This is a genomic window from Streptomyces sp. NPDC029296 (genome assembly GCF_055569255.1).
Genome location: NZ_JBVHXT010000023.1, coordinates 1 through 56,534, shown reverse-complemented (window position 1 = coordinate 56,534; position 56,534 = coordinate 1). Strand labels below are relative to the sequence as shown.

The window sequence follows — 56,534 nt, the reverse complement described above, 5'->3', positions numbered from 1 at the left end:
CAGCCGAGGCGGGTGGCCCGCCGGGTGCGGGCCGGATCGCATGACCCCCGCCAGGCGCGGGGCCGAACACCCCCGACGCGCACCAGGAGTGCACGCATGCAGAAGCGAACCCTCCCCAGGCTCCAGCTCGCCGGTGGCGGCTGGGCGCACCCCTACACCACGGGCCCTCTCGACCCCTGGCTGTACGCCGACGGCGGGGACGGAGGCGACTCCGGATCCGGCAGCGGCGACGGCGGTGACGACGGCGGCACGGATGACCCCGGGTCCGATGACGACGATGCCGGCGGGACCGGCGACGACGACCAGGACGGCGACGGCTCGGCCAACGACGACAAGCCCAAGCCGAAGCCGCCCGCGAAGAAGGACGCCGAGGAGGACCCGGCCGCGACGATCGCCCGGCTCCAGAAGGAGCTGAAGGCGGCGAACTCGGACGCGGCGAAGGCCCGCACGAACGCCAAGAAGGCGGCGGCGGACGAGGCCCGCAACGAGATCGTGCAGGAACTCGGCAGGGCTCTCGGCCTGGTCAAGGACGACAAGGACACCCCGCCGGACCCGGCCGCGCTGAAGGCGCAGATCGAGTCCGCCACCGCGGCGCACAGGGCGACAGCGATCGAACTCGCCGTCTACCGGGGTGCGTCGAAGGCGGGAGTCGACCCGGATGCGATCACCGACAGCCGCGCCTTCATGTCATCGATCGAAAATCTCGACCCGAATCACGAGGGGTTCGCGAAGGCCGTGACCGCCGCCATGAAGAAGGCGGCCGAGGACAACCCCAAGCTCAAGGCCGCCTCGGACGCACCCCCGCGCAGCAGCGGCGACTTCTCCGGGGGCACCGGAGGGCGCCCCAAGGACGACTCCATCGAAGCCCACCGCGAGGCACGCCGGAAGGCGCGCGGCGGCTGACACCGTAGAGAGAGGGCCCCATGGCCAACACCTTCCTGTCCCCCGACACCATCGCCCGCCGGGCCCTGGCCACGCTGTACGAGACCACGCACATGGCGCAGCTCGTGCACCGTGACTACGAAGCCGACTTCGCCGGCCGCGTCGGTGACACCATCACCGTGCGCAAGCCGGCCGTCTTCGTCGCGAACGAGTTCAACCGCAGCACGGGCATCGTCCCGCAGAACGCTGTTGAGTCCGGCTTCCCGATCGTCCTCAACCACATGCCGGACGTGTCCTTCACGGTCACCACCGAGCAGCTCAACCTGGAGATCAACAGCTTCGGTGAGCAGCTCCTCGACCCGGCGATGGAGGCGATGGCGCAGAAGATCGACCGCGACATCCTCGCGTTGCGCGACGACATCACCCAGGAGGTCGGCGCCGTCACGGAGAACACCGACGGCGAGCAGCACAACTACCCGGACGGCCACTACCCGTGGTCCGACTCCCGCGTCCTCATCGAGGCCGGCGCGCTCCTGGACACGCGGAACGTGCCACCGGCGGACCGCCGCGTCGTGGTCGGGCCGCGCACGAAGGCCCGCTGGATGGCGGAGAAGACGTGGCGGCAGGCCGACCACCGCGGCGACACCGAGGGCCTGCGGGAGGCCGCGTTCGGCCCGCGCGTGTCCGGCTTCGACCCGTACATGACGCAGAACATCGCCGGGCCCGCAGCGAACCCGGCGGCCGGCCAGCCGACCACCGAGGTCGACGTCGCCTTCCACCGCACCGCTTTCGCGCTGGTCACCCGCACGCTGGAGGTCCCGCCCGGCGCGCAGGACGCGACGATCATGGACTACAAGGGCTTCGCCCTGCGCGTCGTCTACGACTACGACATCAAGTACAAGCAGACCGTCGTCAGCATCGACTGCCTGTACGGCACCAAGACCCTCGACGCCACCCGCGCCGTCCTGATCAAGGGAGCTGACGCCGCATGATCCGCTACCGCAACGAGAACACCGGCGACGTGGTCGAGCGCCCCGCCGAGGATGCCCGGCTGGAAGGGCTGCCGAACTGGGAACGGCTCCGCGACGACGAGACGCCCGGCCCGGTCCGCCCCGACGGCGTCCTGTCCCGGCCGCAGGCCTCGCCCGGCAGCGCCCCGACCGCCCCGGACAGCCCCCGCGTGCGCGAGCAGGCGGAGGCCGAGGAGCAGCAGGAGGACGCCGGGGACCCGCCCGCCAAGAACGCGAACAAGGACGTGTGGATCGACTACGCGCTGAAGCGGGCCGTGTCCGACGAGGAGCGGGAGGAGATCCCGCAGCTGACGAAGGAGCTGCTCATCGCCAAGTACGCCCTCGAGGAGGCGTAGCGCATGGGACTCACCAGCACCCTCGCCGTCAGCGCGTTCACCGAGCTGACGGCCGACTCCGGACTGGGGACCGCACGGGTGCCGGCCGGGCTGTCCCGGGCGGTGACACTCGCCTCCGGGACCGGCGCCGGCAAGGCGGACCGGGCATACACCGCACGCCGGACGATCGCCGCGAACGGATCGGAGGACCTCGACCTCGCGGGCGCACTCCTCGACGCCCTCGGCGGCACGATCACCTTCGCCAAGATCAAGGGCCTGGTCATCGCGACAGCGGCCGGGAACACGAACAGCGTCATCATCGGCGCGGCAGCCTCCAACGCCTGGTCGTCGCTGCTGAACGCAACCGGCACCATCACGCTGCGCCCAGGCGCGGTCCTCGCCGCGGTAGCTGGCGGGGCCGACGCGGCGTACACGGTGACCGGCTCGACCGGCGACATCCTCAAGGTCGCCAACAGCGGTGGCGGCAGCACCGTGACGTACGACATCTGCATCGTCGGCACGTCCGCCTGACCGGCCCGGCACCCCCGAGAGGAGGCCGTATGGCGCGCGTGTACGCGACGGTAGAGGAGTACGAGTCGTTCACCGGGCAGCCAGCCCCGGCGAACGCGGCCCGGCTGCTGGCCCGGGCGTCTCGGCTGGTGTCCCGGGACACGAAGGCCGCGATCTACGACACCGACTCGGCGGGCTACCCCACGGACCCGGATATCCGCGAGGGCTTCCGGGACGCGACGTGCGCGCAGGTCGCGGAGTGGGCCCGTCGAGAGGCGGCGGCCGCGGACGGCGGGGACGTGACGGCGAGCCCGTGGACGTCTGTGTCTGCGGGCGCCCTGAGCTTCTCCCGGCAGTCGGCGCCGACCGCCGTCTCCGAGGACTCAAGCCTGTGCGCGGAGGCCGCCGAGATCCTCACCGACCTGGACCTGTGCCAGGTGGTGTGGCAGACGTGATCGTGCCGGGCTTCCTCCTCCAGCACACGGTGACCGTCGAGGAGTACCTCGGGTCGGGCAGCAAGGGCGACGTGTACGGTCCCCCAGCTCCAGTGCGGTGCCTGCTGGAGGACCGCATCCAGATGGTCGTCTCACCGGGTGGCGAGACGGTGACCTCGTCGTCGTCGTACATCGCCCGCTTCGACCACAGGCCCCCGCCGAAGTCGCGGGTGACGCTGCCGGACGGCCGACTCACCACGGTCATCACCGTCGCCCGGCCCGACGGCGGGGCCCTGCCAGTGCCCTCGAACACGCAGGTGTGGCTTAAGTAGTAGGAGGTCACAGTGCCGCAGAGCTTCCGACTTCGTTTCGACGCCGGGCCCGCGGCACGAGCGCTCCGTGAGGGCGCCGCCCAGGGCCTCTACCTCGCGGCCGAGCACGTCCTCGGCGAGGCGGACCAGGTCGTGCCGCTGGACGAGGCAGCACTCCAGCGGTCGGGGGCGGCGAGCGTGGATCCGCCGTCGTTGACCGCGATGGTCTCCTACGACACCCCCTACGCGGTTGTCCAGCACGAGCGGCTCGACCTGCGGCACGCGCCTGGCCGGACCGCGAAGTACCTGGAGACGCCCCTCAACGCCGCCCGCCAGGAGGTGGCCGCGCTCCTCGCCGCCGAGATCCGGCGGGCCCTGCGGTGAGCAGCACCCACGACGTCGACCTCCTGACCGGTATCGCGGTCCTCCTGGCCGCCGAGGGGGTCGGCGTCTACTCGCCCGACGATGTCCTGCCTGCCGACGGCACAGGCATCGTCCTCGGCCGTGTCCCGGACGGGCCGGACCGGGCGATCGGCCTGACGCCCTACCCGGTCGCCGATGACGACACCACCGATGCGATCACCGGCATCCAGGCCCGCATTCGCGCGGGCACGGACCCGGCCGACGTGATCCAGCTGGCCGCCGACCTCTTCTCCGTGCTTCACAACCGCCGGTACTACACGGCCGGCGGCGTCCATGTCGCGCTGTCGTGGCGGCAGTCGCAGGCATGGATTGGCCAGGACGAGCGGGGCCGCCTGGAGCTGACCGCGAACTACTACTTCCGGACGAGCAGGTCCGGGCCCTACCTGATCGACTAGGAGGACGCCCAGTGTCCACACCCACACCCACCACGGCCCTGGCCCGCCGCTGGCGGCTGGAGATCGACATGTCCGACACCAAGGACGGCAGCGACTGGCAGCTCGTACCGGGCGTTACCGCCTTCACCCCGGCAGCCGAGCCCAACCTCGAAGAGCAGGGGGAGTACGAAGGCGAGGGATGGGCCAGCAACACCAAGACCGGCCAGTCCTGGGAGTTGGGCGTCACGATCAACCGCAAGATCAACGACCAGGCGAAGACGTACCACCCCACCCACGAGGCCCTGAGGCGGGCAGCGTTCGGCTGGGGATCAGCCTCCGAGGTCCACTTGCGGTACATGGACCGCAACGGCCTGCCCGAGGCGTACGAGGGCACCGCGCTGGTCACCTGGGCGCCGTCCGGCGGCGAGTACACCGCCCTGGACCAGGTGGAGCTGACGCTGACCGGCACCGGCCCGCTCCAGCTCATCGACAACCCGCTGGCCGCCTGATGGCGCGCGACGACTTCGAGGCTCTCGACGGCTTCCTGGAGGAGGTCCTCGTCCTCCCGATCCGAGGGCGGGACGGCCAGGTGCGTACGTACCGGATCGAAGAGCCCTCAGCAGAGGACGGCCTGCGGATCGAGCGGATCACGACACTGGCGGCCCGGCTCGCCGCTGGCGGCCGGGCACCGGACGCGCCGGTCCTCGGCGACAAGGAAGAGCTGGACCTGTACCGCATGTGCCTGGGCACCGCTTACGAGCAGATGAAGGCCGAGCTGGGCTGGAGCGCCTTCAAGCACGCCTCGCTGACGACCATGTGGTGGATCACCACCGACCGCGAGACGGCCCAGCAGTTCTGGAAGACGGGCCAGATGGGAAAAGCACCGAACAGGGAGACGCGTCGGCAGGCGTCGCGCGGCTCCTCGGCGTCGGGTGCGGCGAGTACGACCCCGTCACCGGCCTCTACGAGTGGTACGAGGGCGGCATCCCGGCGCCGAAGCAGGGGGCGGGGTCGGCCGCAGAGCTGACCTGGGAGCAGATCCTCGCCCAGTGGGCCCTGATCGAGGCCGACCTCCACAGCGAGTACGGCATCGACGTAGGCTCCGGGATCCTCCGCGAGCGCACTTACCGCTGGTTCCGGGTCCGGGTCTTCGGGCTGTTCTCCTCTGACTCCCGACTGCGCCGGCACTTCGCGCCACCCCCTGACGACCCGCACTCCGCCAGGAGGTGAGCATGGCGCTGACCGTAGGCGAGCTGAACGCCGTCCTCTCGGTGGACGACCGCACCGTGACCCCGGTGCTGCGCCGCGCCGAGCAGGCGCTGCGGCAGACCGGCCAGCAGATGGCCAGCGATGCCGACCGTGCCGGCCAGCAGATCGGCCAGGGCCTGGTCCGGGGCGCGGACGGCCAGTGGCGGACCATGCGCGGCGAGCTGGTCGACGCCGTCACCGCCGCGGCGGCGGAGGCCGAGGCGGAGGCCCGCCGCGGCGGCCGTGCAGTGGGCGTGCGGTTCGAGGACGGCGTGCAGCCGGGCGCCCGGCGAGCGGGTAACGACCTCGCCGACGGCGTACGGCGCGGCGCCGACGACGCGGCCGACGCCGCAGCCGCCGCCGGGGACCGGGCGGGCGAGGGCTTCCTCTCCGGCCTGGACGGCCAGGCGGCCGGGGGTATCGGTGACATCGCCGTCAACTTGCGGGAGGGCTTCGCCGCGAAGTTGGGCTTCGCCGCGCTCGGAGCCACCGCAGGGACCGCGCTTCTGGCCGGCATCTCCAGCGCCATGGACGAGGAGCGCATCACCGGCCGTCTCGCCGCACAGCTCGGCAAGACCCCAGCCGAGGCCCGCCGGTACGGGCACATCGCCGGCCAGCTGTGGGCGGATGCAGTCACCGAGGACTTCCAGGGCGCGGCCGACGTCATCAGCGCGGTCATGCGGGCCGGGATCATGCCCACCGGTGCGACGGACGCCCAGATCAAGCGGGTCGCGACCAACGTCTCCGACCTGGCGGACACCTTCGAGCTGGACTTGGGGCAGACCGCGAACGCGGTGGGCCAAATGTTGAAGACCGGCCTGGCGAAGAACGGCACCGAAGCAGTCGACGCGATCGCCGCAGCGATGCCGAAGCTGGGCCAACGGGCCGACGACGTCGCGGATACGTTCAACGAGTACAGCGTGATCTTTCAGCGCTTGGGCCTGGACGCGAAGTTGGCCATGGGCCTGATGTCGCAGGGCCTCCAAGCAGGCGCCCGCGACACTGACGTTGTCGCCGACGCTTTGAAGGAATTCACGATCGAGGGCGTCCAGGGCTCCCAGAAGATCGTCCAGGGCTTCAAGGACATCGGTCTCAACTCGGACCAGATGGTCAAGATGATCGCCAAGGGTGGCCCGGACGCCACGAAGGCGCTCCAGATGACCCTCGACAAGCTGCGCGAGATGGAGGACCCGGTCAAGCGGGACGCCGCAGCCACCGAGCTGTTCGGCACGAAGTCCGAGGACATGCAGAAGGCCCTCTTGAGTCTCGACCCGTCGAAGGCGGTCGATGCGCTTGGGCAGGTCGCCGGGGCGTCGGACCGACTCGGCGACTCGCTGCGCGACAACGCCAGCACGCGCGTCGAGCAGTTCAAGCGCGGCCTTCAGCAGGGCTTCATCGAGGTTCTCGGCGGCGCCCTCGTCAAGGCCGCCGAGTTCAAGACGGCCCTCGGCCACATGTGGGATGAGGCCGGCGAACCCAACGCCGAGACGGCAGACAGGATCGTTGCGTTCCTCGGGATCCTGGGTCAGCGCGCGGCGGCGAAGGTGCGGGAGATGGGTCCGCTGCTGGTCACCACCATGATCGGTGTCGGCCAGGACATCGCCGCGTACATCGCCGCGAACCCCGAGACGATCCTCCAGGTCGCTGCCATCGCCGGGGCCATCGCCCTGGCGGTCGCGCAGCTGCCGCCGATGGTGCTCGGCGCGTTGTTCGCCGCCGGCAACTCGATGATCGTCGGATTCGTGTCCGGGCTGATCACCGCGGCGTCGGAGCGGCTGCCCGAGTGGTGGGCCTCGATGCAGGCCTGGTTCGGGGAGAAGGCGGCGCAGGTCGGCACCGATCTCAGCGTGATCGGCACCGCGATCAGCGCGTGGTTCGGCGGGCTGTGGTCCCGGTATATCGCGGGCCCGGTGGAGCGGCAGTGGCAGGCCTTCGTGGGGTCGGTCGCGGCCCTTCCCGGGCGTGCGACGGCCGCGCTGGGGCGGCTCGGCGCAGTCCTCGCGGCGGTCTCCTCCTCCGCTTGGCAGCGCTTCCGCGATGCCGCAGCGGCCAAGGGGCAGCAGTTCATGTCCTGGGTGGCCGCTCTCCCTGGCCGGATTTCCGGGATGCTCCACCTGGACGGCCTACTCACAGGGCACGGCCGGGCCCTGGTACAGGGCCTGTGGGCGGGTGTCTCCTCCATGACCGGCTGGATCAAGGACAAATTGGCTGGCTGGGCCAAGGCCGCGATCCCCGGCCCGATCGCGTCCGCCCTGGGCATCCACAGCCCGAGCCGTGTCACCAAGGCCCAGGGCGTGTGGATCGCCAAAGGCTTGATCGAGGGCCTGACCGGCTCGCAGGCGCAGATCAAGGCGGCGGCGGGCAAGTTGGCGGACATCATCGCTGACGGGCTGAAGCCGGGCCGGGCCCGGACGAAGGCGCTCGGCACCGTGTCGGCCGGCACGAAGCAGCTGCTGAAGCTGGCCTCGCAGGAGGAGAAGGTCGCCGCGCGGCTGAAGGACGCGCAGAAGAAGCTGTCCGACCAGCTGGCGGCCCGGGACAAGCTGGCGTCGGATGTCCGGAACGGCATCCTCAACTCGGGCGCGATCACCGGGCAGAGCGGCAGCCAGAGCCCGGACGCCATCCTCGCCCGCCTCCAGCGGGACCGGAAGGCCGCCGAACGTTTCGCGACCAGCATCGCAGCGTTGAAGAAGAAGGGCATCAGGTCGGACCTGCTGTCCCAGATCGCGCAGGCTGGCGTGGACCAGGGCGGCGCCGTGGCAGCGTCGCTCGCCTCGGCCACCCCGGCGCAGATCAAGGCGATCAACGACGAGCAGGCCCGGTTGGCGAAGGCGGCCGGGACAGCGGGGAACACGGCGGCAGACGCCATGTACGGGGCGGGCATCCGCGCCGCGCAGGGCCTCGTGAAGGGCCTGAAGGACGAGCAGGCGGCGATCGAGCGGCAGATGCTGGCGATCGCCAAGGCGATGTCGAAGTCGATCCGGAAGGCGCTCGGGATCAAGAGTCCCAGCAGGGTGATGGCCCGGGTCGGTGCCTTCACGGCGGAGGGCCTGCGCCGGGGCATCGAGTCCGGCCGGAAGGCCGTCAACCGGTCGATGGCCAGCCTCGTGGACACGCCGACGCCGACCCAGGTGGCCGTCTCCTCGGCCGCCGCGGGTGCTGGGCGCCGGGTGGTGAACAACACCACCCAGAACACCTACAACCTGACGCACAGGGAGATGACGATCCGCGACCTGGAGACGCTCCAGCGCCGCCAGGACGCGCTCGCGCGAGTGGGGAGGCCCCGGTAGATGCCGCTCATCACAGCGCCGGTCGTCACCCCGCCGGACACCGGACCGCCCCCGGCCGGCGGCGGGGGCGGCATCGTCCTGCCGGACCTCGGGCGGGCCGTGGTCACCTACTACGACCCGGCCGGCGGGGTGTGGCCGCTGACCACGCGCTCCCTCGGATGGACGACCCTGGCCGAGGGCGTCTCGGGGCTCGGCGCGGTGCCGTACGAGCTGACGACCGACGCGCGGGCGCGCGGCGGCGCCACCCTGCGGCACGTCCAGGCGCAGCCCCGGCAGATCGTCTGGCCGCTCCAGGTGCGCGGTGACACGCACATGGAGTTCATCACCCGCTGGCGGCAGCTGGCGACCGCGTTCACCCGCACCCTGCGGGACGGGCCGGGCGTGCTGGAGATCGCCCGGCCGGACGGCTCCCGCCGGCAGATCAGCGTTCACTACCAGGAGGGCTGGGAGGGCCGGGGGGCGTACGGATCCGGCTGGATCGTGGACACCGCGGTGATGACCCTGTGGTGCGAGGACCCGTACTGGATCGACCCGGTGCCGGTGGTGGTGCACCGCGAACAGGCCGCGTCGAGCAGCTACTTCAGCCCCTATCCGACCGTTTCGTCCTCCCAGGTGTTGGGCTCGACCACAGTCACGGTCCCGGGTGACGTGGCCGTGTGGCCGACCTGGACGATCACCGGCCCCGCGTCGCTGGTGATCTTCTCCGTGACCCGGCCGACCCGCTCGGGCCCGGTCACCGAGTCATTCACCCTCAACCCGTCGGCCGTCGGGCACGGCGCCCTCCTCCCCGGCGAGCAGGTCACCGTCCGCACGGACCCGCCGCAGGTGCGCTACCTAGATGGCTCTCCGGACGGCGTGAACTGGGTTGGCGCGCTGAACTGGCCGGCCGCCACGCTGTGGAGCTTGCAGCCCGGCGACAACGCTGTGGCCTTCACCCTCGCAGGCAGCGGCCCCGGGTCGGCCGTCGACCTCTCCTTCTACCCGCGGTACGAGACCGCATAGGAGGTGAGGCCGGTGTCCATCCAGCTCCTCATCACCAATCGGGACCTGGTCGTGCAGGGTGACCCGCTCACCGACTGGTCCAACCTGGACGTCACCCTCTCCTTCAACGAGCCGAGCAGCGGCAGCGTGGACCTGGTCGCGCACGCCGAGGTGATGGCCCAGCTCCAGCCCGGCAACCGGCTCATGGTGATCCGGGACGGTCAGGTCTGGATGGCCGGGCCGATGGAGGTCCCGCAGGAATACTCATGGGGGATCGCCGGGGACGGCGAGCCGCCGCCCGGCAAGGTCACGGTGAACTTCGCCGACGACCTCGCGGTGGTGGCTGGATACCTGACCTGGCCGGCGCCCGGCTCGGCGTGGTCGGCACAGCCGGACACGTCCCGGCAGGTCACCAGCACGAACGCCGAGCAGGTCATCCGCACGCTGGTGAACGAGAACTGTGGGCCCGGCGCGCTCGCGGCCCGCCGCATCCCGCACTTCGTCCTCGGCGCCGTCGCCGGGGTGGGCAGCACCGTGTCCGTCGACACCCGCCTGGAGCGGCTCCTCGACGTCTGCCGAAGGGTGGCCACCGACGGCGGCGGGCTCGGCATCCGCACCCGCCAGTCCGGCAGCCAGATCCTCTTCGAGGTGTACGCGCCCACGGACCGCACCGCGACAGCCCGCTTCTCGGCCGGCCTGGGCAACCTCAGAAGCTTCACCTTCAAACGGTCAGCGCCGACGGTCACCCATGCGCTGGTCACCGGCTCCGAGCAGGCTTTCCCACGCCCGTACGTCGAGGTCTCCGACTCGGCGGCCGCGGGCGCCTGGTGGCGGGTGGAGCAGCTGGTCGACTCCAGCGCCGCGAGCAACGACAACGGCGAGCTGACGCAGGAGGGCCGCCAGGCGCTCGCCGAGGGTGCGGCCCCGGTGGAGCTGTCCACGGTCACCGTCGACACCGACGACCTGCGAGCAGGCAGGGACTTCGGGCTCGGTGACCGGGTCACCGTGGCGTTGCCGACCGGCCTGGAGGTGCGCGACCTGGTGCGGTCCATCCGTCTCCAAGCATCCCCGGCGGACGGCGAGCAGGTCACATCGCTGATCGGCTCGCCGGACGCAACCACAGACCCCCGCATGGTGCGGCTAGTACGCGAGCTGAGTCGTCGACTCGGCCGACTGGAAGCGAGGTAAGCGTGGCCGACGATTCATGGCCGTCCCCGGCGCACAACGCCCGGTTCGTCACGGACGTCGAGTACGAGAAGTTGGCGGCTCGCTTCTCCGACGACGGGGTGTACGGCTCACCGCTGGACGCACCGGTGGTGTCCGCCGGGACGGGCCTGTCGGTGACGATCCGACCCGACGTCTACGCGAGCGTGCGCGGGCAGGCCTGGTACTCCGGGACGTCGACCGTGACCCTCCCGATCGCCGCGAACTCCTCCGGGGACACCCGCAGGGACCGGATCGTGCTCCGCCTGGACCGCGCCACGTGGACGGTCCGGGCGGCCGTCCGGCAGGGCGCCAGCAGCATGACCCCGGACATCGTCCAGCAGACCGGGGACACCGGGATCTACGAGATCCCGCTCGCCACCGTGGCGGTGGCGGCCGGGGCCGGCACGGTCACGGTGACCCGGGCCGAGCTGTACGCGGGCGCCCGCTGCCGCCCGGCGACGTCGAAGTCGCTCAACCCGCGCCCGGTCGCGGGCGAGCTGGCGGTGGAGACCGATACCGGCCGGGTCCGCGTCTGGAACGGCGTCTCCTGGGTGCTGATCTACGAGGCCAGCGGCGTGATTTCGGTGGACAAGGCCGCCCCCAACTGGGAGATCATCACCAGCTCCGTGCTTGAGACCAGGTCCGGGACCACGCACCTGAGACTCGGGACCTTCCGGCGTACGGCCGCGACCCTGGCGGCGGCCACCCCCAGCCGCCTGCCGCTCTTCGTCCCGCTCGACTACGCGCACCCCTCGCGGGACCAGTACGGCGTGGCCTACGTCACGGGCGTGCAGATCGCCCGGGTCACGGTCTGCGCCGCGTCCTCCGACACCCCCGGGCAGGTGCTGCTGACGCAGCACCCGGCCATCGACACCGGAGACGTCGTGTACCCCGAGAGCATGAGCTGGGCGGTGAGCACCTGATGGCCCGCTACGAGTACGGGCGCGGGATCGCCGACTACGTGGTCCGTCCGTCCGATGGCCTGTGGGGTGTGGCGGCCGGCCAGGTGATCACGCTGTGGTCCGCGGCCGACGGCGGCACCCAGTACACCGACCTCCAGGACGCGAGCGGCGCCGCCGTGACGGAGATCCGCGCAGACGAGTACGGCGCACTGCCACGCTGGCTCGGCCCGGACGGCGTGACCGGGATGTGGGCGGACGTCGGCGGGCCCGCCCGCGTGTGGGTGGAGGCGCACGTCGTCACCGCTGGCACCCCGAGCCAGATGACTCTCGACTGGCTGAACGTCATCCGGGACTTCGGCGCGAAGGGCGACGGGGTCACAGACGACACCGCGGCGATCCAGGCCGCGGTGAACGCCGCTGGCACGGCCGGGGGCGGGACGCTCTACTTCCCGGCGGGCCGGTACATCCTGACCACCGCGCTTACCTGGGCCAGCGGCGTCAACGCGATCGGCGCGGGCCCCCGCGTGTCCATCCTCCAGTCCACCGACCAGAACAAGGACTGCATCGTCGGGACCGACGTCGGCAGCGTGACTCTTGAGCGGCTGCAACTGTCCGGGCCCGGCCGCGGGTTCGGGAGCGCCGTCCGGTTCACGAGGTTCAGCGCGCCGTCCACCCCGAGCGTCACCCTGCGGGACGTGCTCATCCAGTCGTGGGGCGGGGACGGCATCTTCTGCCACCAGCTCGCCAACACGGTCTTGAACAGGGTCCGGGTGCGGACCTGCGGTGGTGTCGGCGTCCACGCCCAGGCGCCGCAGGACACCGTCCTCGGTGGCGCCTCGGTCTCCATGACGGCTGTGTCCGTGGAGGGCTGCGTCACCGGCGGGATCTGGCTGGAGGGCATGGCGTACAGCAGCCTGGCCGCGTGCGCCGTGCAGGGCTCGCCGGTCGGCTACCGGCTGGATTCCTGCACGGGGGTGAGTCTGACGAGCTGCGGCGCCGAGCAGGTCACGACCGGGCTGGAGGTGTACGGGGGCAAGGGCAACACGGTCCAGGGATTCGTGACGAAGGCGAGCGACGGCACGAGCATCTGGCTGACCAACGGTGCGGCCGGCGTGGTCCTGGCCGGGGTGACCGAGGTGGCGCCCGGGTCCGGTGCGACGACGTGCCTGCGCACGGACGCGGGCACCGTGGCGACCGTGCTCGGCCTATCCAGCTCGAAGCCGAACGCGCTGTCCGGCACGGTGAACAGGCTGGACCCGGGCGACGGCTCCCTCGTCATGGCCGGTCGTACGGTCGTGCCGTCCGGCGGTGCCGCGGCCCGGATGGGGACCGCGGTCCTCGCGGCCGGCACCGTCACCGTGAACACCACGGCGGTGACCGCCACCAGCGTGATCGTGCTGACGATCCAGACACCGGGCGGCACCGTTGGCGCCCCGTACGTCAACACCCGCACGGCGGGCGCCTCGTTCGTCATCAAGTCCACCTCGGCCAGCGACACGAGCACGGTCGGCTGGCGGATCCTCGACCCGTCCTGAGGGAGGTCTCATGGTCGCCGCGATCGCCCCGCAGACGCTGATCGAGCTGGGGACGCAGGAAGCGCTCATCAAGTATCAGGAGGACCGGTCCGGTTCGACCTGGACGAACATCAACAAGTACGCGGCCGAGACGCCCGGCATGTCCCCGTACCAGGGGCTGTCCTGGTGTGTGATCGGGCTGCTCTGGCTGGCGTACCGGGCCGGGGACATCAGCATCATGCCGCAGACCCCGGACTGCGCCGAGGCCGTCAGCACGTACTCATCGTGGGGTCGTTGGAGCTGGAAGCCGGCGATCGGCGCGCAGGTGATGCTGGGCCCGGACGGCTCCCAGCACACCGGCCTGGTCTGGAAGTACGACGCCACCAAGATCTGGACGATCGAGTTCAACACGAACGTTACGGGCGCGGCGGAAGGGGACGGCGTCTACCTGCGCGAACGCAACCGGGGCGACACCGCGGTGTACGGGTACGGGTACCCGAAGTACTGCTCGCCGATGGTGACCGCGGACACCTCGTGGGTGGACGACCCGGCCCTGATCAAGACCTCGTCCGGCACCGCGCCCGCCTACGCGCCCTACCCGGGCCCGGACTTTTTCAAGATCGGCCGCACGTCTCCGCTCGTCCTCGCCGCCGCGAAGCGTCTCGTGGCCGTGGGCGCCGGCAGCTACACACCGTCCGCCGACATCGGCTCGGCCGACCTCACCGCCTGGGGCAACTGGCACGTGACGTGCGGCTCGCCGGGCGGCGCCTACACCGGCGTCCCGTCCGAGACGATCTGGCGGGCGCTCCAGATCCCCCACAGCCACTGAGCCCCAGCTCCATCGTCTGGCTCCCCCGCCCCCGTGCCCCCGGCCGGGGACTTCTCTATGCCCCTGGAGGGCCCATGCCCCAACAACAGCCGTCCGTCGGACGGATCGTCCACTACCGGCTCACAGAGCAGGACGCCACCGACATCAACCGCCGGCGTAAGGACTTCCACGAAAGCTGCGGTGCCGAAGACCGGACCGGGTTCGTCGGCCACGTTGGTAACCACGCGGCCGAGGGCGACGTGTACCCAGCGATCATCGTGCGCCTGTGGGACGAGAGCACCGTCACCTGCAACCTCCACGTTCTGCTCGACGGCAGCGACACCTACTGGGCCACCTCGCGCGCCGAGGGCACCGAGACGGGCCACTGGACCTGGCCGCCACGCCACTGACCCCTCCCTCAGCCCGCCCACGCCCCGCGCCGTCCGGCCGGGGCGTTCGCCATGTCTGGAGCCCTCATGTCCGACCCGATGACCCCAGCCCAGTGGCGTGCCGCCCTGAAGGCCGAGGGCGTCCGCTTCACCGAGTACGACGGATGGACCACCCGCGGCCGCGACGCCGCCACCGGCAAGACCTTCGGGCCCGTCCACGGCGTCCTGAACCACCACACCGCGGGCAGTGACAGCCTGCGCGCCGTGGCCGTTGGCGGAGCGCCCAGCCTGCCCGCCCCGCTCTGTCACACCTTCCTGCCCAAGTCGGGCATCGCCGTGCTGGTCTCCTGCCACCGCGCCAACCACGCCGGCCTCGCCGCCGCCAACGTCGTCGCCGCGATCACCGCGGAGAAGCCTCTGCCCAAGCAGGACAGGTCCGAGACGGTCGACGGCAACGACTGCCTGTACGGCGTCGAGACGGAAAACCGCGGGGACGGCAGGGACACCTACACCCGGGCCCAGTACGACGCGTGGGTCCGCTGGAACGCGGCGATCTGCCGCCACCACAGCTGGGGCGCCGGCTCCGTTGCCGGGCACCTGGAGACCAGCGTCGAAGGGAAGGTCGACCCCCGCGGTCCGGTGGAGGGGTACGGCGCCAGGGGCCGGTTCGACTTCAGCATGAAGCAGCTGCGCGCGGACGTCGCCGAGCGGCTGAAGCACTCCGCCAGCTGGTCGCCCTCCACGCCGCCGCCCGCCCCGAAGCCGCCGGCCCGCACCGTCGAGGACCGGCTGACCGATCTGGAGAAGCGCATCACCGCGCTGGAGAAGAAGGGCTGACCCATGGCTGCACCCGTAGAGAAGAAGGTCACCGCCGCGACCGCCGCCGCCTACGTCGGCAGCACCGGCCTGCTCGCCTCCCTGGAAGCGGTCCAGGACCACGCCGAGCTGGTGGGCTGGATGCCGCCGGCGCTGGCCCCGTTCGTCCTCGCCCTGGTCCCGGCTGCCATCACGTTCGTCTCCGGATGGGCGGCACGGCACACCCCGCGCGGCCCGGTCCCGCCGACGGGCGTCTGATGCGTGCGGCGGCCCGGCGGCTCCGCAAGAAGCTGGGCCGCCGCGGGCACGCGCTCGCACTCCTCGGCATCGGGAAGATCTGCTATGGGACGGGCTACATCCTCACTCCGCAGCCCGAGACGCGGGGGCTGGAGCTGCTCACCCACTGGGCGCCCATCGGCTGGTGGGCCCTGATCTGGGTGGTGTGTGGCCTGGTCACCGCTGGCTCCGCCTGGCTGCGTATCGGCCGGGACCGGTTCGGGTTCATCGCCGCCCTGGTCCCGCCGTTCGTCTGGGGCGCGGCGTTCCTCTGGGCGTCAGCCGCCGGTGACTTCCCGCGCGGGCTCGCCATCTTCGGCTGGTATGCCACCAGCCACGTCGGCATCATCCTGTGGGCCGCGAGCGTGCCGGAGTACGAGGTGCCCCACACCGTCCGTCGGGAGGCACCGTGAGCGGAGCGTGGGGGGTCGTCGCCGGCATCATCGGGTCGGTGCTCGGCGCCGTCGCCCTACTGGGGTCGGGTCTGTTCGCGGCCCGGGCGACCCGGGCGGCGGCCCGGACCACGGCTGAGGCGCAGCGGACGGCGGCCGAGGCCGCGGCGGAGCCGCAGCAGCGCGCGGCCGACCTCGCGGCTTTCCGGGAGATCCGCGAGACGCTCGAACGGCGGGTGGATCGGAGCGAGCGGCGCATCGAGGGGCTGACCTCGCTGGTGCGCGCGTACGCCGGGTACGTCGCGGAGTTGACCGGGTTGATGCGGCAGAGCGGTATCGAGCCGCCGGCCCCGCCGTCCCGGGTGGAGGAGTACGACCGTACGGGCGTCTGACCATGGCCCCCTCTCGCCTTTCGGGCGAGAGGGGGCCGCTTCGTCATGCCCAGGCGTTGACGGCCGCCGTACCCTGGCGACACCAGCACCGTCACCCGAGGGGGCACGCGTGGACCTGTCATCAGACCTCAGCGTCGGCGAACGGATCCGGGTACTGAGAGAGTCTCGCGGCATGTCGCGTCCCACACTTGCCCAGCTGTGCGGTCGCGGCCCGGACTGGCTGAAGAAGATCGAGACGGGCGAGCGACCGCTGCGCTCGCACACGTTGCTACTGCGTCTGGGCGCCGCTCTCCAGGTCCGGGATCTCTCCGTCATCACCGGCAGCGACACCGGCCCCACCGCGACGGTGCCAACCGGGAGACTCAATCACCCGTCGATGCCGGACATCTGGTCTGCCGTCATGCAGCGGACGCTGACGCCGCACGCCGCGGGCCCGGCGGACCCCGCAATCCTCCAGGGCCGCGTCGATCAGACATGGAACCTGTGGCACAGCTCCAAGCACAACCGCACGGAGGTCGGAGCCGTGTTGCCGGCGCTCATCCGCGACGCCGAGGCCGCTGTGCGCGCCCTCGACGGCGACGCCCGCCGGGCCGCGCTGGTCGCCCTCTCCGACGTCTACCGGCTCACCGGGCAGGCCACGGCCTACGTCGCACCTGCGGAACTGGCCTGGGTCGTCGCCGACCGCGCGCTGTCCGCCGCCCAGGACGCCGACCAGCCGGCCGCCATAGCGGCTGCCGCCTGGAACATGGGCAACATCCTCAGGGAGACGTCGTACCCAGAGGAAGCGCTGCGCGTCGTCACCGAGGCGGCCGACCTGCTTCGCCCGCACCTGGACACAGCTCCGGACGACTGGCGAGGCGTGTACGGCGCGCTCCAGCTGCACGCCGCGGTCACAGCGGCACGCGAGGCCCGTGAGGGCGATGCCTGGCGGTACTGGAAGAAGGGTGACCAGATCGCCAAATCGCTGCCAGCCAACTACGTGCACCCATCGACCGTCTTCGGGCGCGCGAACGTCGACTTCCACGAGATTTCTGTGGCGACCGACCTCCAGCAAGCCCGGAAGGCGATCGGGCTGGCCGACGACGTGGACCCCACCGTCATGCCCTCGGTGGAGCGGCAGGCCCGTCTGTGGGTGGAGGTTGCTCGCGGCCATCTTCAGCGTGGCGAGCGCACGGCTGCCCTCAAGGTGATGCAGATGGCCCAGGAGATCGGATCCGAGACCGTCTCGTACACGCCGTCAGCGAGGACTGTGGCAGCCGAACTGTGGCGCACCGCCCCTCGCGCGATGCGGGGAGAGGCCAGCACGTTGGCTGCCGCGGTGGGCATCACGACCGGCTGAGCCAGGGACACTCTGGGACAGGGGGACACTTTGTCCCCCTTCCCTCTCGTCAACCCCTCTACGGTGACGCACCGCGTTCAATCACCTACGGAGGGGTCGATGCTTCCTACCCGACTGCATACGTCCGTGCGCCGTGATGAGCCGCTGAAGATCCAGCGGGACACCGGCGAGGTGCGCGTCCCGATCACGCTCTACGACTTGGACGAGGCCCGCGGCGACATCGACCTGGTCCTATCCCGCGCTGAGGCGCAGCGCCTGTTCACCGGGCTCGCCGATGCGCTCGGCCTGGCGCCCCAGGAGGTGCCCGGCCAGCGCGGGCTGGAGGCCGTCCGGTGAACCGTCAGCTGCCGCAGGTCCGCGTACTGCCCCGGCAGACGTCTGCCCCACCGGACGCCCGGCACTTCGTTGTCGACGTCCTCAAGGACTGGGGCATGCTCGGCGTACTGGACGATGCCGCGACCGTCGTGACCGAGCTGGTGACCAACGCGGTCCAGCACACCGAGACGCCGACCATCCGCGTCATCGTGCGCCGGCTGCCGTCGGGCGTGGTCCGGGTCATCGTCATCGACAAGCGCCCTGACGTCTGGCCCGCCCTCCTGATCGCAGGCCCTCACGACACCTCCGGGCGCGGCCTGGCTGTGGTGGACGCCGTCACGAAGGGCTGGGGCTGCACCCGCTGGCCCTGGGAGAAGCACGTGTGGGCCGACCTGGAGATTGATGCTGGGAGCCCGGCATGACGACTTCGCCAGCCAGGACCCTGTCCCGCATCCCCGCCGACCTCCGCCCGCTGCTGCCCCTGCCGCCTCTGGACGACCTCTCCGCCGCCAAGGCGCGCGGAGCCGAGTGCACCTGGTGCGACGAGCAGCTGTCCATCGCCACCGCCGTGGACCTCGGCGAGCGCCCGGCCCAGGGCGGCATCACGCTGTTCCCACGCGGCTGCCGCCGCTGCACCCTGCGGGCCGCGGCCCAGGCGTACATCGCCCACCCCGGCCCCTGCCGGCAGTGCGTCTACGACCTGAAGCCCTGCCCGGTCATGGAGGCTCTGCGGACTCTGCTCCTGGAGCTGCCCCGATGACCGTACAAGTCCCCGCAGAGCTGGCCCGTCTGCACCGGCTCGTCTCCTGGTACGAGCTGCCCCGGTGGCTGCCCGAGGCGGCCCGGGCGGGCGAGGCGTGCGTCTGGTGCGCCAGCCCGGCAGATGCCGCCGCCGTGGAGCTAGACCCGTCGGCCGGGCTCCCGCGCCGGGCGTGCATGCGCTGCTACTCGGCCCGGCTCACCTGGTACATCACCTGGTACGACTGGCACCGGCACTACTCCGCCTGCACGCCCTGCCGGCAGCAGCAGACCTGCCTCGTCGGACACGGACGCCGCCTCCTGCACGAGCAGACCATGCTGCCGATCGAGAAGAAGGCCGTGTGCTTGTCCTGTCCCACCCCGCTGCTGCCGACGGAACTGGTCGCCCCCGTGCGCTGGGAGGGGACCGACGGCTTCAACCTCGGGTACGCCCACCTGCGGTGCCTGACCAGAAGGGCGAGCACCCGATGACCACCGCCGCCAGCCCTATCCGCCCCGTCCGCTACTGGAACGGCACCCCCGTCCCGTTCATCACCTCCTGGACCAAGGAGGCCGCCCCGCCCCAGCCGGTCACCGTCATCGAGGGCCGCGGCGGACGGGGCCTCGGCTTCCGGGACGAGGTCAACATCGACCGGCACTACGGCGTCCCCTGGCTGCGCATGCCAGCCGTGCGGGGCGGCCGGCCCGACTTCGTGATCGTCCACGCCCTGCGGCAGAGGATGGCGATGAGTCGCCTGCTCTGCCAGGTTTGCGGCGGGCCCACGATCGGGACCCGGACGGACGAGCGCACTCTGTTCTTGACCGGCTCGGCCGGCGGCCGGCCCATCGCGGAGGGGGAGGAGACGATGTCGCCGCCCGTGCACGCGATCTGCGCCCGCCTCGCCGTCCAGGAGTGCCCGCCGCTGCGTGACCGCGGCTGGGCGGCGGCGCTCGTCGGGTACACGCCGGTCTGGGGCGTGGCCGGCCCGATCTTCCACCCGCACACCCTGGAGGCGCTGGCCGCCAAGAAGCTGCACCGGGTCCCGTTCAGCGACACCAGGCGTATCCGCTGGGTCCTCGCCACCCGCCTCATCGTCACCCTGGAGCAGGTGACCCCCGTCACCGACCTCGACGCCCTGGCCGACGAGGAGACCGAGGTTATCCGAGCCTCCCAACAGACTCCGTGCCCGGCAGCGCCGGGCACGGGCCAGGCTCCAGCGCAGTTCCTCGAGCGGGGGACGTGAGCGCTGGAGCCGTGCGGCCGCCCTCGCCCCCGTCGGGGGCGGCCGTGCGCGATGGGCTGCGGCTATCTCGCGGTGTCGTCACCGAAGAGGTCGCTCGGGCGGAGTCCTAAGGCGTCGGCGAGGAGGAGCAGGTCTTCCAGCGTGGGGACGCGCTGCGCGTACTCCCAGCGGTGGATGGTCCGGTGGTCCCGGCCGATGTGGTCACCGAGCTGTATTTGGGTGAGGCCGGCGTGCTGGCGCGCTGCGCGGATGCGTGCCCCGATCTCCCGGCGGCGGGTGAGCACCCAGTCGGGCATCGGGTCGAGTGGCACCTACCCACGCTGTAACGATCTTGCTCGCTTGTCTTTGCCTGGCCGGGCAAATTTGATGATCTTGCGGTGGACAGCTTCACAGACACCGCCCGCCCCCACTGCCACGGGGTGGGCGGCAAGGAGCGGCCGGTGGGGCGTTACGCGTCTCCGCCCCTTTCGGCCGTTAGACGCCACGACTTGGTCAAGGCGTCCCGCCCCGGGTGCACCAGCGCCCGGGGCGGTCTACGTTGGTACACAGAAGGGCCCCCGTCGGCGACTGCGACGGGGGCCCTCCGCCTGCTCGGGCCGGCCTCCCCGCCAGCACCGTTCAGGACTACGGAGCGCGCGTCTCAGGCGCGCGTGGGGAGACGCACCTGCCCGCTCCGTCGCCTCACTGTACGTGGCCTGTGCAATAAGTCCAGCCCCTCGCGTGATCGATCACGCGGACAAGATCATTGGGGATTGTGGACTCTTTGTGGACTCGCCACGCGAAGAGGCCCCGCACCCCTGAGGGTGCGGAGCCTCTGACCTGCGCGTTAAACCCGGTGGAGCCTAGGGGAGTCGAACCCCTGACATCCGCCATGCAAAGACGGCGCTCTACCAACTGAGCTAAGGCCCCGGGAAGGCAGCGACCGGCCGGGTGGATCGGGTTCCGGCGGGTGCCGCAGACCAGAGTACCGGGTCACCCCCCGTATCCCGCAAAAAGATTGGGGGTCCCCGTGGATGACCACTCTCCGTAAGATGCTCGACGTGGTTCGCTACAGCGAACCGCGGTTTTCAGGGGAAGCGATGGGGAGACGCAATGGACGCCGCACAGCAGGAAGCCACCGCGAGAGCGCGGGAGCTGCAGCGGAACTGGTACGGGGAGCCGTTGGGGGCGCTCTTCCGCAAGCTCATCGACGATCTCGGGCTGAACCAGGCCCGGCTCGCGGCGGTCCTCGGCCTGTCTGCCCCGATGCTCTCCCAGCTGATGAGCGGCCAGCGCGCGAAGATCGGCAACCCCGCCGTCGTCCAGCGGGTGCAGTTGCTGCAGGAGTTGGCGTCCCAGGTCGCGGACGGCAGCGTCAGCGCCGCCGAGGCGACCGAGCGCATGGAGGAGATCAAGAAGTCGCAAGGGGGATCCGTGCTCAGCAACACCACCCAGACCACCGGCGGCTCGGGGGCGCCCACGGTCAAGCGCGTGGTCCGGGAGATCCAGTCGCTGCTGCGCTCGGTGGCCGCCGCGGGCGACATCATCGACGCCGCCGACGCCCTCGCGCCGAGCCACCCCGAACTCGCCGAGTTCCTCCGCGTCTACGGCGCCGGCCGCACCGCCGACGCCGTCGCGCACTACCAGTCCCACCAGAACTGAACCGCGGGCCGGTTCACCACCGGGGCTGATCCGGCCGGCGCACGGGGCACAGGGCACCAGCGGGGGCGCACAGGGCCAGGAGGAGGAGCGGCGGCTGCCATGGGTGAGGTCTTCGCCGGCCGGTACGAGCTGGCCGACCCGATCGGACGCGGTGGCGTGGGCGCCGTATGGCGGGCCTGGGACCACCGCCGGCGGCGTTACGTGGCCGCGAAGGTCCTCCAGCAGAGCGACGCCCACTCCCTGCTCCGCTTCGTCCGGGAGCAGGGCCTGCGCATCGACCACCCGCACGTCCTCGCCCCGGCCAGCTGGGCCGCCGACGACGACAAGGTGCTGTTCACCATGGACCTGGTCACCGGCGGCTCCCTGGTCCGCCTGGTCGGCGACTACGGCCCCCTTCCGCCCGCCTTCGTGTGCACGCTGCTCGACCAGTTGCTGTCCGGGCTCGGCGCCGTCCACGCCGAGGGTGTCGTCCACCGGGACGTCAAGCCCGCCAACGTCCTCCTCGAAGCCACCGGCACCGGCCGCCCCCGGCTCAGGCTGTCCGACTTCGGCATCGCCATGCGGCTCGGCGACCCCCGGCTGACGGAGACCAACCTCGTGGTGGGGACGCCCGGTTACCTCGCCCCGGAGCAGCTGCTCGGCGCCGAACCCGACTTCCCGGCCGACCTGTTCGCCGTGGGCCTGGTCGCCCTCTACCTCCTCGAAGGCGCCAAGCCGGACACCAAGGAACTGGTGCGGTACTTCCTGGAGCACGGCACGCCCGGCCCGCCCAAGGGCATCCCAAAACCCCTCTGGGGGGTGGTCTCCTCGCTGCTCCAGCCCGATCCGGCACGCCGTTTCCGTACGGCCACGGGGGCGCGCAAGGCGCTCGCCGCCGCCGCGGAACTCCTGCCGGAGCCGGGCCCGGACGACGAACTCATCGAAATCTTCGACCAACTCGGGCCCCTGCCGCCCGGTTTCACGCTCGACGGCCCCCTCCGGCAGGCCTCCGGCGTGGCCTTGGCACCGGTCCCGGGGGCCACCTCGGAAACGGCCTCCCCAAGCGCCCCGGAAGAGGCCCCGCAGACCGGTACGGGTACCGGCCCGGGCCCGAGTCCCCGTACGGACACGAGCCCCACCGGTTCCCCGTCGGACACCGGAAGCTTCCATCTGCCCCCGCCCCTCCCGCCCGCTCCCGCGACCCCGCCCCCCTTCCCGGTGCCGGGACCGGTGCCGGGGCCCCCGCCGGTCCCGCCCGTGGACACGGTCACCGCCGCCTACACCGCCCGCGATCCCCATCCGGCGCCCCCCGCGCCATCCCTCCCGGTGCCGTCACCCGCGCCCGGCCGGCGGCACCGGGCGCGACGCGCGCCGCGTCGTCCCGGGCCGCCGGCGAAGGCCGTGCTCCCGATCCTGCTGCTGGCGCTCGTCTGCTACGCGGTGGGCTTCTGGGCGCTGACCCGCCTCTGAGCGGGCCGCCCGGCCGTCACCGGGTCCGGGTGTGCGCCCGCCGGGCCGCCACCGTCCAGCCGCCGAGGACCAGCAGCAGCGCGGTCCCCGTGCCGATCCCGCCGACGGCGACCAGCCGCAGCGTCCCGTCGCCGTTCCGCCCGCCGTCTCCCGGCCCCGTGTCCGCGCCCGTGGCCCCGGGCGCGAAGCCCCCGGTCAGCGCGGCGGCACGGTCCTGACCGGTGACCGTGAAGACGTCCTTCGGCACCGGGACGCCGTCGTACCCGGGGCCCGCGTGGGCCCGGCCGTCCACCCGCACCCGCAGCGTCACGTCGTACGGCCCCGGCCCGAACGGCTCGGCCAGCCGGGTGCTGAGGTGGACGACGAGGTAGTAGTCACCGGCGAACCGTACGGAGGTCACCCCGGCCGGGACGGCGTACCGGTTGGCGTACTCCACCGGCGGCAGCGGCCGCAGGGCGGTGTGCCTGGCGGTGCCGGTGTAACCGGCGGAGGCGGCGTCGACCAGGGCGCGGACGGGGTTGTGGAGGGAGAGGGTCAGGGCACCGCCGACATAACCGTGGCCCTGGGCGCCGCCCAGCTCGACGGAGGCGCCCAGCCGTCGGCCCCAGTCCATCGGGACCTTGTAGAACCGGGTCTCGCCCGGTGCGAGCGCCGTCCGCCAGACGCCCGGCCCCAGGGGGCGCGCGGTCGCGAAGCCGGTGCCGCCGGAGCGTTCGCGGGGCCGGCCGGCGGGGGGTTCGGGGGTGGCGGAGTCCCAGGTGCGCGGGGCGGTCGTGGCACCGGCCCGGACCAGGCCCGGTTCCGTCGTGGGCGCGATCTCCAGGTCCCAGCGCCCGCCCCCGTCCGCCGTGCCCGGGGCACCGGCGTCGAGCCGTTCGACGAGCAGGTAGTACGTGCCGCCGCCCTGGCACAGCGCCTTGCCCCGCTCGCGCCGGCCCACGGCCGTGACCGGGCGCGGGCTGATCCCGGCGCCGAAGCGGGCGGAGGCGTAGGAGCAGGAGGTGCCGCCGGCGTCCCGCAGCGAGACACGGATGCCGTCGGTGGCGGAGACGGCGGCGTCCGGCGGCGGTACGGCGGTGACGGGGACGTACGCCGTGTCCGCGGCGGTGAGCCGGAGCCGGTAGTAGAGCCTGGCGTCGCGGGGCAGGGAGCTGCGGTAGGTGTGGCGGGCGTCCAGCGGGACCGCGCCCGCGGTGTCGGGCGCGCCCACGACGCCACGGGCGCCGGGCGCGAAGGCGTAATCCCCCTCGGCCCGCGCGGCGGCGGGCGGACCCGCGGCGGCCCGCACTCCGGCGGACGGACCCGCGGCCCACGCGCCGGCCGGCCGGGCGGCGACGGTCCAGAGCCCCAGCAGCAGGATCGTCACCCCGCACCGGACAGCGCCGGTGTGCCTCCAGCCCCGCACGCGCCCCACCCCCAGTCGTCGGACGGACCACCGCACCGCGGGCTCCATCCTGCCCCGGCCGGCCCTGCGCCATCCGGGCAACGCGTACACCCGTCCGAAACGCCCGGCCCGCCCGGCGCCGCGCCCCGCCCCGCCTACCCCGGCCCGCGGCTCCCCGCAACACGGAACGGCCCCCGGCAACGCAGAACCCCGGCCGCTCGGGCGACCGGGGTCTGTACAGATTCGGTATCGGCTTCGGTACCAGGACTCACGAACCCGTGGGCACGGAGTCAGTCGCCTCCGTCCACAGGTCCTGCTCGGCGCGATCCGCCTGGATCTGGCGGTACACGAGGAGCCCGCCGATGGCGGCCAGTGCGACCAGGAGCAGCTTCTTCACCGCGCGACCTCGTCTTTCCTTGACGTAGGGGACCTCTGGCGCCCGACTATACACACCGACCGATATCGGTCGGTGACCTGCGTCGGCGCCCAACTCCCGCCCCCGGCGGCCCACTAGCCCGGGCCGGGAGCCGCCTCGGCCGGAGCGTGACCGGGCCTCCACGGGCAGTCACTTTGCTCCCTCTTCACTCCCATTCGTCGCCTTTCAGGGCTTTTCTACCCGCTTGCGTCCATACGGGTGGTGTTCATCGGAACATCGACGCGCCACGGGCGTCGGTCCACCACATCGCGGCCCCCATACACATCATGAACAAAGTACGCAAATCGCCCGACCCGAAAGTGAGGGGACCATGACCCGGACCAAGGTCATGAAGCTGTGGACCGCCATCGTCACCGCCTTCCTCGCGCTGTGCACGGCGCTCGGACTCGTCTCCGCCGGCACCGCCACCGCCGCCCCGGCGGGACCCCGGACCGAGACCACCGGAACCGGAACCGGCACCGCGCACCGCACACCCGCGACGATCCCGGCACCACACCACTGGGCCTGGTCCCATGCCAGGGCCCTGCCCCCCACGATGAAGCAGCGGATCCGGGCCGAGGCCCACGGAAAGTCCCCGAGCTGCCGGCACCGGCCGCTGGACGAGACCGGGCAGACCGAGACGGAACTCCAGAAGCAGCCCCGGGCCCGGTCCCGCGACCAGAACGAGGTACCGGCCCCCGACCACGCCCCGGCGGCCCTCGACTGCTGAGCCCCCGCCCCTCACGCAGTACCGCAACGTCTCGACAACAAGGCGACTTGCGTACGCACCAGTCGACACGGAGGACCCCCGGCCGATCCGGCCGGGGGTCTCGCGCTGTTCGCGGGCCGTTGGCGTTCCCGGGCCCGTCGTAGGCCATGCTGGCAGCGACCACACGCCCCGACCGCACGGAAAGGTGGTGAGCGCTGCCGTGACCCGGCGCGTCACCGTAGTCACCGCTGTCCACGGCCCGTCCGCCCGGTTCCTGCCGGACGCGTACGCCTCGCTGCGCGCGCAGCGGCTGCCCGCCGGCTGGGAGTGGGAGTGGATCGTGCGGGAGGACGGCACGACGGACGAGGTCCGCCCGTACGTCCCGGACGACGCGCGCGTCACGTTCTGCCAGGGCCGGCCGGGCGGTCCCGGCGTGGCCCGCACGATCGCGCTGGCCCGCGCCGAGGGCACCTACGTCAAGGTGCTGGACGCCGACGACCGGCTCACCCCGGGCGCGCTCGCCCGCGACCTGGCCGTGCTGGAGGAGCACCCGGCCGTCGGGTGGACCACCTCCCGCGTCCTGGACCTGCTGCCCGACGGCTCCACGGCCGGCTTCCCCGGCGATCCCGACGAGGGCCCGGTCGAACGCGGCACGGTCCTCGACCGCTGGCAGCGCGGCGGCTTCCGCCTGCCGGTCCATCCGGCGACCCTGTGCGTCCGGCGCGACCTGCTGCTCGCCCTCGGCGGCTGGATGGCGCTGCCGGCCTCCGAGGACACCGGGCTGCTGCTGGCGCTGGACGCGGTGAGCCGCGGCTGGTTCTCGGCCCAGGCCGGTCTGCTGTACCGCAAGTGGGACGGGCAGGTCACCGGCCAGGCGGCCCATGTCGACCCCGCCGAGCGGGCGGCCCGCACGGCGGTCGCCCAGGCCCGGGCCCGCGCGCTCGCCGGCCTCGGCTGGACCTGGCCGCCGACGCCGCCGGCCGCCCCGGCACCCGCGTGAGGGCCCGTTACCCGAGCACGATGGCCTGCGCGGGGCACGCCTCGGCCGCCGCCCGCACCGCCTCGCGTATCCCCGGATCACCGAGGGCGTCGGCGCTCCGGGGGCGTACGACGCCGTAGCCGTCCTCGAACGCGAACAGGGCCGGCACCCGGTGGGCGCACTCGGCCGAGCCGTAGCACCGGGAGCGGTCGACCGAGACCTCCACGCGTCCTCCAGCCGTCGGCGGTGGCCTTCAGGACGTCACTGCCCGCCGGACCGCCCGCCCAACCGCCCGCGGGGGCCCGTGGCCGGCGGTGACCGGAGTCGTGGTCATGCCGTCGGATCTCCCGCCCGCCCGGCACCGGTCCCTCCCCTCGCGGGGACCGGTGCCGAACGGTGCGGGAACATCGACCCACGCCATGTCGGCGCGGCGCGGATCGAAGTACGGGGACGGATTCCGGGCGCCCGCGGCTCAGCCGCCGGGCGCGGCACAGGTTGGCCGAATTTGACCGAGAACGTACGGCGCCATGGGCGCTCTCTCCGAGCACCGAGCCGGTGGCCTGTCCGGACGGTGTGTGACGGGTCCGCTACCGGGTTCGGATCCTGCCATTTGTCACCGCCCGTGGGGAGGTTCCGGACCCTGGTCCACCCCTTAACCGCAGGTCAGACGTATAGGGTGAGTTTTCCGGTCCGGACGTCCAGCACGCGGGGGAAGTAAGGGGTGGAACCTTGAGTTCCGACTCAGGGGCACGCACAGCCTTCGCCGAGCGGCTCGCGCTGCTCTACAAGGAGGCCGGAAATCCTCCCCTCAAGAGCGTCGCCCAGGCGGTCGTACGGCTCCAGCGGGTCGACGAGCGCGGGCGGCCCGTACGGGTGTCCGCGCAGCGGATCAGCGACTGGCGGCGGGCCCGGAACGTACCGGCCCAGTTCACCGCCCTCGCGGCGGTCCTGCACATCCTGATCCCGGAGGCCCGGCGGCTGCGGCCCACTCCGGTCTCCGCCGGCCTGTACGACCCGGCCCACTGGCAGCGGCTGTGGGAGCTGGCCGTGGCCGGTCCGGCCGGCGACCGGGCCGCGCCGCCCGCGGAGGAGAACCGGCGGCCCCCGGCGCAGGCGCCGCCGGTCGCCGGGGGCGTGTGCCCGTACCGCGGGCTGGCGCCGTACCGGCGGGAGGACGCCCGGTGGTTCTTCGGCCGGGAGCGCAGCACCCAGGCCCTCGTCGCCCAGCTCCGCGCCGCCGAGCGGTCCGGCGGACTGATCATGCTGGTCGGCGCCTCCGGGGCGGGGAAGTCGTCCCTGCTCAACGCCGGCCTCGTCCCCGCGATCCGGGGCGGCGCCCTGACCGAGGCCGGTGCCGACCGGACCGGTCCGACGGCCGACGCCGGCACTCGCTCGGCCGGCCCGGCGGCCGGTGCCCCTGCCGGCCCGGGCCACCCGACGGCCGACGGTACGGGCCCCGCCCGGCGGGGCACGCCCACGCCCCGCAGCGCCGCCGCCCGGACCGACGAGCCCGCAGCCTCCTCGGGGGCCCCCTCCGAAAACCCTCCCGAGTCCCCCGGCTTCCCCCAGACCCCCGACCCGGTCCACCCGCTCGTCCCCGGCGCCGACCCGCTGGGCGAACTGGTCCGCCGGATCCCCGAGCTGGCCCACGTCGCCGGCGAGGCGCGCCGGGCCGAGCGGGAGGCCGCACGGAACCCGGCGCTGCCGGGCAGCGACGCCCCGCACCTCACCCGGGCCGTACGCGCGGCCGTCGCGGCCTGGGCGCGCCGCGCCTGCGCCCCGGACACCCGGCCGGTCCTCATCGTCGACCAGTTCGAGGAGGCGTTCACCCTCTGCGCCGACGAGGCGGACCGGCGCACCTTCATCCAGTTCCTGCACGCGGCCTGCACTCCGCCCGCCGGCTCCGCCGGGCCCGCCCCGGTCCGGGTCGTCCTCGGCATACGGGCCGACTTCTACGAGCAGTGCCTCGGCTACCCGGAACTGGCCGACGCGCTCCAGCACCGGCATATGGTGCTCGGCCCGCTGACCAGCGCCGAGCTGCGCGAGGCGGTGACCGGCCCGGCCAAGGCGGTGGGCCTGGAGCTGGAGCCGGGTCTCGCGGAGCTGATCGTGCGCGAGGTCAGCGCCGACGGCCCGCGCGGGGCGCACGACGCGGGCGTGCTGCCACTGCTGTCGCACGCCCTGCTGGCCACCTGGCAGCGCCGCAAGGCCGGGCGGCTGACGCTGGCCGGCTACCGCGCGGCGGGCGGCATCCAGGGCGCGGTGGCGGCGACCGCCGAGCGGGCCTGGTCCGGTCTGGACCCGGCGGCCCGGGCCGCCGCCCGGCTGTTGCTGCTGCGGCTGGTCCGGCTGGGCGAGGACACCCAGGCCACCCGGCGGCGCGGCACCCGGCGCCAGCTCGCCGAGGAGTCCGCGGATCCCGGCAAGACCGAGGAGTCGCTGGAGGCCCTGGTGCGGGCCCGGCTGGTGACGCTGGACGCGGACACCGTGGAGATCACCCACGAGGCGCTGCTGCACGCCTGGCCCCGGCTGCGGCACTGGATCGACGAGGGCCGCGGCGACCATCTGCTGCGCCAGCGCCTGGAGGAGGACGGCCGGGCCTGGGAGGACTCGGACCGGGACAACTCGCTGCTGTACCGGGGGTCGCGGCTGGAGCAGGCCCGCAGCTGGGCCCGGTCGGCCGGGGACACGTATCTGACGCGCAGCGCGATGGAGTTCCTGGCCGCCTCGGTCCGGCTGCGCAAGCGGACGGTGTGGCTGAGCCGGGCCGCGGTGGCGGCGCTGGTGGTGCTGGCCCTGCTGGCCGCCGGGTCCGCCGTGATCGCCTGGAAGCAGCGCGACGACGCCGAGTTCGCGCAGGTGCTCGCCGAGGCCGACCGGGTCCAGCACAGCGATCCGTCGCTGGCCGCCCAGCTCGACCTGGTCGCGCACCAGCTGCGCCCCGGTGACGAGGGCACGTACAGCCGCCTGCTCTCGATCGTGAACGCGCCGCTGGCCACCCCGCTGTCCGGCCACACCGGTGCCGTCTACCTCACCTCCTTCAGCCCGGACGGCCGCACCCTGGCCACGGCCAGCTACGACCGCACGATCCGGCTGTGGAACGTCGCCGACCCGCACCGCCCGGCCCCGCTCGGCAGGCCGCTGACCGGCCACACCAGCTGGGTGAGCAGCGCGGTGTTCAGCCCCGACGGGCGCACCCTGGCCTCGGCCGGGGACGACGGCACGGTCCGGCTGTGGGACATGGCCGACCGGAGCCGGCCCCGGCCGCTCGGCAAGCCGCAGGCCGGCCACCGCGGCACGATCTACCTGGTGGCGTTCAGCCCGGACGGCCGCACCCTGGCCACGGCCGGCGAGGACAGCACCGTACGGCTGTGGGACCTGGCCGATCCGCGCCGGCCGCGCCCGCTCAGGACGCTGCGCGGGCACACGGCCGCGGTGCGCTGCGTGGCCTTCAGCCCGGACGGACGCACGCTCGCCACCGGCGGCGACGACGACACGATCCGGTTGTGGGACGTCGCCGACCGGAACCGGCCGAGGCCGCTCACGACGCTGCGCGGGCACACGGACCTGGTGCACTCGGTGGCCTTCCGCCCCGACGGGCGCACCCTGGCCAGCGGCAGCGCGGACGACACCATCCGGCTGTGGGACGTGCGCCGCCCCGGCCGCGCGACGGCGCTCGGCTCCCCGCTGACGGGTCACACCGGCCCGATCTGGTCGGTGGCGTTCAGTCCCGACGGCGGCCGGCTGGCCGCCGCGAGCGCGGACAGCACGGCGAGCCTGTGGAACGTCGCCGACCCGGCGGCCCCGTCCCAGGTCGGCGAGCCGCTCGCGGGCAGCAGCGGGGAGATGTACGCGCTGGGGTTCCGCCCGGACGGCCGTACCCTCGCCACCGGCAGCGGGGACGGCAAGGTGCGGCTGTGGTCGGTGCCGACCTCGGACATGGTCGGCCGGAGCGGGGCGTTCCGGCCGGACGGCCGGGTGCTGGCCACGGCCGCCCGGGACGGCAGGCTGCGGCTGTGGAACGTGACGCGGCCCGGCCGGCCCGTACCGCTGGGCAAGCCGTTCATGCGGGCGGACGGCGACCAGCGCTCGCTCGTGTTCTCGCCCGACGGCCGCGTCCTGGCCGTCCTCACCGGTGTCCGCACGGTGTACCTGTGGGACGTCTCCGACCCCGCGCACCCGGTCGCCGCGGGCCCGCCGCTGACCCTGCGGACCCGCTTCATGGGCCCCGACGCGCTGGCCTACAGCCCGGACGGGCACACCCTGGCCACCGCCTACGACGACCGCACCGTCCAGCTGTGGGACGTCTCCGACCCGGCCCGCGCCGTACGCCTCGGCAAGCCGCTCACCGGCCACCGCGGCTATGTCAACGCGCTCGCCTTCAGCCCGGACGGGCGCACCCTGGCCAGCGGCGGCGCGGACAGCGCGATCCGGCTGTGGGACGTCACCGACCCCGCGCACGCCGCCCCGCTGGGCGAGCCGCTGACCGAGCACTCGGGCCCCGTGAACGCGCTCGCCTTCAGCGCGGACGGGCAGACCCTGGCCAGCGGCAGCGACGACGACTCGGTCCGCCTGTGGAACGTCGCCGAGCCCCGGCACGCCGAGCCGCTCGGCAGGCCGCTCACCGGTCACAGCGAGGCGGTGACGTCCCTGACGTTCAGCACCGTGGGCCACACCCTGGCCAGCGGCGGCAACGACAACACGGTCCGCCTGTGGAACGTCGCCGACCCGGCCGGGGCGACCCCGATCGGCCAGTCGATGAGCCCCAACGCCAAGACGGGCAACTTCCTCTCCTTCAGCCCCAACAGCCACGTCCTCGGCGTCTCCAGCGGCACGGACACGGTCCGCCTGTGGAACCTGGACGCGCAGACGGCGATCCGCCACATCTGCGCGGTCACCCGGGGCGTCCTGACGAAGGAGCGCTGGCACGAGTACCTGTCGCGCCTCTCCTACGACCCCCCGTGCGGTCGATGACCGGCCAACCTGCCTGATTCATCCTGGACTTGGCCCCACACAACCGACAACCTTGTTACCCTTGGCCATAGCCCGATCGCTGGTGCATCCCCCGTCGCCAGCGGTCGGGCATCCCCATGTCCGGGCCTACCCCCGGCCACCTCCGCACCCTCCACCCCCTGAACAGCAGAAGACCCCCGGCCCATCGGACCGGGGGTCTTCTCGCTGGTGGGGCTAACAGGATTTGAACCTGTGGCCTCATCCTTATCAGGGATGCGCTCTAACCAACTGAGCTATAGCCCCGCCGCGCCGTGCGGTGTGTGTCCCGCGCGCTGACTCCTGAAGATTAGCGCACGACACCGCCAGTCCCAAAATCGGTTGTCGGGGGACCGTCACGACGCCGCTGGTCGGGGCGTCACTCGTCCTCCGCGAGGGTCAGCTCGATGCCGCCCACGAAGCCCGCGGAGAGGTTGTAGATGAACGCGCCGAGGGTCGCCAGCGCGGTCGCCAGGACCACGTCGATCACCGCGATGACCGAGGTGAAGGTCAGGACGTGCGGGAGGGACAGGAACGCCTGGAGGTCGAAGCCGTTGGCCTCGTTGGAGCCGGTCGCCTCCGAGATCGTGCCGCCGACCGTCGAGAACACCCCCATCGCGTCCATGACCATCCACAGCACCGCCGAGGCGACGATCGTGCAGATGCCGAACGCGATGGACAGCAGGAAGCTGACCTTCATCACCGACCACGGGTCGGCCTTGGCCACCCGCAGCCGCGCCTTGCGGGTCCGCGGCGCCGTCAGCCGTACACCCGTGCGCGGCTTGCGCATGGCGTCCTGTGCCGGATAGGCCTGCGGCGGGTGGTACGGGCCGTCGGGCTGCTCCGGGTGCCGCTCGCCGGGCAGCGGCGACGCCGCCCGTGCCTCGCCGGCCGCGGCCGGGCCTCGGGTGTCCGTCACCGTTCCCCCCTGGGGTCCAGACGTACGGGAAGAGTCCGTCTCGGACGCCTTCACCGGCTTCAGATTGGTCGTGTGCGGGTCGCTCGCACTTGCCGTACGCGCGGCGGAGCCACGGCCGCCGCCGTCCGTTTCCGTACCCGTGGAGGTACCGGCCGATCCGGCGCCCGTGGCTCCGCTCACGATGACTCTCTCCTCGTGCTACTCGGCCGAGGGTGCCTCACCCTCGTCCGTGCCGGTGGTCCCGGCATCCTCGGCGGTCTCGTCCACGGCCACGTCGCCGTCGACTTCCTCCGCCTCGCGCCCGGCCTCGGCGTTACGTGCGATACCGACCACGGCATCGCGCTTGCCCAGGTTGATCAGTTGGACGCCCATCGTGTCACGGCCCGTCTCCCTGATCTCGTTGACTCGCGTACGAATCACACCGCCGGAGAGGGTGATCGCGAGGATCTCGTCGTGCTCCTCGACAATCAGCGCGCCGACGAGCGAACCACGGTCCTCCACGATCTTGGCGGCCTTGATACCGAGGCCGCCGCGGCCCTGGACGCGGTACTCGTCGACGGCGGTCCGCTTCGCGTACCCACCGTCGGTGGCAGTGAAGACGAACGTACCGGGTCGCACGACATTCATCGAGAGAAGCTCGTCGCCCTCGCGGAAACTCATCCCCTTGACGCCGGAGGTGGCGCGGCCCATCGGGCGAAGGGAGTCGTCCGAGGCGGTGAACCGGATCGACTGCGCCTTCTTGCTGATCAGCAGCAGATCGTCCGCGGCGGAGACCAGCTCGGCACCGATCAGCTCGTCGTCGCCGCCGTCCTCGCGCTCACGCAGGTTGATCGCGATGACACCGCCGGAGCGGGGCGAATCGTAATCCTTCAGTGGCGTCTTCTTGACCAGACCGGACTTGGTCGCCAGCACCAGGTACGGCGCCGCCTCGTAGTCCCGGATCGCGAGGATCTCGGCGATCGCCTCGTCCGGCTGGAAGGCCAGCAGGTTCGCCACGTGCTGACCGCGCGCGTCCCGGCCGGCCTCGGGCAGCTCGTACGCCTTCGCCCGGTACACCCGGCCCTTGTTGGTGAAGAACAGCAGCCAGTGGTGCGTGGTGGAGACGAAGAAGTGGTCGACGATGTCGTCTTCCTTCAGCTTCGCGCCGCGCACGCCCTTGCCGCCGCGCTTCTGCGCACGGTAGTCGTCCGTCTTCGTCCGCTTGACGTAACCGCCGCGCGTGACGGTGACGACGATGTCCTCCTCGGCGATCAGGTCCTCGATGGACATGTCGCCCTCGTACGGGATCAGCTTGGTCTGGCGGTCGTCGCCGTACTTCTCGACGATCGCGGCCAGCTCGTCGCTGACGATCCCGCGCTGGCGGACCGGCGAGGCCAGGATCTCGTTGTACTCGTTGATCTTCGCCTGGAGCTCGTCGTGCTCCTGGACGATCTTCTGCCGCTCCAGGGCCGCCAGGCGCCGCAGCTGCATCTCGAGGATCGCGTTGGCCTGGATCTCGTCGATCTCCAGCAGGCCCATCAGGCCGCTGCGCGCGATGTCGACGGTGTCGCTGCGCCGGATCAGCGCGATGACCTCGTCGATGGCGTCCAGGGCCTTCAGCAGGCCGCGCAGGATGTGCGCCCGCTCCTCGGCCTTGCGCAGCCGGAACTTCGTCCGGCGGACGACGACCTCGATCTGGTGCGTCACCCAGTGCCGGATGAACGCGTCCAGCGAGAGGGTGCGCGGCACGCCGTCCACCAGCGCCAGCATGTTGGCACCGAAGTTCGTCTGCAGGTCGGTGTGCTTGTACAGGTTGTTCAGCACGACCTTGGCGACCGCGTCCCGCTTCAGGACGATCACCAGGCGCTGGCCCGTACGGGACGACGTCTCGTCGCGGACGTCCGCGATGCCGCCGATCTTGCCGTCCTTCACCAGGTCGGCGATCTTCTGCGCCAGGTTGTCGGGGTTCACCTGGTACGGCAGCTCGGTGACCACCAGGCACTGGCGGCCCTGGATCTCCTCGACCTCGACCACCGCGCGCATCGTGATGGAGCCGCGCCCGGTGCGGTACGCCTCCTCGATGCCCTTGCGGCCGACCACGAGCGCGCCGGTCGGGAAGTCCGGGCCCTTGATGCGCTCCATGAGCGCGTCCAGCAGTTCCTCGTGGGAGACCTCCGGGTTCTCCAGGTACCACTGGGCGCCGGCCGCGACCTCGCGCAGGTTGTGCGGCGGGATGTTGGTCGCCATGCCGACCGCGATGCCGGCCGAGCCGTTGATCAGCAGGTTCGGGAAGCGGGCCGGCAGGACGGTCGGCTCCTGGGAGCGGCCGTCGTAGTTGTCCGTGAAGTCGACGGTCTCCTCGTCGATGTCGCGGACCATCTCCATCGACAGCGGCGCCATCTTGCACTCGGTGTACCGCATGGCCGCCGCCGGGTCGTTGCCCGGGGAGCCGAAGTTGCCGTTGGAGTCCACCAGCGGCATCCGCATCGACCACGGCTGGGCGAGGCGCACCAGGGCGTCGTAGATGGAGGAGTCGCCGTGCGGGTGGTAGTTGCCCATGACGTCGCCGACGACACGGGCGCACTTGTAGAAGCCGCGCTCGGGGCGGTAGCCGCCGTCGTACATCGCGTACAGCACACGGCGGTGGACGGGCTTGAGGCCGTCCCGGACGTCCGGCAGCGCGCGGGAGACGATGACGGACATCGCGTAGTCGAGGTACGAGCGCTGCATCTCCGTCTCGAGCCCGACGGGCTCGACACGCATCACGAGTTCGCCGCCCTCTTCCGGGGTGACGGGAGTGTTCTCGTCGGCCATTGCTGGTGAAGATCCTTCCTGGTGCGGTCAGCTGAGACCGACTCAGATGTCGAGGAAGCGGACGTCCTTGGCGTTGCGCTGGATGAACTGGCGGCGGGCCTCCACGTCCTCGCCCATGAGGACCGAGAACAGGTCGTCGGCCTGGGCGGCGTCGTCGAGGGTGACCTGGCCGAGGACCCGGTGCTCCTGGTCCATGGTGGTCACGCGCAGCTCCTCGGCGTTCATCTCGCCGAGACCCTTGAAGCGCTGGATGGAGTCCTCGCGGACGCGCTTGCCGCGCTGGCGGCCCATCTCGATCAGCGCGTCGCGCTCGCGGTCCGAGTAGGCGTACTCCACGTCGTCCCGGCCCCACTTGATCTTGTACAGCGGCGGGCGGGACAGGTACACGTGCCCGGCCTCGACCAGCGGCCGCATGAAGCGGAACAGGAAGGTCAGCAGCAGGGTGCTGATGTGCTGGCCGTCGACGTCGGCGTCCGCCATCAGTATGATCTTGTGGTAGCGGAGCTTCTCGATGTCGAAGTCCTCGTGCACGCCGGTGCCGAAGGCCGAGATCAGCGCCTGGATCTCCTGGTTCTGCAGGATCTTGTCGATCCGCGCCTTCTCGACGTTCAGGATCTTGCCGCGGATCGGGAGGATCGCCTGGTACTGCGGGTTCCGGCCGGACTTGGCCGAGCCGCCGGCGGAGTCGCCCTCGACGATGAAGATCTCGCACTTGGCCGGGTCGTTGGACTGGCAGTCGGCCAGCTTGCCCGGCAGCGACGCCGTCTCCAGCAGGCCCTTGCGGCGGGTCAGGTCGCGCGCCTTGCGGGCCGCCACGCGCGCGGTGGCCGCCTGGATGCCCTTGCGGATGATGTCCGCGGCCTCGACCGGGTTGCGGTCCAGCCAGTCGTTGAGGTGTTCGTAGACCGCCTTCTGCACGAAGGTCTTGGCCTCCGTGTTGCCCAGCTTGGTCTTCGTCTGGCCCTCGAACTGCGGCTCGCTCAGCTTGACCGAGATGATCGCGGTCAGGCCCTCGCGGATGTCGTCGCCGGTGAGGTTGTCGTCCTTCTCGCGGAGCAGCTTCTTGTCGCGCGCGTACTTGTTGATCAGGCTGGTCAGGGCCGCGCGGAAGCCCTCTTCGTGGGTGCCGCCCTCGTGGGTGTGGATGATGTTCGCGAAGGAGTACACGCCCTCGCTGTATCCGCTGTTCCACTGCATGGCGACCTCGAGGGACAGGCTCTTGTCCTTGTCCTCGGCCTCCAGCGAGACGACCGTCGGGTGCACCGCGTCTCCCTTGCGGGAGTTGAGGTACTTCACGAAGTCGACGATGCCGCCCTCGTAGTGGTACGTGACGGTCTTGACCTCGGCCTTCTCGTCCGCGCCCGCCTCGTCCGCGCCGGCGACCGCCTTCGCCGACTCGCGCTCGTCGGTGAGCCGGATCGTCAGGCCCTTGTTGAGGAACGCCATCTCCTGGAAACGCCGGGACAGCGTCTCGAAGGAGTACTCGGTGGTCTCGAAGATCTCCGGGTCGGCCCAGAAGGTGACCGACGTGCCGGTCTCCTCGGTCGCCTCGTGCTTGACCAGCGGGGCCGTCGGCACGCCCATCTTGTAGTCCTGCGTCCAGCGGTGCCCGTCGGTCCTCACCTCGACGGCGACCTTCGTGGACAGCGCGTTCACCACGGACACGCCCACACCGTGCAGACCGCCGGAGACGGCGTACCCGCCGCCGCCGAACTTGCCGCCCGCGTGCAGCACGGTGAGCACGACCTCGACGGCCGGCTTGCCCTCGGAGGGCACGATGCCCACCGGGATGCCGCGGCCGTTGTCGATCACGCGCACGCCGCCGTCGGCGAGGATGGTCACGTCGATGGTGTCCGCGTAACCGGCCAGCGCCTCGTCGACCGAGTTGTCGACGACCTCGTACACCAGGTGGTGCAGGCCGCGCTCGCCCGTGGAGCCGATGTACATGCCGGGCCGCTTGCGGACCGCGTCCAGCCCTTCGAGCACGGTGATGGCGCTGGCGTCGTAGGAGGCGGAGGCCGTGCCGGTCTCGGCGGCCTCGGCGTTCACGCCGGCGTCGGTGGACGGGATGTTCTCGTTGGGGTTGCCGGAATCGGCCACGAAGCGCCCTTTCTGGCACAGCACGAGCCGGGCTCGGCGGCAGGTTGCCGGAGCGGCTGCGGCATGTTGCGTTGGTAAGCCTTGATCAGCGTTGCTCAGCTTTTCCCGGGCGGTCCCCACGTTGGGGCGGGATTGCCTTCCAGTCTACCGGTAGCACTGACATCGATGGGGGTTTGCGGGCACCTCAGCTCCCATGTGCCGCCCTGAACCGGTCTCCGCCGGGTCCCGATATATGGATGGGGGCTCCAAGGGGCTCACAGCGGCACTCAGCGCTTCGAGCCGTCAACCCTTGGCTACTGGCGGGTCAGAAGGCCATCCGGGGACGATCCGGGCGCGGTCCGCACCGGGGCATACGGGCTGGACGGCCCTCCCGCGCGGCCGTGCGGACGTGAGGTACGTCACCCGTACGTATCGCCGGGCCCGGTGCTGCCCGGTGCCCGCAGCGGGCCGTAGCGGCGGGCCGGCCCGCCCGGGTTGAGCACCTTGATCATCCGTACGCTGCCGTGGCCCAGGTCCTCGTTGAGCCGGGCCACCAGCGCGGGCGCGAGATGGCGCAGCTGGGTCGCCCAGGCCGTGGAGTCGCACGCCACGACCAGCACCCGCTCGTCCTCGTCGTACCGCTGCGGCACGCAGTGCTTGGCCAGGTCCTCGCCGACGATCTGCGGCCAGCGGCCCATCACGCCGCCGACCGCGGCGGGCGTCTCCCAGCCGCGCTCGGTGATCAGCCGGTTGATCGCCGCCCCGAGCGCCAGCGGGTCACGGCCGTCGGCACGCGCGCCCGAGCGCAGCCCGCCGCCGCGCCGGGCCTGCTTCTTCTGCCGGGCGGCGTCCCCCCGCGCGCGGGCCTGCTCCTTCGCGGCGCGCAACGCCACGCGCGCGAGGTCGACTCCGGAGGGCTCCGGGCCCTTCCCTGGGGCGGGTCCGTCGGTGCTCATACGCGCTCCACCGTCCCGTCGGCCACCGCGTAGCGGGCGCCGGCCAGCACATGGGGTACGTCGTCGTCCACGGCGGCGGTGACCAGCACCTGTTCGCCGGGCGCGACCAGTTCCGCCAGCCGCTCCCGGCGGCGGGCGTCCAGCTCGGCGAAGACGTCGTCCAGGATCAGCACCGGCTCGTTGCCCTCCGCGCGCAGCAGGTCGTAGGAGGCCAGCCGGAGGGCGAGGGCGTAGGACCAGGACTCGCCGTGCGAGGCGTAGCCCTTGGCCGGCAGCTGACCGAGTCTGAGCACCAGGTCGTCCCGGTGCGGGCCGACGAGGGTGACGCCCCGCTCGATCTCCTGCTTGCGCGCCTCCGCCAGGGCCGCCATGAGCTGCTCGTACAGCTCCTCGCGCGCGTGGCCCTCGCCGGGCGCCGACGGCTTGTACTCCAGCCCGACCGGACCGCCGCCGGGGGCCAGCTGTTCGTACGCCTTGTCGGCCAGCGGCCGCAGCGCGGCGACCAGGTCCAGCCGCCGGGCGAGCAGTTCGGCGCCCGCGCGCGCGAGGTGCTGGTCCCACACGTCGAGCGTGGACAGGTCCATGGAGCGCCCGCCGTGCCGCCGCGCGAGGGCGGCGCTCTTCAGCAGGGTGTTGCGCTGCTTGAGCACCCGTTCGTAGTCGGCGCGCACGCCCGCCATGCGCGGGGAGCGCGCGGTGACCAGCTCGTCGAGGAACCGCCGCCGCTCGCCGGGGTCGCCCTTGACGAGGGCGAGGTCCTCGGGCGCGAACAGCACGGTCCGGACGATCCCCAGCACGTCCCGCGGTCTGACCTGCGAGGACCGGTTGATGCGGGCGCGGTTGGCCTTGCCCGGGTTCAGCTCCAGTTCGATCAGCTGCTGCCGGTCACCCTGCCGGACCTGGGCCCGGACGACGGCCCGGTCGGCGCCCATGCGCACCAGCGGCGCGTCGGAGGCGACCCGGTGGCTGCCGAGCGTGGCCAGGTACCCGACCGCCTCGACCAGGTTGGTCTTGCCCTGCCCGTTGGGGCCGACGAAGGCGGTGACGCCCGGGTCGAGCGGGACCTCGGCCCGGGCGTACGAGCGGAAGTCGGCCAGCGAAAGATGCGTGACGTGCATGGTCGTCCCGCCGACCTCCCTTGTGCGGCTTACTTCTTCTCTACGGCGTGGCCGCCGAACTGGTTGCGCAGCGCGGCGATCATCTTCATCTGCGGCGAGTCCTCCTGCCGGGAGGCGAACCGCGCGAACAGCGAGGCGGTGATCGCCGGCAGCGGCACGGCGTTGTCGATGGCCGCCTCCACCGTCCAGCGTCCCTCGCCGGAGTCCTGTGCGTAACCGCGCAGGTCCTTGAGGTGCTCGTCCTCGTCCAGGGCGTTGACCGCGAGGTCCAGCAGCCAGGAGCGGATGACCGTGCCCTCCTGCCAGGAGCGGAAGACCTCGCGGACGTTCTCCACGGAGTCAACCTTCTCCAGCAGCTCCCAGCCCTCGGCGTAGGCCTGCATCATGGCGTACTCGATGCCGTTGTGGACCATCTTCGCGAAGTGGCCCGCGCCGACCTTGCCCGCGTGCACCGCGCCGAAGTCGCCCTCCGGCTTGAGCGCGTCGAAGACCGGCTGCACCTTGGCGACGTTCTCGGCGTCGCCGCCGTACATCAGCGCGTACCCGTTCTCCAGGCCCCACACGCCGCCGGAGACGCCGCAGTCGACGAAGCCTATGCCCTTGGCGGCCAGTTCCCCGGCGTGCCGCTCGTCGTCGGTCCAGCGGGAGTTGCCGCCGTCCACGACGACGTCGCCGGGCTCCAGCAGCTCGGCGAGCCGGTCGATGGTCGACTGGGTGGGCTCGCCCGCCGGGACCATCACCCAGACCACGCGCGGGCCGCTGAGCCTGCTCACAAGCTCTTCCAGGCTGTGGACATCCGCGACGTCCGCGTTGCGGTCGTATCCGATGACGGTGTGGCCCGCGCGGCGGATCCGCTCGCGCATGTTGCCGCCCATCTTGCCGAGGCCGACGAGACCGAGCTCCATCAGTTGTGTTCCTTAGGTCGCTGTGTGGCGTGAGAGGCACCGGGGTGCCGAGCCGAGCCTAAACCCGGACGCGCACGCACAGCTGTGGGCATACGCGCTCATGCGAGGAGCCCACTGACCTGCGAAGACGTGGATGCGGGCCGATGTGGCCCACCCGGAGGTCCCGCCACGGCGCCGGGCGCCCACAGGGACGCCCGGCGCCGTGCACATCTGTGGAGAACGTCAGCCGCTGAGGCGGACCGGCATGATCAGGTACTTGTACGCGTCGTCGGCCTCGGCGTCCACCGCCGGCCTGCCGCTGAGCAGCGCGGGCTTCGTGGACGTGGTGAACGACAGCTGCGCCACCGGCGAGTCGATCGCGCTCAGACCGTCCAGCAGGAAGGTCGGGTTGAAGGCGATCGAGATGTCGTCGCCCTCCAGCTGCGCGTCGACCCTTTCCACAGCCTGTGCGTCGTCGCTGGACCCGGCCTCCAGGATCAGCACGCCCTGCTCGAAGCTCAGCCGCACCGGGGTGTTCCGCTCGGCGACCAGGGCCACGCGCTTGACCGCCTCCACGAACGGCGCGGTCTCGATCACGGCGACGGAGTTGAACTCGGTCGGGAACAGCGTCCGGTACTTGGGCAGGTCGCCCTCGAGCAGCCGCGTGGTCGTGCGGCGCCCGGCGCCCTCGAAACCGATCAGGCCCTCACCGGCGCCCGCGCCGGCCAGCGCCAGCGTGACGCTGTCCCCGGCACCCAGCGACTTCGCGGTGTCCAGCAGCGTCTTGGCCGGGACCAGGGCGACGGCGGAGGCGTCCGGGTTCTCCGGCTTCCACAGGAACTCGCGGACCGCGAAGCGGTAGCGGTCGGTGGAGGCCAGGGTGACCGTGTCGCCCTCGATCTCGATGCGCACACCGGTCAGCACCGGCAGCGTGTCGTCCCGGCCGGCGGCGATGGCCACCTGGGAGACGGCCGCGGCGAAGACCTCGCCGGGGACGGTGCCGGTCGCGTTCGGCATCTGGGGCAGCGCCGGGTACTCCTCCACAGGCAGGGTGTGGAGGGTGAACCGGGAGGAGCCGCAGACCACGGTCGCCCGTACACCGTCTGTGGAAATCTCCACCGGCCGGTTGGGGAGGGCACGCGAGATGTCGGCGAGCAGCCGGCCGGAGACGAGGACGGTGCCCTCCTCCTCGACCTCGGCGTCGACGTTCACCCGCGCGGAGACCTCGTAGTCGAAGCCCGACAGACTCAGCTGGCCGTCCTCGGCCTTCAGCAGCAGGCCGGCGAGGACAGGCGCCGGCGGACGGGCCGGGAGGCTGCGTGCCGCCCAGGCCACTGCCTCCGCGAGTACGTCGCGTTCCACCCGGATCTTCACCGTAAGCCGCCTCCTGCTGTTGCTACTGAGTCCTCCGACTCGGTGTCACCGCCCTCTGTGACGGGAAGGACACCGGGGACCAGTCTGACGCACGGCACTGACAGTAGGTGCCCGTCGGGGTCAAGTCGGTCCGAGGGGCAGCCGGGCCCGAACGGGCGAGTTGTGCACAGGCCCCGCTTCAAAGCGATTGCCGAGCTCTCTCTAGTCGGGAGTAGTAGTAGGGCCTGTGGATACGGTGGATAACCACGTTTGCCCAGCTCAGCACGGGTTTTTTATCCACCGCCCCTGTGGGTGGAGCCAGTGGAAAACCGGGCCTGTCTGTGGAGAACGGAAAGTTCTGCACACACCGCCCACAGGCTGAGGGCAGTTCTCCCCAGCTGTGTCCCCAGGAATACCCACGTTTCCCACAGCCCAATCCGGCAGCTTCCTGTGACGCCTTTCACTCGACGCGGTGAGCGCGGGCGTCGCGTTGCCGAACAGTGGACAGCCATGTGGAGAAGCCCGGGTTCACTGGGGACAACCGCCCCCAGCCTGTGGGGTACCGGTGGAAAACGCGAGGCCGGGCCTGGGGGCGGCGAGGTTATCCACAGTCTGTGGAGATCCTTCGTCCACGAATCCACAGGCCCTTGAGCTGGGCGGACGCCCAGGAGCCAGCCTCCCTGTGGACACGGTTCGGGACAACTTCGCAGTCCCCAGTCTGTGGACGGAAGAAAGTCGCCGAATCTGTGGAGGAAGGCCGTAACCAGGCAGGTAATCGAACAAGGGATGACGGTGAGGAAACGGCCCCACAGCCCGCATCCGGCGCCTCCGAAGCCCGCCGAGGCCTCCGGAGGGGCTCCGAAGCCCCGTCGGAGCCCCTCCGCAGGTCCTGGGTGCGTGGGCCGGGGCACCGGGGCGCGGGACCGTCGGTGCGGGTGCGGGTGCGGGTGCGGGTGCGGGTGCGGGTGCGGTGCGGGTGCCGGCGCCCGCACCGTCCGATGGCCTGGCCTCGGAGACCCCGGAAACGCCGGAGGGCGCTCCGGAGGCGTGTGTGCCCCGGAGCGCCCTCCGCGCCCGTGTACGGCCGGCTCAGCCGTTCTTGATGCGGTTGGTCAGCTCGGTGACCTGGTTGTAGATCGAGCGCCGCTCGGCCATCAGCGCGCGGATCTTTCGGTCGGCGTGCATCACGGTGGTGTGGTCCCGGCCGCCGAACTGCGCGCCGATCTTCGGCAGTGACAGGTCCGTCAGCTCGCGGCACAGGTACATCGCGATCTGCCGCGCGGTGACCAGCGCGCGCCCGCGCGAAGTGCCGCACAGGTCCTCCACCGTCAGCCCGAAGTAGTCCGCGGTGGCCGCCATGATGGCCGTCGCGGTGATCTCCGGCGCGCTGTCCTCGCCGCCGGGGATCAGGTCCTTCAGGACGATCTCCGTCAGGCCCAGGTCCACCGGCTGCCGGTTGAGCGAGGCGAACGCCGTGACCCGGATCAGCGCGCCCTCCAGCTCACGGATGTTCCGCGAGATCCGGGAGGCGATGAACTCCAGCACCTCCGGCGGCGCGTTCAGCTGCTCCTGCACCGCCTTCTTGCGCAGGATCGCGATCCGTGTCTCCAGCTCGGGCGGCTGGACGTCGGTGATCAGGCCCCACTCGAAGCGGTTGCGCAGCCGGTCCTCCAGCGTGACCAGCTGCTTGGGCGGCCGGTCGCTGGAGAGCACGATCTGCTTGTTGGCGTTGTGGAGCGTGTTGAAGGTGTGGAAGAACTCCTCCTGCGTCGACTCCTTGTCCGCGAGGAACTGGATGTCGTCGACGAGCAGGATGTCCATCTCGCGGTAGCGCTTGCGGAAGCTGTCGCCCTTGCCGTCGCGGATGGAGTTGATGAACTCGTTGGTGAACTCCTCCGAGCTGACGTACCGCACGCGCGTGCCCGGGTAGAGGCTGCGCGCGTAGTGCCCGATGGCGTGCAGCAGATGGGTCTTGCCGAGCCCCGACTCGCCGTAGATGAACAGCGGGTTGTACGCCTTCGCCGGGGCCTCGGCGACCGCGACCGCCGCCGCGTGCGCGAAGCGGTTGGACGCGCCGATGACGAAGGTGTCGAACAGGTACTTGGGGTTCAGCCGCGCGGTCGGCTCGCCGGGACCGCCGGCCGGTGCCGGCTGCGCGGCGGACGGACCCTGGGCACCGGCGGCGGGCAGGTCCGGGCGGCCGGGGCCGCCGCGGTGCGCCGCCGGGTCGGGCAGCTCCCGGCGGACCGGGTCGCGCTGGTCGTACTCGGTCCGGGACGGGTCGTACTCGCCCCGCGCGGAGTCGTAGTCCGGGCGCCCGGAGTCGTACTCGCCGCGCTGCTGCTCGTACGGCGGCCGGTCCCTGCCCTGCGGACGGTAGTCCTGGGACGGCGCGCCGTACGCGTCCGCGCCGGAGCCGTAGCCGTCCTGGGACGACGGCGAGGCGTACGGGTCCCGCTCCGGGAAGCCGAGCCGGGGCTGCTGCCAGCCGTAGTCGTCCTGTCCCGGGCGCGGCCAGGCGCCCGGTTCGGGGCGCTGGTACTCGGACGGGTAGACCGGGCGGACGGTGGGGAGCTGGTCCGGGCGGCCGCCCGGGCGCTGCTCGGAGCGCTGCTCGCCGCCCGGGTGCTGCTCGGCGCCGCGGGAGCGGCCGTAGCCCTCGTACGGCCCCGAGGGAAGCTCCGGCTCCTCGTAGCGCGGCTTCGCGGGCTGCTGCGCGGGGGGCGCCGGCGGTTCGCCCGCGGAGTCGTCCACGGTGATCGCGATCCGGATGGGACGGCCGCACTCACGGCTCAGGGTCTCGCTGACGACGGGCGCCAGACGGCCTTCCAGTACGCCCTTCGCGAATTCGTTCGGCACGGCGAGCAGGGCGGTGTCGGCGACCAGCGCGAGCGGCTGGCAGCGCCGGATCCAGTGCTCGTCCTTGGTCTCCACACCCTGTCCGCGGCCCTCACCGAGCAGCTGTTCCAGTACTCGCGGCCACACTGCGGCAAGATCGGCAGGTACGTCAGCCACAGGGACACGCTCTCTCACAGGTCCCACGAACGTGTGGTTCAGGGACGGGTCGGGATGAAAATCGGGTCGGGCGGGGATATGGGAACGAATCGGAGTCCAGCCACGGTAGTCAGCGCGGCGGGTACGGTTCAAGTTGTTGTCCCCAGCCTGTGGACAGTGTCCCCCGGCAGCCCTCGGTTTGACCGGATGGCGCAGCCCCGCGTACCGTAACCAGGTCGAGTTGTCGATGGCTGCTGCCGCCTGCCTCCGATGGGCACAGGTCACGTCAGGTGATCGGGAAGCGGTGCACTCGGGCGTGACGCGAGCTACTCGTGGGCGCACGGTGACAGCCAGGACGGCACCCCGCCACTACCGATTTTCTGGAGCCCCCGAGTGAGCAAGCGCACCTTCCAGCCGAACAACCGTCGTCGCGCGAAGACCCACGGCTTCCGGCTGCGTATGCGGACCCGTGCCGGCCGCGCGATTCTCGCGTCCCGCCGTAGCAAGGGTCGCGCCCGTCTGTCCGCCTGATCCCGGTCAGGTCATGACATCGTGCTGCCCACCGAGAACCGGCTGAGGCGGCGCGAGGACTTCGCGACCGCGGTACGACGGGGTCGCCGGGCAGGCCGCCCGACACTCGTCGTGCACCTTCGAAGCGGTGCCACGGACCCGCACGCGCCTGGGGAGAGCGCTCCCCCGACGCGTGCGGGTTTCGTCGTCAGCAAGGCCGTGGGTAGGGCGGTCGTGCGCAATAAAGTGAAGCGCAGACTGCGCCACCTGATGCGTGACCGAGTCGCCCTGTTTCCCCCCGGTAGCCTGGTAGTCGTACGAGCGCTGCCCGGAGCGGGCGACGCAGACCACGCACAGCTGGCCCGAGACCTGGACGCCGCCCTACAGCGGCTGCTGGGAGGGGGCGCGCGATGAAGTACCCGCTGCTGGCTCTGATCAAGCTGTACCAGTGGACGATCAGTCCACTGCTGGGGCCGGTATGCAAGTACTACCCGTCGTGCTCCCACTACGGCTACACGGCCATCGACCGGCACGGTGCGGTCAAAGGGACCGCATTGACCGCCTGGCGGATCCTCCGGTGCAATCCGTGGTCGCCGGGTGGCGTGGACCATGTTCCGCCGCGTAAGCGTCCGCGGTGGCACGAAATGCTGCGCGACGCCTGGCGCGCACGCAGGGGCGGGTCCTCCGCCGCCGAAACGGCCACCGAAGCGAAGCCCCCAACGGAGTCTCCTTCGAGCCCGGCCGCAGAGACCTCGTCCCATGCCCAAGGAGCATGATTAGTGGACACGATTGCCAGCCTTTTCAGTTTCATCACCTGGCCCGTCTCCTGGGTCATCGTCCAGTTCCACAAGGTGTACGGGGCGATCTTCGGACCTGACACCGGGTGGGCCTGGGGCCTGTCCATCGTGTCCCTGGTGATCCTGATCCGCATCTGCCTGATCCCGCTCTTCGTGAAGCAGATCAAGGCGACTCGCGCGATGCAGACGCTCCAGCCGGAGATGAAGAAGATCCAGGAGCGCTACAAGAACGACCGGCAGCGCCAGTCCGAAGAGATGATGAAGCTGTACAAGGAGTCGGGTACCAACCCGCTCTCCTCGTGCCTTCCCATCCTGGCGCAGTCCCCGTTCTTCTTCGCCCTGTACCACGTGCTCGCCGGCATCGCGTCGGGCAAGAAGATCGGCGTCATCGACGCCGACCTGCTCGAGAGCGCGCGGAACGCGCACATCTTCGGCGCCCCGCTGGCCGCCAAGTTCTTCAGCAGCGAAAGCCAGGTCAGCGCCCTCCACGCCTCGCTGACCGATGTCCGCATCGTGACCGCGATCATGATCGTGCTGATGTCGGCGTCGCAGTTCTACACGCAGCGCCAGCTGATGACGAAGAACGTCGACACCACCGTGAAGACGCCGTTCATGCAGCAGCAGAAGATGCTGATGTACGTCTTCCCGATCATGTTCGCCGTCCTCGGTGTGAACTTCCCGGTCGGTGTCCTCATCTACTGGCTGACCACCAACGTGTGGACCATGGGCCAGCAGATGTACGTCATCCACAACAACCCGACCCCGGGTTCCAAGGCCCAGGCCGCCTACCTGGAGCGCCTGACCAAGCACGTCACGCAGCACGGCAAGATCCGCCGGCGCAGCGAGAAGGCCATCGTGAAGGCGATCGTGGCCAAGGGCCGCGACCGCAACGAGTTCGAGCGCAAGTTCGTCAACGCGCTCACCAAGGCCGGCCTCGCCGCCCAGGCCGACGGCACCGTGACGAAGAGCGCGGCCCAGACCGCGGCGGAGGCCGAGACCGAGGAAGGCGCGGCCACCGGCACGGCCGCGGCCGCCGCCCGGCGTCAGCAGCCCAAGCGCCAGAGCAAGTCCCAGCGTCAGTCCGGGACCAGGACGGGTGACTCCCCGTCGCTGGAGAAGTCCGACGAGCCGCAGGAGACCAAGCCCGCGGCCGCCAAGCAGCCCCAGAAGCCCGGCTCCGGCACCCGCAGCAAGGCCCAGTCCGGCCAGCGCAAGGGTGGCCCGCAGCGGCCCAAGTCCCCGTCCAAGAAGTAAGAAGGAGTCCATCCCGTGACGGAAGGCACCACCTCCGCCGCTGCCGAGGGTGCAGACACCCTCACCCGCCTGGAGCAGGAGGGTGAGATCGCGGCGGACTACCTGGAGGGTCTGCTGGACATCGCCGACCTCGACGGCGACATCGACATGGACGTCGAGGCGGACCGCGCCTCCGTGTCGATCATCAGTGACACCGGCACCCGTGACCTGCAGAAGCTGGTCGGCCGGGACGGCGAGGTGCTGGAGGCCCTGCAGGAACTGACGCGGCTCGCCGTGCACCGGGAGACCGGTGACCGCAGCCGGCTCATGCTGGACATCGCGGGCTACCGCGCCAAGAAGCGCGCCGAGCTGTCCGAGCTGGGTGCCAAGGCCGCGGCCGAGGTGAAGGGCACCGGCGAGCCCGTGAAGCTCAAGCCGATGTCCCCGTTCGAGCGCAAGGTCGTGCACGACGCGGTCAAGGCCGCGGGGCTGCGCAGCGAGTCCGAGGGCGAGGAGCCGCAGCGGTTCGTCGTCGTGCTGCCCGCCTGATCGGCCCCCGTTCCACCGGCCCCGTCTGTTGAGCAGGCGGGGCCGAACTTTGTCAGCCTGGTAGTTCTGGTGGCCGGTGCGCGACGCGCCGGCGCTGTACGGAAGGACGGTCCCCGTGACGGAGGCAGCGGAGCTTCCCCCCGCGCCCGAGCAGGCGCGGGAAGTGTTTGGTGATCGCTTCGCCGATGCGGTCCGCTATGCGGAGCTGCTCGCCGAGGCAGGCGTGCAGCGTGGCCTGATCGGCCCGCGGGAAGTGCCCCGCCTGTGGGAGAGGCACCTGCTGAACTGCGCGGTGCTCTCCGAGGCCGTTCCCGAGGGGGTGACGGTCTGCGACGTCGGTTCCGGCGCCGGGCTGCCCGGCATCCCGCTGGCCCTGGTCCGCGACGACCTGAACATCACCCTGCTGGAGCCCCTGCTGCGGCGCACCAACTTCCTCACCGAGGTCGTCGAGCTGCTCGGCCTGGACCATGTCACGGTGGTGCGCGGCCGGGCCGAGGAGGTCATGGGCAAGCTGCCGCCGGTCCATGTGGTGACGGCGCGTGCCGTGGCCCCGCTGGACCGCCTGGCCACCTGGGGCATCCCGCTGCTGCGTCCGTACGGCGAGATGCTGGCGCTCAAGGGCGACACCGCCGAGGAGGAGCTGAAGGCGGCGGCCACCGCGTTGAGCAAGCTGGGAGCGGTGGAGACATCGATCCTGCATGTGGGCGAGGGCGTGGTGGATCCGCTGTCCACCGTGGTCCGCGTCGAGGTCGGGGAGAGCCCGGGCGGGGTGCGCTTCGCCGCGAAGCGCGCCAAGGCGGCCCGTACGGGCCGGGCCCGCCGTCGGCGGTGAACCGGAGGACGGACAGGGGTGCGTCGGCGGCCGGAAGGCCGGCCGGCGCTGACCCGTCCTGACGACAAGACGTACTCCACACAAGCTGCCGAACCGGGACAAGTCGGAGTGTCGCCGGGGCCCGGTCGCAGCCGCTGTGCATCGTGTTTCACGTGAAACGTCGCTCACTGCTGCACGGCATCATCAGTCGTGGCCGCGCTGCGGCCGAACCCCGCGACCGAAAGCCTCTCGGTGCACTCGGAGAGGAGCCCGTCTCTCCGGAGACTCCATCCCTCTCCGGGGGTACGGAGTTGTCCACAGAGGTGTATTTCTCCACAGATCGCCAGACCTCACTGGTTCACGACCCCGAAGACATGGGAGGCTCTGTTCATCGCGAGCCTGAAGTCGAGGAGAGTGAATCCTTGCGGTCCGACGCCAACATCGCGGGACCGATGACCGATCCGGTCCCCGGTCCCCGTACCGAGTCGATGGGGGCGGATGTTTCACGTGAAACACCGCCTCCGATGGACGACACTCCCATCGGCCGTGCGGCCCAACTGGCGGTGGAGGCTCTCGGCCGCGCCGGCGCAGGCCTGCCCCGGCCGGAGCAGACCCGCATCATCGTGGTTGCCAACCAGAAGGGCGGCGTGGGCAAGACGACGACGACCGTCAATCTTGCCGCCTCGCTGGCTCTGCACGGTGGCCGGGTCCTGGTGATCGACCTCGACCCGCAGGGCAACGCGTCCACCGCCCTCGGGATCGACCATCACGCCGAAGTTCCCTCGATCTACGACGTGTTGGTGGAGAGCAAGCCGCTCGCCGAGGTCGTCCAGCCCGTCCCCGACGTCGAGGGCCTGTTCTGCGCCCCGGCCACCATCGATCTCGCCGGTGCGGAGATCGAGCTGGTGTCCCTGGTGGCGCGGGAGAGCCGGCTGCAGCGGGCCATCCAGGCGTACGAGCAGCCGTTGGACTACATCCTCATCGACTGTCCGCCCTCGCTGGGCCTGCTGACCGTCAACGCGATGGTCGCGGGCGCCGAGGTGCTGATCCCGATCCAGTGCGAGTACTACGCGCTCGAGGGCCTCGGTCAGCTCCTGCGCAACGTCGACCTGGTGCGGGGGCACCTCAACCCCACACTGCATGTGTCGACCATCCTGCTCACCATGTACGACGGCCGGACGCGTCTCGCCTCCCAGGTGGCGGAAGAGGTGCGCAGCCACTTCGGCGACGAGGTGCTGCGGACGAGCATTCCCCGCTCGGTCCGTATCTCCGAGGCGCCGAGCTACGGGCAGACGGTGCTGACTTACGATCCAGGATCGAGCGGCGCCCTCTCGTACCTTGAGGCGGCCCGGGAAATCGCGCTGAGGGGTGTCGGCATCAGCTATGACGCGAGCCAGGCCCACATCGGCGCCCAGAAAGATCAGAGCATGGTGGAGGGGATTCAGTGAGTGAACGACGGAGGGGGCTGGGCCGTGGTCTTGGCGCACTGATCCCCGCTGCCCCGACCGAGAGGACGCCGGCCCCGATGGCGCTGGGCGGAGGGTCCACCTCCCCCGCGGCCGTCCCGGTGCTGACGAGCGACCGGGGGGTGGCCGCGGCGAAGGTGGCCACGCTGCCGCCCGCCGCCCAGGACATCCAGACGGTCCAGGGGAGCCCCGCGGTGGAGGTGCCCGCGCCGCCGATGGGGGCCCACTTCGCCGAGATCCCCCTGGACGCCATCACGCCGAACCCGCGCCAGCCGCGCGAGGTCTTCGACGAGGACGCGCTTCAGGAGCTGGTCACCTCCATCAAGGAGGTCGGCCTGCTGCAGCCCGTCGTGGTGCGGCCGCTGGGGCCCGGCCGCTATGAGCTGATCATGGGCGAGCGTCGCTGGCGCGCGTGCCGTGAGGCCGGCTTGGAGTCCATCCCGGCCATCGTGCGGGCCACGGAGGACGAGAAGCTCCTCCTGGACGCGCTGCTGGAGAACCTGCACCGTGCGCAGCTGAATCCGATCGAGGAGGCCGCTGCCTACGACCAGCTGCTGAAGGACTTCAACTGCACGCACGACCAGCTGGCCGACCGGATCGGGCGCTCCCGCCCGCAGGTCTCCAACACGCTGCGTCTGCTGAAGCTGTCGCCGACCGTGCAGAAGCGGGTGGCCGCCGGGGTGCTCTCGGCCGGTCACGCCCGGGCACTGCTGGCGGTGGAGGACTCCGAGGAGCAGGACCGGCTGGCGCACCGGATCGTGGCCGAGGGCCTGTCGGTGCGGTCCGTCGAAGAGATCGTGACGCTGATGGGTTCACGCCCCCAGAAGGCCTCGCGGTCCCGGGGGCCCCGGGCGGGCTCCGTTCCCTCTCCGGCGCTGAGCGAGCTGGCCACCCGGCTCTCGGACCGCTTCGAGACGCGGGTGAAGGTCGAGCTGGGCCAGAAGAAGGGCAAGATCACCGTCGAGTTCGCCTCGGCGGAGGATCTCGAGAGGATCCTCGGCACCTTCGCCCCGGGTGAGAAGCTGGCTCTCCAGAAGAGCCTTCAGGACGGCGGCGACGGCGAGACGCAGGTCTGATTCCCAGGCGGCAGCGCCTGCCGGGTCAATGGAGCGGGCCGTGTCCGGTGTGTACCGGATCACGGCCCGCTCTTTGCTTTGACACGGTATCGAGTGAATCGGATCGTGGATACGATGCGATCAGCTAGGGCATATCCACCGGTCAGCAGCTGACAGCCGCTCGCGATGCGGCGGGTGAAGGAAGCGAGGATCAGCCTCCATGGGGCGTCGGCTCGTGCCGCTCACGCTGGACAACCTTCAGGATCTTCCCCCACGCTGCCGCTCCTGTGTCTTCTGGGAGCTGGATCCGGTCAGCGGTGAGGCGGCGGTGACGGCGGGCACCACCGCGCTGGAGAAGGAAGCCTGGATCTCCGCCGTCCTGCTGGACTGGGGGTCGTGCGGGCGGGTGGTGTACGTCGACGACGTCCCGGCGGGTTTCGTGCTCTACGCCCCGCCGGCCTATGTCCCGCGCTCGACGGCCTTCCCGACGAGCCCGCTCTCACCGGACGCCGTCCAGCTGATCACCGGGTCCGTACAGCCCGGCTATCAGGGGCAGGGCCTCGGCCGGGTGCTGGTGCAGACGGTCGCCAAGGATCTGCTGCGCCGGGGCTTCAAGGCGATCGAAGCGTTCGGCGACGCCCGCTGGCAGGAGCCCGCCTGTCTGCTGCCCGCCGATCATCTGCTGGCCGTGGGCTTCAAGACCGTCCGGCAGCATCCCGCCCATCCTCGGCTGCGGCTGGAACTGCGGTCCACGCTCTCCTGGAAGGAAGACGTGGAGATGGCGCTCGACCGGCTTCTGGGGGCGGTCCAGAAGGAACCCGCGCTGAGGCCGCTATAGCGAAAGGGCCGACCCGCTCGGGTCGGCCCCTTCATGTTTCACGTGAAACGTCACTTCGTGATGAACTCATCGAGGTCGCGAAGGAGCGCCGCCTTGGGCTTGGCGCCCACGATGGTCTTGGCCACGTCGCCGCCCTGGTAGACGTTCAGGGTGGGGATGGACATGACGCCGTACTTGGCGGCCGTGTCCGGGTTCTCGTCGATGTTGAGCTTGACGATCTGGATCTTGTCACCGTGCTCCGCGGCGATCGCCTCCAGGGACGGGGCGATCATGCGGCACGGGCCGCACCACTCGGCCCAGAAGTCCACCAGAACGGGCTTGTCGCTCTTGAGGACCTCCTCCTCGAAGGTGTCGTCGGTCACGGTCTTCACGTTGCCGGCCACAGTGGGCTCCTTACCTCGGTTACGCGGTGGGGCGGGGAAGGGGGGAAGGTCAGACAGCCGTCTTCTCGGGCTCCGCCTGGTCCTCGTCCGCGAGGGCGGCGAGGAACCGCTCGGCGTCCAGAGCGGCGGAGCAGCCGGTGCCGGCCGCGGTGATCGCCTGGCGGTAGGTGTGGTCGACCACGTCACCGGCGGCGAAGACACCGGTCACGTTGGTACGGGTGGACGGCGCGGCCACCTTCAGGTAGCCCTCCTCGTCCAGGTCCAGCTGGCCCTTGAACAGCTCGGTGCGCGGGTCGTGACCGATCGCGATGAACAGGCCCGTCACGGGCAGCTCGGACAGCTCGCCGGTCTTGAGGTTCCGCAGCTTCAGCCCGGAGAGCTTCTGCTCGCCCTGGATCTCGGCGACCTCGCTGTCCCAGACGAACTTGATCTTCGGATCGGCGAAGGCCCGCTCCTGCATCGCCTTGGAAGCGCGCAGGGTGTCCCGGCGGTGGACGATCGTCACCGACTTGGCGAACCGCGAGAGGAACGTGGCCTCCTCCATCGCGGTGTCGCCGCCGCCGATCACGGCGATGTCGTGGTCCTTGAAGAAGAACCCGTCACAGGTGGCACACCAGGAGACACCGCGGCCCGAGAGCGCGTCCTCGTTCGGCAGGCCCAGCTTGCGGTGCTGGGAGCCGGTGGTGACGATGACGGCCTTCGCCCGGTGGACGGTGCCCGCGGTGTCGGTGACGGTCTTGATCTCACCGGTCAGGTCGACGGAGACGATGTCGTCCGGAACGAGTTCGGCGCCGAAGCGCTCGGCCTGGGCGCGCATGTTGTCCATGAGGTCCGGCCCCATGATGCCGTCGCGGAAGCCCGGGAAGTTCTCCACCTCGGTGGTGTTCATCAGCGCACCGCCCGCGGTGACGGCGCCTTCGAACACCAGGGGCTTCAGCGACGCACGGGCGGTGTACAGCGCCGCCGTGTAGCCTGCGGGCCCGGAGCCGATGATGATCACATTACGGACATCGCTCACGGCTTGATTCCTCGTCTCTGGTCTGCGTCAGTCGACCGGGGTGAGCACCTTTCGGGACTCACACCCCACCCAACGGATCCTACGGGGCGTGCATTCCCGGTGTGTCCGGGCACACGCCTGCCCCGGGACGGCCGAAGGGGTGGTCCGGCGGACTCAGCGACGGGCGAGGGACTGCCGCAGCAGGACCGTGCCGGCCGACGCCGACTGCTGCTGGACGCAACTCGCGTCGACCACGTAGGCCGTGACCCGCTCGCTGTCGTGGGCGTCGGCCACGACCACGAGATAGGCGGACCTGCCCGCGTACGTTCCCGTCTTGGCGCCGAGGACGTCGGCGCCCTGCCGCAGCGCCTGCCGGACGCAGTCGGGGACCGGGACCGCGGTCCGGAGCAAGGTGTGGGGGCCTTCGACGGTTCCGGACGAGCGCGACCCGTCGTCGGGGCGTTGCCGGTGTCCGTCGGCGGTCAGGAGGGAGTGGACCTGATGCTCCACGCTGTCCCCGGAGAAGGCGCCGGCCGAGGCGGTCGGCGTCCCATGGGCCGACGGGTGATCGGCGCTGTCGGGGAGGGACGTCACGATCAGGCTTCCGGCGCCCAGGACCGCGGCCGTGAGAACGGCGCCCAGGACGAACCGGCCGCGTCGCCGTCCGCGCCCGGACCCCTTGCGTCCCGGCCCGGTCGCCGCTCGGGGGCGGCCCGCCGGGCGGTCGGCGGCGGAATCGGCGGGACGTTCGGCGGGCCGGTTCCCGGCGAGCGATGTTTCACGTGAAACGTGGTCTGCGGTGTCTTCGGCTCCGGCGATCGGCGCGGCCTCGATGGCGAAGGCGGCCTCTGCGGCGAGGGCGGCGTCGAGGCGCGCGGCGACCTCGTCCGGCATGGGCTCCGGCACCGGGAGGGACCCGAGCAGGCCCCGGATCTCCTCCAGCGAGGCGTACACGTCCGCGCAGGAGGCGCAGCCGTCCAAGTGGCGCCGTACGTCCGTGTCCCGGTCCGGCGTGAGCAGGCCCTCGGTGAGGTCGGAGAGTTCCGCGACGTCCGGGTGCCCGGCCGTCTCCGTCGTCGACGTCACGCTCGCCCACCTCCGCCCTTCACTACGGCTGAATCGCTCGGTCCCGCGCCCCTGGGGCGTTCGCTCGGGGACTCCGCTGCCGGTGGGACGGATGGGCCCTGGTCCCGGTTCCGCCCCGGGTCGTTTTCCTTCCCGCTCCCGGTGTCGCCCCGTGGTGGGCCTCCGGCGCCCTCGGGCCGCAGATGCGTGAGCAGGGGCAGCAGCTTGGCCCGGCCACGGGCGCACCGGCTCTTCACCGTTCCCGCCGGCACGTCCAGGATCCGCGCGGCCTCCGCCACGGGGTAGCCCTGCATGTCCACCAGGACCAGAGCGGCACGTTGCTCCGGGGGAAGGGTGCCGAGTGCTTCGAGGAGCTGGCGGTGCACGTCGTTCCGCTCGGCCGGCGCCGAGGCCGACTCGTGCGGCTCCAGCAGCTGCTCCAGCCGCTCGGTGTCGTCGACCGGTGCCGTCTTCCGGGAGGCGGCCTTCCGGACCCGGTCCAGGCAGGCGTTCACCGTGATCCGGTGCAGCCAGGTGGTGACGGCCGACTGGCCCCGGAAGGTGTGGGCGGCCCGGTAGGCCGACACCAGGGCGTCCTGGACCGCGTCCGCCGCCTCTTCCCGGTCCCCCAGGGTCCGCAGGGCCACCGCCCAGAGCCGGTCCCGGTGCCGCCGCACGATCTCACCGAAGGCCTCGGGGTCGCCTTCCACGTGGCGGGCGAGCAGGTCCCGGTCGTCCACCGCGTCGTATCCGGCGCCCTCCGCCATCTGCCCCCTCCGGTCCGGGTGAGACGTCAGCCCGTGAACTTCACTTCGCCGATGGCCTGCTTGTATCCGGCGCTGGCGTACAGGGTGGAGTCGTACCCCGAATTCGGCACGGCCGTCAGCCAGACGAGGACGTACTGCGTCTTGACCTGCTTGGTGACCTTCACCGTGGCGGTGGTGCCCGTGGTCGTGGCGCCGCCGATCCTCGTCATGGAGTCCAGCGAGGCCGGCGACAGGGAGTTCGCGGCATACAGCTCGACCGTCGTGTGGTCACCGCCGTAGCGGAGGTCGACGGTGGCCGTGCTGAGCTTCTTGGCGGAGCCGAGGTCGTACACGATGCCGACGCCCGGCTTGTACGGGGCGATCGGCGGCCCCTCATTGAAGCTCTTGGTCTTCCAGTACGTCGACGCGTTGCCGTCGTAGGTGTTGGGGACGTTGCCGGGGCTCTGGGCACCGCCCTTGGCGACGAACTCCTGCCCGTTCCGGATCTTTATCGGAACCGGCTTCGGTTTCACGACGTTCTTGTCGTCGCCGTCCGTCGTCTGGCTCTTGTTGGTGTCGTCCGACTTGTCGCCCTGGTCCATCAGGGCGTCCGCCAGCTGCCAGCTGCCCAGGCCCAGGGCGGCGATGAGCAGGGCCGACACCGCCCACTTCAGGGCCTTGCCGGTGCGGCTCTGCAGCGGGGGCGGCGGGGGCGCGATGGTCTGGGTGGCGGCGGCGTGCGGTGCCGTGCGGCCGTAGCTGCCCTGCTGGTAGGTCGTGCGCTGGTAGTCCGGCGGCGCGGCGAACGCCGGCTCGGGCGGGCGGATGCGCGGCATCTCGCCGATCGCCTTCACCAGCTCCTCCGGCGTGGTGCACGGCGCCTCGTGCCGGGACGCCGTGGCCCCGTCGTTGACGAGGGCACGCATGGTCAGCTCGGACAGGCCGCGGTGCACACCGGCCCGCACCTGGTCCGGGGGGATGAGACCGATGTCCTTGGGGAGGCCGGCCAGGCCGTAGGCGTCGCTCTCGTAGGGCCAGCGCTGGGTCAGCGCCGCGTACAGCAGGGCGCCGATGGCCTCGGTGTCGGTGCGCTGCGGGGTGTCGGAGCCGATGCCGCGCAGCGCCGCGTTCACGGCGAGGCCGCGGATGCGCCACTGCCCGGTGGAGGTGCGCAGGACGGCGTTCGGGTTCAGCCGCAGATGGGCGAGGCCCTCCCGGTGCGGGGGGGGGGGGGGGGGCGGGCCCCGCCGCGCCCCGCCCTGGTCGTCTCTTTTTTTCCCTTAGGCGCCCCCC

57 protein-coding genes, 2 tRNA genes and 1 pseudogene are annotated in these 56,534 nt (G+C 71.5%); 41 read left to right on the top strand and 19 right to left on the bottom strand.

Annotated elements, in window-relative coordinates; all coding sequences use genetic code 11:
* Window positions 1-96: 96 nt before the first annotated feature.
* The 27 genes from ACZ4W9_RS20970 (at window position 97) to ACZ4W9_RS20840 (ending at window position 20,129) form a co-directional block, all read left to right on the top strand.
* A complete protein-coding gene (locus ACZ4W9_RS20970) occupies window positions 97-903 on the top strand; it encodes a hypothetical protein (protein ID WP_467937880.1) in 807 nt (268 codons plus the stop codon).
* 20 nt (window positions 904-923) lie between these two features.
* On the top strand, window positions 924-1,874 hold the full coding sequence (locus ACZ4W9_RS20965) for a major capsid protein (protein WP_467937878.1): 951 nt from the start codon (window positions 924-926) through the stop codon (window positions 1,872-1,874).
* On the top strand, window positions 1,871-2,248 hold the full coding sequence (locus tag ACZ4W9_RS20960) for a hypothetical protein (RefSeq protein ID WP_467937876.1): 378 nt from the start codon (window positions 1,871-1,873) through the stop codon (window positions 2,246-2,248). The genes ACZ4W9_RS20965 and ACZ4W9_RS20960 overlap by 4 nt, the downstream gene beginning before the upstream one ends.
* Window positions 2,249-2,251: 3 nt before the next feature.
* Entirely contained in the window at window positions 2,252-2,758 is a 507-nt protein-coding gene (locus ACZ4W9_RS20955; protein ID WP_467937874.1) for a hypothetical protein, read from the top strand.
* Between the two features lie 29 nt (window positions 2,759-2,787).
* Window positions 2,788-3,192 carry a hypothetical protein gene (locus tag ACZ4W9_RS20950; protein WP_467937872.1) on the top strand — a complete coding sequence of 135 codons (405 nt, stop codon included), beginning with the start codon at window positions 2,788-2,790 and terminating at the stop codon, window positions 3,190-3,192.
* Entirely contained in the window at window positions 3,180-3,503 is a 324-nt protein-coding gene (locus tag ACZ4W9_RS20945; protein ID WP_467937870.1) for a hypothetical protein, read from the top strand. The genes ACZ4W9_RS20950 and ACZ4W9_RS20945 overlap by 13 nt, the downstream gene beginning before the upstream one ends.
* 12 nt (window positions 3,504-3,515) lie before the next feature.
* Window positions 3,516-3,866 (top strand): hypothetical protein, encoded by a 351-nt coding sequence (locus ACZ4W9_RS20940; RefSeq protein ID WP_467937868.1) that lies wholly within the window; start codon window positions 3,516-3,518, stop codon window positions 3,864-3,866.
* The gene (locus ACZ4W9_RS20935; RefSeq protein ID WP_467937866.1) at window positions 3,863-4,300 is read left to right on the top strand and encodes a minor capsid protein; all 438 of its coding nucleotides are present in this window, start codon (window positions 3,863-3,865) and stop codon (window positions 4,298-4,300) included. The genes ACZ4W9_RS20940 and ACZ4W9_RS20935 overlap by 4 nt, the downstream gene beginning before the upstream one ends.
* An 11-nt stretch (window positions 4,301-4,311) precedes the next feature.
* Complete coding sequence (locus ACZ4W9_RS20930; RefSeq protein ID WP_467937865.1) at window positions 4,312-4,788, top strand: phage tail tube protein; 477 nt, start codon at window positions 4,312-4,314, stop codon at window positions 4,786-4,788.
* A complete protein-coding gene (locus ACZ4W9_RS20925; RefSeq protein WP_467937863.1) occupies window positions 4,788-5,306 on the top strand; it encodes a DUF7426 family protein in 519 nt (172 codons plus the stop codon). The genes ACZ4W9_RS20930 and ACZ4W9_RS20925 overlap by 1 nt, the downstream gene beginning before the upstream one ends.
* Before the next feature lie 205 nt (window positions 5,307-5,511).
* Window positions 5,512-8,817 (top strand): phage tail tape measure protein, encoded by a 3,306-nt coding sequence (locus ACZ4W9_RS20920; protein ID WP_467937861.1) that lies wholly within the window; start codon window positions 5,512-5,514, stop codon window positions 8,815-8,817.
* Window positions 8,818-9,819, top strand: coding sequence for a phage tail family protein (locus ACZ4W9_RS20915; protein WP_467937859.1), 1,002 nt, complete (start codon window positions 8,818-8,820; stop codon window positions 9,817-9,819).
* Window positions 9,820-9,831: 12 nt separating this feature from the next.
* Window positions 9,832-10,986, top strand: a complete 1,155-nt coding sequence (locus tag ACZ4W9_RS20910; protein ID WP_467937857.1) for a siphovirus ReqiPepy6 Gp37-like family protein — start codon at window positions 9,832-9,834, stop codon at window positions 10,984-10,986.
* 2 nt (window positions 10,987-10,988) lie between these two features.
* Entirely contained in the window at window positions 10,989-11,927 is a 939-nt protein-coding gene (locus ACZ4W9_RS20905; RefSeq protein ID WP_467937855.1) for a hypothetical protein, read from the top strand.
* Window positions 11,927-13,441, top strand: coding sequence for a glycosyl hydrolase family 28-related protein (locus ACZ4W9_RS20900; RefSeq protein ID WP_467937853.1), 1,515 nt, complete (start codon window positions 11,927-11,929; stop codon window positions 13,439-13,441). Before ACZ4W9_RS20905 ends, ACZ4W9_RS20900 begins: the two co-directional genes overlap by 1 nt.
* A gap of 10 nt (window positions 13,442-13,451) precedes the next feature.
* Window positions 13,452-14,249 carry a LysM peptidoglycan-binding domain-containing protein gene (locus ACZ4W9_RS20895; RefSeq protein ID WP_467937851.1) on the top strand — a complete coding sequence of 266 codons (798 nt, stop codon included), beginning with the start codon at window positions 13,452-13,454 and terminating at the stop codon, window positions 14,247-14,249.
* Between the two features lie 74 nt (window positions 14,250-14,323).
* Complete coding sequence (locus ACZ4W9_RS20890) at window positions 14,324-14,638, top strand: hypothetical protein (RefSeq protein WP_467937849.1); 315 nt, start codon at window positions 14,324-14,326, stop codon at window positions 14,636-14,638.
* Window positions 14,639-14,704: 66 nt separating this feature from the next.
* Window positions 14,705-15,454: an N-acetylmuramoyl-L-alanine amidase gene (locus tag ACZ4W9_RS20885; RefSeq protein WP_467937847.1), complete on the top strand. Its 750-nt coding sequence runs from the start codon at window positions 14,705-14,707 to the stop codon at window positions 15,452-15,454.
* Window positions 15,455-15,457: 3 nt separating this feature from the next.
* On the top strand, window positions 15,458-15,691 hold the full coding sequence (locus tag ACZ4W9_RS20880; RefSeq protein ID WP_467937845.1) for a holin: 234 nt from the start codon (window positions 15,458-15,460) through the stop codon (window positions 15,689-15,691).
* Window positions 15,691-16,122: a hypothetical protein gene (locus tag ACZ4W9_RS20875; RefSeq protein ID WP_467937843.1), complete on the top strand. Its 432-nt coding sequence runs from the start codon at window positions 15,691-15,693 to the stop codon at window positions 16,120-16,122. The genes ACZ4W9_RS20880 and ACZ4W9_RS20875 overlap by 1 nt, the downstream gene beginning before the upstream one ends.
* Complete coding sequence (locus ACZ4W9_RS20870; RefSeq protein WP_467937841.1) at window positions 16,119-16,493, top strand: hypothetical protein; 375 nt, start codon at window positions 16,119-16,121, stop codon at window positions 16,491-16,493. Before ACZ4W9_RS20875 ends, ACZ4W9_RS20870 begins: the two co-directional genes overlap by 4 nt.
* A 109-nt stretch (window positions 16,494-16,602) precedes the next feature.
* The gene (locus ACZ4W9_RS20865) at window positions 16,603-17,832 is read left to right on the top strand and encodes a helix-turn-helix domain-containing protein (protein WP_467937839.1); all 1,230 of its coding nucleotides are present in this window, start codon (window positions 16,603-16,605) and stop codon (window positions 17,830-17,832) included.
* Window positions 17,833-17,931: 99 nt separating this feature from the next.
* The gene (locus ACZ4W9_RS20860; protein WP_467937837.1) at window positions 17,932-18,168 is read left to right on the top strand and encodes a hypothetical protein; all 237 of its coding nucleotides are present in this window, start codon (window positions 17,932-17,934) and stop codon (window positions 18,166-18,168) included.
* Window positions 18,165-18,569: an ATP-binding protein gene (locus ACZ4W9_RS20855; protein WP_467937835.1), complete on the top strand. Its 405-nt coding sequence runs from the start codon at window positions 18,165-18,167 to the stop codon at window positions 18,567-18,569. The genes ACZ4W9_RS20860 and ACZ4W9_RS20855 overlap by 4 nt, the downstream gene beginning before the upstream one ends.
* On the top strand, window positions 18,566-18,907 hold the full coding sequence (locus ACZ4W9_RS20850) for a hypothetical protein (protein WP_467937833.1): 342 nt from the start codon (window positions 18,566-18,568) through the stop codon (window positions 18,905-18,907). Before ACZ4W9_RS20855 ends, ACZ4W9_RS20850 begins: the two co-directional genes overlap by 4 nt.
* On the top strand, window positions 18,904-19,377 hold the full coding sequence (locus ACZ4W9_RS20845) for a hypothetical protein (protein WP_467937831.1): 474 nt from the start codon (window positions 18,904-18,906) through the stop codon (window positions 19,375-19,377). The genes ACZ4W9_RS20850 and ACZ4W9_RS20845 overlap by 4 nt, the downstream gene beginning before the upstream one ends.
* Window positions 19,347-20,129: a hypothetical protein gene (locus ACZ4W9_RS20840; protein WP_467937829.1), complete on the top strand. Its 783-nt coding sequence runs from the start codon at window positions 19,347-19,349 to the stop codon at window positions 20,127-20,129. Before ACZ4W9_RS20845 ends, ACZ4W9_RS20840 begins: the two co-directional genes overlap by 31 nt.
* Window positions 20,130-20,191: 62 nt before the next feature.
* Here the strand turns inward: ACZ4W9_RS20840 and ACZ4W9_RS20835 are convergent, their stop codons facing one another.
* Complete coding sequence (locus ACZ4W9_RS20835) at window positions 20,192-20,440, bottom strand: helix-turn-helix domain-containing protein (protein ID WP_467937827.1); 249 nt, start codon at window positions 20,438-20,440, stop codon at window positions 20,192-20,194.
* Window positions 20,441-20,965: 525 nt separating this feature from the next.
* Window positions 20,966-21,038 (bottom strand) — tRNA-Ala (locus ACZ4W9_RS20830).
* Between the two features lie 183 nt (window positions 21,039-21,221).
* On the opposite strand from ACZ4W9_RS20830, the gene ACZ4W9_RS20825 reads away from it, so the two are divergent.
* Window positions 21,222-21,770, top strand: coding sequence for a helix-turn-helix domain-containing protein (locus ACZ4W9_RS20825; RefSeq protein WP_467937825.1), 549 nt, complete (start codon window positions 21,222-21,224; stop codon window positions 21,768-21,770).
* A gap of 99 nt (window positions 21,771-21,869) precedes the next feature.
* Window positions 21,870-23,219, top strand: a complete 1,350-nt coding sequence (locus ACZ4W9_RS20820; RefSeq protein ID WP_467937823.1) for a serine/threonine-protein kinase — start codon at window positions 21,870-21,872, stop codon at window positions 23,217-23,219.
* Window positions 23,220-23,235: 16 nt separating this feature from the next.
* On the opposite strand, the gene ACZ4W9_RS20815 is transcribed toward ACZ4W9_RS20820, so the two are convergent.
* The gene (locus ACZ4W9_RS20815; protein WP_467937821.1) at window positions 23,236-24,585 is read right to left on the bottom strand and encodes a hypothetical protein; all 1,350 of its coding nucleotides are present in this window, start codon (window positions 24,583-24,585) and stop codon (window positions 23,236-23,238) included.
* 286 nt (window positions 24,586-24,871) lie between these two features.
* Window positions 24,872-25,000, bottom strand: coding sequence for a DLW-39 family protein (locus ACZ4W9_RS20810; protein ID WP_003999697.1), 129 nt, complete (start codon window positions 24,998-25,000; stop codon window positions 24,872-24,874).
* A gap of 349 nt (window positions 25,001-25,349) precedes the next feature.
* Between ACZ4W9_RS20810 and ACZ4W9_RS20805 the strand changes: the two genes are divergently transcribed.
* Window positions 25,350-25,748, top strand: coding sequence for a DUF6344 domain-containing protein (locus ACZ4W9_RS20805; protein WP_467937819.1), 399 nt, complete (start codon window positions 25,350-25,352; stop codon window positions 25,746-25,748).
* A 187-nt stretch (window positions 25,749-25,935) separates the two neighbouring features.
* Window positions 25,936-26,727 (top strand): glycosyltransferase family 2 protein, encoded by a 792-nt coding sequence (locus ACZ4W9_RS20800; RefSeq protein ID WP_467937817.1) that lies wholly within the window; start codon window positions 25,936-25,938, stop codon window positions 26,725-26,727.
* 7 nt (window positions 26,728-26,734) lie between these two features.
* Here the strand turns inward: ACZ4W9_RS20800 and ACZ4W9_RS20795 are convergent, their stop codons facing one another.
* Window positions 26,735-26,932 carry a ferredoxin gene (locus ACZ4W9_RS20795; RefSeq protein ID WP_467937815.1) on the bottom strand — a complete coding sequence of 66 codons (198 nt, stop codon included), beginning with the start codon at window positions 26,930-26,932 and terminating at the stop codon, window positions 26,735-26,737.
* A gap of 503 nt (window positions 26,933-27,435) precedes the next feature.
* Here ACZ4W9_RS20795 and ACZ4W9_RS20790 point away from each other — a divergent pair.
* Complete coding sequence (locus ACZ4W9_RS20790; protein WP_467937812.1) at window positions 27,436-31,680, top strand: nSTAND1 domain-containing NTPase; 4,245 nt, start codon at window positions 27,436-27,438, stop codon at window positions 31,678-31,680.
* Between the two features lie 205 nt (window positions 31,681-31,885).
* Here the strand turns inward: ACZ4W9_RS20790 and ACZ4W9_RS20785 are convergent.
* The 9 genes from ACZ4W9_RS20785 to dnaA all read right to left on the bottom strand — a co-directional run bounded on the left by ACZ4W9_RS20785 (window position 31,886) and on the right by dnaA (window position 44,812).
* A tRNA-Ile gene (locus ACZ4W9_RS20785) sits at window positions 31,886-31,962 on the bottom strand.
* Between the two features lie 112 nt (window positions 31,963-32,074).
* Entirely contained in the window at window positions 32,075-32,794 is a 720-nt protein-coding gene (locus ACZ4W9_RS20780) for a DUF3566 domain-containing protein (protein WP_467937810.1), read from the bottom strand.
* 18 nt (window positions 32,795-32,812) lie between these two features.
* Window positions 32,813-35,407: a DNA gyrase subunit A gene (gyrA, locus tag ACZ4W9_RS20775; protein WP_467937808.1), complete on the bottom strand. Its 2,595-nt coding sequence runs from the start codon at window positions 35,405-35,407 to the stop codon at window positions 32,813-32,815.
* A gap of 42 nt (window positions 35,408-35,449) precedes the next feature.
* Window positions 35,450-37,531: a DNA topoisomerase (ATP-hydrolyzing) subunit B gene (gyrB, locus tag ACZ4W9_RS20770; protein WP_467937806.1), complete on the bottom strand. Its 2,082-nt coding sequence runs from the start codon at window positions 37,529-37,531 to the stop codon at window positions 35,450-35,452.
* A 374-nt stretch (window positions 37,532-37,905) separates the two neighbouring features.
* Entirely contained in the window at window positions 37,906-38,442 is a 537-nt protein-coding gene (locus ACZ4W9_RS20765) for a DciA family protein (RefSeq protein ID WP_467937804.1), read from the bottom strand.
* Window positions 38,439-39,560: a DNA replication/repair protein RecF gene (gene recF / locus ACZ4W9_RS20760; RefSeq protein WP_467937801.1), complete on the bottom strand. Its 1,122-nt coding sequence runs from the start codon at window positions 39,558-39,560 to the stop codon at window positions 38,439-38,441. Before recF ends, ACZ4W9_RS20765 begins: the two co-directional genes overlap by 4 nt.
* Window positions 39,561-39,589: 29 nt before the next feature.
* Complete coding sequence (gene gnd, locus ACZ4W9_RS20755) at window positions 39,590-40,465, bottom strand: phosphogluconate dehydrogenase (NAD(+)-dependent, decarboxylating) (RefSeq protein WP_467937799.1); 876 nt, start codon at window positions 40,463-40,465, stop codon at window positions 39,590-39,592.
* A 222-nt stretch (window positions 40,466-40,687) separates the two neighbouring features.
* Entirely contained in the window at window positions 40,688-41,818 is a 1,131-nt protein-coding gene (gene dnaN / locus ACZ4W9_RS20750; protein ID WP_467937797.1) for a DNA polymerase III subunit beta, read from the bottom strand.
* A gap of 1,068 nt (window positions 41,819-42,886) precedes the next feature.
* Window positions 42,887-44,812, bottom strand: a complete 1,926-nt coding sequence (gene dnaA, locus ACZ4W9_RS20745; protein WP_467937795.1) for a chromosomal replication initiator protein DnaA — start codon at window positions 44,810-44,812, stop codon at window positions 42,887-42,889.
* Between the two features lie 372 nt (window positions 44,813-45,184).
* Between dnaA and rpmH the strand changes: the two genes are divergently transcribed.
* From rpmH to ACZ4W9_RS20700, 9 genes are all read left to right on the top strand, one after another.
* Window positions 45,185-45,322 carry a 50S ribosomal protein L34 gene (gene rpmH, locus ACZ4W9_RS20740; RefSeq protein ID WP_003956500.1) on the top strand — a complete coding sequence of 46 codons (138 nt, stop codon included), beginning with the start codon at window positions 45,185-45,187 and terminating at the stop codon, window positions 45,320-45,322.
* Between the two features lie 21 nt (window positions 45,323-45,343).
* Window positions 45,344-45,715 (top strand): ribonuclease P protein component, encoded by a 372-nt coding sequence (gene rnpA, locus ACZ4W9_RS20735; protein WP_467937793.1) that lies wholly within the window; start codon window positions 45,344-45,346, stop codon window positions 45,713-45,715.
* On the top strand, window positions 45,712-46,077 hold the full coding sequence (gene yidD, locus ACZ4W9_RS20730) for a membrane protein insertion efficiency factor YidD (RefSeq protein WP_078637607.1): 366 nt from the start codon (window positions 45,712-45,714) through the stop codon (window positions 46,075-46,077). Before rnpA ends, yidD begins: the two co-directional genes overlap by 4 nt.
* Window positions 46,078-46,080: 3 nt before the next feature.
* The gene (gene yidC / locus ACZ4W9_RS20725; protein ID WP_467937791.1) at window positions 46,081-47,352 is read left to right on the top strand and encodes a membrane protein insertase YidC; all 1,272 of its coding nucleotides are present in this window, start codon (window positions 46,081-46,083) and stop codon (window positions 47,350-47,352) included.
* A 15-nt stretch (window positions 47,353-47,367) separates the two neighbouring features.
* Entirely contained in the window at window positions 47,368-47,880 is a 513-nt protein-coding gene (locus tag ACZ4W9_RS20720) for a Jag family protein (protein ID WP_467937789.1), read from the top strand.
* A gap of 115 nt (window positions 47,881-47,995) precedes the next feature.
* Window positions 47,996-48,712 (top strand): 16S rRNA (guanine(527)-N(7))-methyltransferase RsmG, encoded by a 717-nt coding sequence (rsmG, locus tag ACZ4W9_RS20715; protein WP_416518599.1) that lies wholly within the window; start codon window positions 47,996-47,998, stop codon window positions 48,710-48,712.
* Between the two features lie 353 nt (window positions 48,713-49,065).
* Entirely contained in the window at window positions 49,066-50,139 is a 1,074-nt protein-coding gene (locus ACZ4W9_RS20710) for a ParA family protein (RefSeq protein ID WP_467938107.1), read from the top strand.
* Window positions 50,136-51,233 (top strand): ParB/RepB/Spo0J family partition protein, encoded by a 1,098-nt coding sequence (locus ACZ4W9_RS20705; protein WP_467937786.1) that lies wholly within the window; start codon window positions 50,136-50,138, stop codon window positions 51,231-51,233. Before ACZ4W9_RS20710 ends, ACZ4W9_RS20705 begins: the two co-directional genes overlap by 4 nt.
* Window positions 51,234-51,432: 199 nt before the next feature.
* Window positions 51,433-52,050: a GNAT family N-acetyltransferase gene (locus ACZ4W9_RS20700; RefSeq protein WP_467937784.1), complete on the top strand. Its 618-nt coding sequence runs from the start codon at window positions 51,433-51,435 to the stop codon at window positions 52,048-52,050.
* A 50-nt stretch (window positions 52,051-52,100) separates the two neighbouring features.
* On the opposite strand, the gene trxA is transcribed toward ACZ4W9_RS20700, so the two are convergent.
* The 5 genes and pseudogenes from trxA to ACZ4W9_RS20675 all read right to left on the bottom strand — a co-directional run.
* Window positions 52,101-52,433: a thioredoxin gene (gene trxA / locus ACZ4W9_RS20695; RefSeq protein WP_318202468.1), complete on the bottom strand. Its 333-nt coding sequence runs from the start codon at window positions 52,431-52,433 to the stop codon at window positions 52,101-52,103.
* 49 nt (window positions 52,434-52,482) lie between these two features.
* On the bottom strand, window positions 52,483-53,451 hold the full coding sequence (trxB, locus tag ACZ4W9_RS20690; RefSeq protein ID WP_467937782.1) for a thioredoxin-disulfide reductase: 969 nt from the start codon (window positions 53,449-53,451) through the stop codon (window positions 52,483-52,485).
* 153 nt (window positions 53,452-53,604) lie between these two features.
* Entirely contained in the window at window positions 53,605-54,516 is a 912-nt protein-coding gene (locus ACZ4W9_RS20685) for an anti-sigma factor family protein (RefSeq protein ID WP_467937780.1), read from the bottom strand.
* Window positions 54,513-55,262 carry an RNA polymerase sigma factor SigM gene (gene sigM / locus ACZ4W9_RS20680; protein WP_467937778.1) on the bottom strand — a complete coding sequence of 250 codons (750 nt, stop codon included), beginning with the start codon at window positions 55,260-55,262 and terminating at the stop codon, window positions 54,513-54,515. Before sigM ends, ACZ4W9_RS20685 begins: the two co-directional genes overlap by 4 nt.
* Before the next feature lie 26 nt (window positions 55,263-55,288).
* Window positions 55,289-56,461, bottom strand: a pseudogene (locus tag ACZ4W9_RS20675) (protein kinase family protein); the annotation flags it as partial.
* Between the last annotated feature and the right edge of the window lie 73 nt (window positions 56,462-56,534).

Coding starts and splice junctions, on each gene's coding strand:
- ACZ4W9_RS20970 (WP_467937880.1), top strand. CDS start 97: ATGCAGAAGCGAACCCTCCCCAGGCTCCAGCTCGCCGGTGGCGGCTGG.
- ACZ4W9_RS20965 (WP_467937878.1), top strand. CDS start 924: ATGGCCAACACCTTCCTGTCCCCCGACACCATCGCCCGCCGGGCCCTG.
- ACZ4W9_RS20960 (WP_467937876.1), top strand. CDS start 1,871: ATGATCCGCTACCGCAACGAGAACACCGGCGACGTGGTCGAGCGCCCC.
- ACZ4W9_RS20955 (WP_467937874.1), top strand. CDS start 2,252: ATGGGACTCACCAGCACCCTCGCCGTCAGCGCGTTCACCGAGCTGACG.
- ACZ4W9_RS20950 (WP_467937872.1), top strand. CDS start 2,788: ATGGCGCGCGTGTACGCGACGGTAGAGGAGTACGAGTCGTTCACCGGG.
- ACZ4W9_RS20925 (WP_467937863.1), top strand. CDS start 4,788: ATGGCGCGCGACGACTTCGAGGCTCTCGACGGCTTCCTGGAGGAGGTC.
- ACZ4W9_RS20920 (WP_467937861.1), top strand. CDS start 5,512: ATGGCGCTGACCGTAGGCGAGCTGAACGCCGTCCTCTCGGTGGACGAC.
- ACZ4W9_RS20915 (WP_467937859.1), top strand. CDS start 8,818: ATGCCGCTCATCACAGCGCCGGTCGTCACCCCGCCGGACACCGGACCG.
- ACZ4W9_RS20900 (WP_467937853.1), top strand. CDS start 11,927: ATGGCCCGCTACGAGTACGGGCGCGGGATCGCCGACTACGTGGTCCGT.
- ACZ4W9_RS20895 (WP_467937851.1), top strand. CDS start 13,452: ATGGTCGCCGCGATCGCCCCGCAGACGCTGATCGAGCTGGGGACGCAG.
- ACZ4W9_RS20890 (WP_467937849.1), top strand. CDS start 14,324: ATGCCCCAACAACAGCCGTCCGTCGGACGGATCGTCCACTACCGGCTC.
- ACZ4W9_RS20885 (WP_467937847.1), top strand. CDS start 14,705: ATGTCCGACCCGATGACCCCAGCCCAGTGGCGTGCCGCCCTGAAGGCC.
- ACZ4W9_RS20880 (WP_467937845.1), top strand. CDS start 15,458: ATGGCTGCACCCGTAGAGAAGAAGGTCACCGCCGCGACCGCCGCCGCC.
- ACZ4W9_RS20875 (WP_467937843.1), top strand. CDS start 15,691: ATGCGTGCGGCGGCCCGGCGGCTCCGCAAGAAGCTGGGCCGCCGCGGG.
- ACZ4W9_RS20860 (WP_467937837.1), top strand. CDS start 17,932: ATGCTTCCTACCCGACTGCATACGTCCGTGCGCCGTGATGAGCCGCTG.
- ACZ4W9_RS20850 (WP_467937833.1), top strand. CDS start 18,566: ATGACGACTTCGCCAGCCAGGACCCTGTCCCGCATCCCCGCCGACCTC.
- ACZ4W9_RS20845 (WP_467937831.1), top strand. CDS start 18,904: ATGACCGTACAAGTCCCCGCAGAGCTGGCCCGTCTGCACCGGCTCGTC.
- ACZ4W9_RS20825 (WP_467937825.1), top strand. CDS start 21,222: ATGGACGCCGCACAGCAGGAAGCCACCGCGAGAGCGCGGGAGCTGCAG.
- ACZ4W9_RS20820 (WP_467937823.1), top strand. CDS start 21,870: ATGGGTGAGGTCTTCGCCGGCCGGTACGAGCTGGCCGACCCGATCGGA.
- ACZ4W9_RS20805 (WP_467937819.1), top strand. CDS start 25,350: ATGACCCGGACCAAGGTCATGAAGCTGTGGACCGCCATCGTCACCGCC.
- gyrA (WP_467937808.1), bottom strand. CDS start 35,407: ATGGCCGACGAGAACACTCCCGTCACCCCGGAAGAGGGCGGCGAACTC.
- ACZ4W9_RS20765 (WP_467937804.1), bottom strand. CDS start 38,442: ATGAGCACCGACGGACCCGCCCCAGGGAAGGGCCCGGAGCCCTCCGGA.
- recF (WP_467937801.1), bottom strand. CDS start 39,560: ATGCACGTCACGCATCTTTCGCTGGCCGACTTCCGCTCGTACGCCCGG.
- gnd (WP_467937799.1), bottom strand. CDS start 40,465: ATGGAGCTCGGTCTCGTCGGCCTCGGCAAGATGGGCGGCAACATGCGC.
- yidD (WP_078637607.1), top strand. CDS start 45,712: ATGAAGTACCCGCTGCTGGCTCTGATCAAGCTGTACCAGTGGACGATC.
- ACZ4W9_RS20710 (WP_467938107.1), top strand. CDS start 49,066: ATGGGAGGCTCTGTTCATCGCGAGCCTGAAGTCGAGGAGAGTGAATCC.
- ACZ4W9_RS20700 (WP_467937784.1), top strand. CDS start 51,433: ATGGGGCGTCGGCTCGTGCCGCTCACGCTGGACAACCTTCAGGATCTT.
- sigM (WP_467937778.1), bottom strand. CDS start 55,262: ATGGCGGAGGGCGCCGGATACGACGCGGTGGACGACCGGGACCTGCTC.